The 57,671-nt window shown below is 72.7% G+C and carries 48 protein-coding genes and 1 pseudogene (1 of these 49 running past the window's edge); 17 read left to right on the plus strand and 32 right to left on the minus strand.

Going from position 1 to position 57,671, the window contains the following annotated elements; translation table 11 throughout:
- Together LADH09A_RS05235 and LADH09A_RS05240 are read right to left on the minus strand one after the other, a co-directional pair.
- Positions 1–1,175: MFS transporter (locus tag LADH09A_RS05235; protein ID WP_238643590.1), on the minus strand; the 1,175-nt coding region annotated here is incomplete at its 3' end.
- 14 nt (positions 1,176–1,189) lie between these two features.
- Positions 1,190–1,468 (minus strand): hypothetical protein, encoded by a 279-nt coding sequence (locus LADH09A_RS05240; protein ID WP_238643591.1) that lies wholly within the window; start codon positions 1,466–1,468, stop codon positions 1,190–1,192.
- 208 nt (positions 1,469–1,676) lie between these two features.
- Here LADH09A_RS05240 and LADH09A_RS05245 point away from each other — a divergent pair, with 208 nt between their 5' ends.
- Positions 1,677–4,001 (plus strand): ATP-binding protein, encoded by a 2,325-nt coding sequence (locus LADH09A_RS05245; protein WP_238643592.1) that lies wholly within the window; start codon positions 1,677–1,679, stop codon positions 3,999–4,001.
- A 99-nt stretch (positions 4,002–4,100) separates the two neighbouring features.
- Here LADH09A_RS05245 and LADH09A_RS05250 read toward each other — a convergent pair whose 3' ends face one another.
- Positions 4,101–4,661: an NADPH-dependent FMN reductase gene (locus LADH09A_RS05250; RefSeq protein WP_238643593.1), complete on the minus strand. Its 561-nt coding sequence runs from the start codon at positions 4,659–4,661 to the stop codon at positions 4,101–4,103.
- A gap of 138 nt (positions 4,662–4,799) precedes the next feature.
- Between LADH09A_RS05250 and LADH09A_RS05255 the strand changes: the two genes are divergently transcribed.
- Positions 4,800–5,273 (plus strand): MarR family winged helix-turn-helix transcriptional regulator, encoded by a 474-nt coding sequence (locus LADH09A_RS05255; RefSeq protein WP_238643594.1) that lies wholly within the window; start codon positions 4,800–4,802, stop codon positions 5,271–5,273.
- A gap of 13 nt (positions 5,274–5,286) precedes the next feature.
- On the opposite strand, the gene LADH09A_RS05260 is transcribed toward LADH09A_RS05255, so the two are convergent.
- The 7 genes from LADH09A_RS05260 to LADH09A_RS05290 all read right to left on the minus strand — a co-directional run bounded on the left by LADH09A_RS05260 (position 5,287) and on the right by LADH09A_RS05290 (position 13,138).
- Positions 5,287–5,787, minus strand: a complete 501-nt coding sequence (locus tag LADH09A_RS05260) for an anthrone oxygenase family protein (protein ID WP_308194474.1) — start codon at positions 5,785–5,787, stop codon at positions 5,287–5,289.
- A gap of 49 nt (positions 5,788–5,836) precedes the next feature.
- Positions 5,837–7,684 carry an IucA/IucC family protein gene (locus tag LADH09A_RS05265; protein WP_238643596.1) on the minus strand — a complete coding sequence of 616 codons (1,848 nt, stop codon included), beginning with the start codon at positions 7,682–7,684 and terminating at the stop codon, positions 5,837–5,839.
- The gene (locus LADH09A_RS05270) at positions 7,681–8,289 is read right to left on the minus strand and encodes a GNAT family N-acetyltransferase (RefSeq protein WP_238643597.1); all 609 of its coding nucleotides are present in this window, start codon (positions 8,287–8,289) and stop codon (positions 7,681–7,683) included. Before LADH09A_RS05270 ends, LADH09A_RS05265 begins: the two co-directional genes overlap by 4 nt.
- On the minus strand, positions 8,286–9,563 hold the full coding sequence (locus tag LADH09A_RS05275; protein ID WP_238643732.1) for a lysine N(6)-hydroxylase/L-ornithine N(5)-oxygenase family protein: 1,278 nt from the start codon (positions 9,561–9,563) through the stop codon (positions 8,286–8,288). Before LADH09A_RS05275 ends, LADH09A_RS05270 begins: the two co-directional genes overlap by 4 nt.
- Before the next feature lie 26 nt (positions 9,564–9,589).
- Positions 9,590–11,128 carry a pyridoxal phosphate-dependent decarboxylase family protein gene (locus LADH09A_RS05280; RefSeq protein ID WP_238643598.1) on the minus strand — a complete coding sequence of 513 codons (1,539 nt, stop codon included), beginning with the start codon at positions 11,126–11,128 and terminating at the stop codon, positions 9,590–9,592.
- Positions 11,129–11,244: 116 nt separating this feature from the next.
- On the minus strand, positions 11,245–12,102 hold the full coding sequence (locus LADH09A_RS05285) for a siderophore-interacting protein (protein WP_238643599.1): 858 nt from the start codon (positions 12,100–12,102) through the stop codon (positions 11,245–11,247).
- 4 nt (positions 12,103–12,106) lie between these two features.
- Entirely contained in the window at positions 12,107–13,138 is a 1,032-nt protein-coding gene (locus LADH09A_RS05290) for an ABC transporter substrate-binding protein (protein ID WP_238643600.1), read from the minus strand.
- Positions 13,139–13,211: 73 nt separating this feature from the next.
- Between LADH09A_RS05290 and LADH09A_RS05295 the strand changes: the two genes are divergently transcribed.
- From LADH09A_RS05295 to LADH09A_RS05310, 4 genes are all read left to right on the plus strand, one after another.
- Positions 13,212–14,324 (plus strand): FecCD family ABC transporter permease, encoded by a 1,113-nt coding sequence (locus LADH09A_RS05295; RefSeq protein WP_372492228.1) that lies wholly within the window; start codon positions 13,212–13,214, stop codon positions 14,322–14,324.
- 76 nt (positions 14,325–14,400) lie between these two features.
- Positions 14,401–15,429: a FecCD family ABC transporter permease gene (locus tag LADH09A_RS05300; protein ID WP_238643601.1), complete on the plus strand. Its 1,029-nt coding sequence runs from the start codon at positions 14,401–14,403 to the stop codon at positions 15,427–15,429.
- 29 nt (positions 15,430–15,458) lie between these two features.
- On the plus strand, positions 15,459–16,283 hold the full coding sequence (locus LADH09A_RS05305; protein ID WP_238643602.1) for an ABC transporter ATP-binding protein: 825 nt from the start codon (positions 15,459–15,461) through the stop codon (positions 16,281–16,283).
- Positions 16,280–18,361, plus strand: a complete 2,082-nt coding sequence (locus tag LADH09A_RS05310) for a penicillin acylase family protein (protein WP_238643603.1) — start codon at positions 16,280–16,282, stop codon at positions 18,359–18,361. Before LADH09A_RS05305 ends, LADH09A_RS05310 begins: the two co-directional genes overlap by 4 nt.
- 60 nt (positions 18,362–18,421) lie before the next feature.
- On the opposite strand, the gene LADH09A_RS05315 is transcribed toward LADH09A_RS05310, so the two are convergent.
- From LADH09A_RS05315 to LADH09A_RS05330, 4 genes are all read right to left on the minus strand, one after another.
- Positions 18,422–22,138, minus strand: a complete 3,717-nt coding sequence (locus LADH09A_RS05315; RefSeq protein ID WP_274529059.1) for a S8 family serine peptidase — start codon at positions 22,136–22,138, stop codon at positions 18,422–18,424.
- A gap of 161 nt (positions 22,139–22,299) precedes the next feature.
- Entirely contained in the window at positions 22,300–22,908 is a 609-nt protein-coding gene (locus LADH09A_RS05320; RefSeq protein WP_238643604.1) for a bifunctional 4-hydroxy-2-oxoglutarate aldolase/2-dehydro-3-deoxy-phosphogluconate aldolase, read from the minus strand.
- Between the two features lie 63 nt (positions 22,909–22,971).
- On the minus strand, positions 22,972–23,997 hold the full coding sequence (locus LADH09A_RS05325; protein WP_238643605.1) for a sugar kinase: 1,026 nt from the start codon (positions 23,995–23,997) through the stop codon (positions 22,972–22,974).
- An 88-nt stretch (positions 23,998–24,085) separates the two neighbouring features.
- Positions 24,086–24,946 (minus strand): S1 family peptidase, encoded by an 861-nt coding sequence (locus tag LADH09A_RS05330; RefSeq protein WP_238643606.1) that lies wholly within the window; start codon positions 24,944–24,946, stop codon positions 24,086–24,088.
- Positions 24,947–25,118: 172 nt separating this feature from the next.
- Between LADH09A_RS05330 and LADH09A_RS05335 the strand changes: the two genes are divergently transcribed.
- Positions 25,119–26,300 (plus strand): low temperature requirement protein A, encoded by a 1,182-nt coding sequence (locus tag LADH09A_RS05335; protein WP_238643607.1) that lies wholly within the window; start codon positions 25,119–25,121, stop codon positions 26,298–26,300.
- Positions 26,301–26,447: 147 nt separating this feature from the next.
- On the plus strand, positions 26,448–27,632 hold the full coding sequence (locus LADH09A_RS05340) for a low temperature requirement protein A (protein WP_238643608.1): 1,185 nt from the start codon (positions 26,448–26,450) through the stop codon (positions 27,630–27,632).
- 10 nt (positions 27,633–27,642) lie between these two features.
- Here LADH09A_RS05340 and LADH09A_RS05345 read toward each other — a convergent pair whose 3' ends face one another.
- The gene (locus LADH09A_RS05345) at positions 27,643–28,215 is read right to left on the minus strand and encodes a nucleosidase (RefSeq protein ID WP_238643609.1); all 573 of its coding nucleotides are present in this window, start codon (positions 28,213–28,215) and stop codon (positions 27,643–27,645) included.
- A gap of 151 nt (positions 28,216–28,366) precedes the next feature.
- On the opposite strand from LADH09A_RS05345, the gene LADH09A_RS05350 reads away from it, so the two are divergent.
- Positions 28,367–28,801, plus strand: a complete 435-nt coding sequence (locus tag LADH09A_RS05350; RefSeq protein WP_238643610.1) for a Rieske (2Fe-2S) protein — start codon at positions 28,367–28,369, stop codon at positions 28,799–28,801.
- Positions 28,802–28,826: 25 nt separating this feature from the next.
- Here the strand turns inward: LADH09A_RS05350 and LADH09A_RS05355 are convergent, their stop codons facing one another.
- The 3 genes from LADH09A_RS05355 to LADH09A_RS05365 all read right to left on the minus strand — a co-directional run bounded on the left by LADH09A_RS05355 (position 28,827) and on the right by LADH09A_RS05365 (position 32,729).
- Positions 28,827–31,502, minus strand: coding sequence for an Hsp70 family protein (locus tag LADH09A_RS05355; RefSeq protein WP_238643611.1), 2,676 nt, complete (start codon positions 31,500–31,502; stop codon positions 28,827–28,829).
- Positions 31,503–31,606: 104 nt separating this feature from the next.
- Complete coding sequence (locus tag LADH09A_RS05360; RefSeq protein ID WP_238643612.1) at positions 31,607–32,065, minus strand: GNAT family N-acetyltransferase; 459 nt, start codon at positions 32,063–32,065, stop codon at positions 31,607–31,609.
- A 10-nt stretch (positions 32,066–32,075) separates the two neighbouring features.
- Positions 32,076–32,729 carry a TetR/AcrR family transcriptional regulator gene (locus LADH09A_RS05365; protein ID WP_238643613.1) on the minus strand — a complete coding sequence of 218 codons (654 nt, stop codon included), beginning with the start codon at positions 32,727–32,729 and terminating at the stop codon, positions 32,076–32,078.
- Positions 32,730–32,964: 235 nt separating this feature from the next.
- On the opposite strand from LADH09A_RS05365, the gene LADH09A_RS05370 reads away from it, so the two are divergent.
- Entirely contained in the window at positions 32,965–34,500 is a 1,536-nt protein-coding gene (locus LADH09A_RS05370; RefSeq protein WP_238643614.1) for an FAD-binding oxidoreductase, read from the plus strand.
- A gap of 21 nt (positions 34,501–34,521) precedes the next feature.
- Here LADH09A_RS05370 and LADH09A_RS05375 read toward each other — a convergent pair whose 3' ends face one another.
- The 8 genes from LADH09A_RS05375 to LADH09A_RS05410 all read right to left on the minus strand — a co-directional run bounded on the left by LADH09A_RS05375 (position 34,522) and on the right by LADH09A_RS05410 (position 40,939).
- On the minus strand, positions 34,522–35,064 hold the full coding sequence (locus tag LADH09A_RS05375; RefSeq protein WP_238643615.1) for a DinB family protein: 543 nt from the start codon (positions 35,062–35,064) through the stop codon (positions 34,522–34,524).
- 142 nt (positions 35,065–35,206) lie between these two features.
- Positions 35,207–35,920 carry a RibD family protein gene (locus LADH09A_RS05380; protein ID WP_238643616.1) on the minus strand — a complete coding sequence of 238 codons (714 nt, stop codon included), beginning with the start codon at positions 35,918–35,920 and terminating at the stop codon, positions 35,207–35,209.
- A complete protein-coding gene (locus LADH09A_RS05385; protein WP_238643617.1) occupies positions 35,917–36,600 on the minus strand; it encodes a GTP cyclohydrolase II in 684 nt (227 codons plus the stop codon). The genes LADH09A_RS05380 and LADH09A_RS05385 overlap by 4 nt, the downstream gene beginning before the upstream one ends.
- Before the next feature lie 55 nt (positions 36,601–36,655).
- Entirely contained in the window at positions 36,656–37,594 is a 939-nt protein-coding gene (locus LADH09A_RS05390; RefSeq protein WP_238643618.1) for a lysylphosphatidylglycerol synthase transmembrane domain-containing protein, read from the minus strand.
- A 66-nt stretch (positions 37,595–37,660) separates the two neighbouring features.
- Entirely contained in the window at positions 37,661–38,479 is an 819-nt protein-coding gene (locus LADH09A_RS05395; RefSeq protein ID WP_238643619.1) for a class I SAM-dependent methyltransferase, read from the minus strand.
- Positions 38,476–39,555 (minus strand): glycosyltransferase family 4 protein, encoded by a 1,080-nt coding sequence (locus tag LADH09A_RS05400; RefSeq protein ID WP_372492231.1) that lies wholly within the window; start codon positions 39,553–39,555, stop codon positions 38,476–38,478. The genes LADH09A_RS05395 and LADH09A_RS05400 overlap by 4 nt, the downstream gene beginning before the upstream one ends.
- On the minus strand, positions 39,555–39,953 hold the full coding sequence (locus LADH09A_RS05405) for a 6-pyruvoyl trahydropterin synthase family protein (protein ID WP_238643621.1): 399 nt from the start codon (positions 39,951–39,953) through the stop codon (positions 39,555–39,557). Before LADH09A_RS05405 ends, LADH09A_RS05400 begins: the two co-directional genes overlap by 1 nt.
- Positions 39,954–39,955: 2 nt before the next feature.
- On the minus strand, positions 39,956–40,939 hold the full coding sequence (locus LADH09A_RS05410; protein ID WP_238643622.1) for a zinc-dependent alcohol dehydrogenase: 984 nt from the start codon (positions 40,937–40,939) through the stop codon (positions 39,956–39,958).
- A 201-nt stretch (positions 40,940–41,140) separates the two neighbouring features.
- Between LADH09A_RS05410 and LADH09A_RS05415 the strand changes: the two are divergent.
- Together LADH09A_RS05415 and LADH09A_RS05420 are read left to right on the plus strand one after the other, a co-directional pair.
- A pseudogene (locus LADH09A_RS05415) lies at positions 41,141–42,517 on the plus strand (choice-of-anchor A family protein); the annotation flags it as partial.
- 105 nt (positions 42,518–42,622) lie between these two features.
- A complete protein-coding gene (locus tag LADH09A_RS05420; protein ID WP_443677148.1) occupies positions 42,623–45,991 on the plus strand; it encodes a CLIPPER-2 domain-containing protein in 3,369 nt (1,122 codons plus the stop codon).
- Between the two features lie 115 nt (positions 45,992–46,106).
- On the opposite strand, the gene LADH09A_RS05425 is transcribed toward LADH09A_RS05420, so the two are convergent.
- The 3 genes from LADH09A_RS05425 to LADH09A_RS05435 form a co-directional block, all read right to left on the minus strand.
- Positions 46,107–46,397, minus strand: a complete 291-nt coding sequence (locus LADH09A_RS05425; protein WP_238643623.1) for a hypothetical protein — start codon at positions 46,395–46,397, stop codon at positions 46,107–46,109.
- The gene (locus tag LADH09A_RS05430; RefSeq protein ID WP_238643624.1) at positions 46,394–47,269 is read right to left on the minus strand and encodes an alpha/beta hydrolase; all 876 of its coding nucleotides are present in this window, start codon (positions 47,267–47,269) and stop codon (positions 46,394–46,396) included. Before LADH09A_RS05430 ends, LADH09A_RS05425 begins: the two co-directional genes overlap by 4 nt.
- Positions 47,270–47,380: 111 nt before the next feature.
- Positions 47,381–47,977, minus strand: a complete 597-nt coding sequence (locus LADH09A_RS05435) for a helix-turn-helix domain-containing protein (RefSeq protein ID WP_238643625.1) — start codon at positions 47,975–47,977, stop codon at positions 47,381–47,383.
- Positions 47,978–48,047: 70 nt separating this feature from the next.
- Between LADH09A_RS05435 and LADH09A_RS05440 the strand changes: the two genes are divergently transcribed.
- From LADH09A_RS05440 to LADH09A_RS05450, 3 genes are all read left to right on the plus strand, one after another.
- Entirely contained in the window at positions 48,048–49,628 is a 1,581-nt protein-coding gene (locus LADH09A_RS05440; RefSeq protein ID WP_443677149.1) for an FAD-dependent oxidoreductase, read from the plus strand.
- A 254-nt stretch (positions 49,629–49,882) separates the two neighbouring features.
- Complete coding sequence (locus LADH09A_RS05445) at positions 49,883–51,499, plus strand: coiled-coil domain-containing protein (RefSeq protein WP_238643627.1); 1,617 nt, start codon at positions 49,883–49,885, stop codon at positions 51,497–51,499.
- A 182-nt stretch (positions 51,500–51,681) separates the two neighbouring features.
- Complete coding sequence (locus LADH09A_RS05450; RefSeq protein WP_238643628.1) at positions 51,682–53,082, plus strand: FAD-dependent oxidoreductase; 1,401 nt, start codon at positions 51,682–51,684, stop codon at positions 53,080–53,082.
- A 39-nt stretch (positions 53,083–53,121) separates the two neighbouring features.
- Here LADH09A_RS05450 and LADH09A_RS05455 read toward each other — a convergent pair whose 3' ends face one another.
- Genes LADH09A_RS05455 through LADH09A_RS05465 form a run of 3 tightly spaced genes read right to left on the minus strand, consistent with a single transcriptional unit; the run spans position 53,122 to position 55,749 of the window.
- Positions 53,122–53,895 carry a nucleotidyltransferase domain-containing protein gene (locus LADH09A_RS05455; protein ID WP_238643629.1) on the minus strand — a complete coding sequence of 258 codons (774 nt, stop codon included), beginning with the start codon at positions 53,893–53,895 and terminating at the stop codon, positions 53,122–53,124.
- Between the two features lie 37 nt (positions 53,896–53,932).
- Positions 53,933–55,273: a hypothetical protein gene (locus LADH09A_RS05460; RefSeq protein WP_238643630.1), complete on the minus strand. Its 1,341-nt coding sequence runs from the start codon at positions 55,271–55,273 to the stop codon at positions 53,933–53,935.
- Positions 55,274–55,278: 5 nt separating this feature from the next.
- Positions 55,279–55,749, minus strand: coding sequence for a hypothetical protein (locus LADH09A_RS05465; RefSeq protein WP_238643631.1), 471 nt, complete (start codon positions 55,747–55,749; stop codon positions 55,279–55,281).
- Positions 55,750–55,872: 123 nt separating this feature from the next.
- On the opposite strand from LADH09A_RS05465, the gene LADH09A_RS05470 reads away from it, so the two are divergent.
- Together LADH09A_RS05470 and LADH09A_RS05475 are read left to right on the plus strand one after the other, a co-directional pair.
- Positions 55,873–56,718, plus strand: coding sequence for a copper resistance CopC family protein (locus tag LADH09A_RS05470; RefSeq protein WP_238643632.1), 846 nt, complete (start codon positions 55,873–55,875; stop codon positions 56,716–56,718).
- Positions 56,719–56,965: 247 nt separating this feature from the next.
- A protein-coding gene (locus LADH09A_RS05475; protein WP_238643633.1) for a ricin-type beta-trefoil lectin domain protein crosses the window boundary here: on the plus strand, positions 56,966–57,671 show its start. The gene runs 1,700 nt beyond the window's last position; 706 of the gene's 2,406 nt are visible here — the first part of the coding sequence; it begins with the start codon at positions 56,966–56,968; its stop codon lies beyond the right edge, outside the window.

Consider the following 57,671-nt stretch of genomic DNA (forward strand, 5'->3'; position numbering starts at 1 on the left):
CACCCCGCTCCGGCCGCGAGCGTGACGGCCGCGACGCCGAAGCGGGCGGCGGCCCAGGTCAGTACAACTGCGCCAGCCGGGCCGAGCGCGTAGTGCGTGCTCCAGAACGCCGACGTGACCCGGCCGAGTAGGTGGTCAGGGGTGATCTCCTGGCGCAGCGACATGGAACAGATGCCGCCGATGCTGAGGCAGCAGAGGTACACGGCGGTCAGCGCGGTGACCGCGGGCACGCTCGTCGCGATGCCGACGCCCGCCACCGCGAACCCGCAGACCGCGTGGGCGCCGATCCAGGTCGCGCCGAACCCGCGCCGTCGGCGCAGCGGGGCCACCAGCAGCGCGCCGGCGACCGTGCCCAGCGCCGCGAGGCCGAGCACCGTGCCGACGGTGCCCTCGGAGCCGCCGAGGTCATGGGTGACGTGGTAGATCAGCACGTCGACGAAGCCGTAGGTCAGGAAGATGAAGACCGACAGCAGGACGGTCAGCGCGCGCAGCACGGGCTGGCGCCACAGGAACCGCGCCCCGGCCAGGAACTCGGCCAACGGCCGCTCCCGGGCCACCGCCGCGGTGCCGTCGGCCGGTGCGGGTCGCAGTCGGATCAGCCACAGTCCGGCCGCGGAGAGCGCGAAACTCGCCGCGTTGACGGCGATGGCGGTGGACGGGCCGAAGCGGGCCGACACCACGCCGGCGAGCAGCGGCCCGAGGACGGCCGCCGACGCGTACGTCGCCTGCAAACGGCCGTTGGCCTCGGTGAGCCGATCACGATCGACGAGGTTACGGACCGCGGTGACGGCGGCGACCTGGAACACCATGCCGGCGGCCTCGCAGATCGGCAGCACGACGAAGAGCAGCCACACCTGAGGGCCTGCCAGCCATGCCAACGGCACCAGGCCGTACAGCACCAGGCGGGTCAGGTCCGCCACGATCATCAGCGTGCGGCGGTCGTACCGGTCGACCAGCACCCCTCCGAAGATCCCCGCGACGACCGATGCCGCGCCCGCGGCGGCCGTGAGCAGGCCCATCTGCGCCACCGACCCGGTCGCCTGGAGCACCAGCAGCGGCACCGCCAGGTACGCGAACGAGTCGCCGGCCGCCGAGAGCGACTGCGCGATCCAGTACGTGCCGAAGGTGCGGTCTCTCCACAGCGGAGGCCGGACCGCGCTGACAGGGTGGCCCATCGTGACGAGGTTAGTCATCTACCTTCGGTTGAACTACGCCCCTGGTCCGCGGGGTCGCAGGTGCAGGCGGTCGGCTGACCGTCGGCGGCCGGGACCGTCCGGCCAGGTGGCACCGCCCAGTCGAGCAGCCAGTTGAGCAGGCGGTAGACCAACAGCCACAGGGCGGCGTACAGCACGATGTTTCCGAACCGAGCGTCCGGCATCGGCTCGATCATGGCGACGATCTGCTCCCAGATGGAGGTGGTCGCCGCCGTTGCGGCACTGGTCAGCAGTGCCGGACGAAGCTTGATCATCTCTGCGCTCCCGAGGATGGTGACGTGGAGGTGGCTCGCAGTCTCGCGCTGCGGTGCCACGACCATCTCGGACCTTGCGTGCTGCGGGTTCGTCCGGGACAAAGAGAGACGGCGCGGCCGAAGATTGCCCGGTCGTCGGGCCTACCGTGGCTGATCCAGCGCCATCATGGGAGACAGCATCCGACTCCGGACCAGATCGGGATGGGACGTGGACCCCACGAACGTGACGACGTCCGACGAGCTTGGTGCGTTGCTGAGACGACTCCGGACGTCGACCGGCCTCAGCACCTGGGACATCGACCAGCGCACCCGACACACCGAGGTACGGCTGACCCGTTCGAAGATCAGCAAGGTCGAGCGTGGTGAGTTGCCAACCCTGACCTGGCTGCGCGCCTTTCTCAACGTGTGCGGCGTCGACACTGGTTCACGCCGCTATCGGGACTGGGAACGCGCCTGGGCCACTGCCCAACGGCGAATCGCGGCCGGCCCGGTGGCGGTCGACAGCCAGAGCTTCGTCGTTCCCCGACAGCTACCCGCCGTACCTCGTCACTTCGTGGGCCGCCAGGCCGAGCTCGATCACCTCAACGGGCTCATCACACATCCTGGACGAGTGGCGGTTGTCCAGGGCGCAGCCGGGATCGGGAAGACGACCTTGGCGTTGCACTGGGCACACGCCGCCTCGCAGAGGTTTCCCGACGGGCAGTTCTACCTCAACTTGCGGGGCTTCAACCTCGATCGGCCGACGGCGCCCCCGGAAGCGCTCCGCGAACTTCTCGACGGGCTCAACGTGTCTCCCGGACGCATCCCGTCGAGCTTCAACGCGCAGGTCAGCCTCTTTCGTAGCCTGGTAGCCGGTAAGCGGATCCTGATCGTACTGGACAACGCCGCCACCTCTGACCAGGTACGACCGTTGCTGCCAGGCGCACCGACCTGCGTCACGATCGTCACCAGCAGGAACCGGCTCGCCGGCCTGGTTGCCAGGGAAGGGGCTCTACCACTCACCCTCGACACACTGAGCAAAAAGGAGTCGCGGTCACTGCTGGCACGGACGGTCGGAGTCGAGCTTCTGGACAGTGCCCCCGACGCGTCCACTGCCCTCCTGGCACTGTGCGCGGGACTTCCGTTGAGTCTGGCCATCATCGCGGCTCGGGTCGTCGTCGCACCGACGCCATCGCTCGAACGGATCGCGGCCGAGGCCGAGCACAGCCGGTCCCAGCTCAGTCAGTTCGAGCTCGACGACCGGGAATCCGACCTTCGGACGGTCTTCTCCGGGTCGTACCGAGCCCTCGATGAGCCAGCCGCGAGACTGTTCCGGCTGCTCGGGCTGAACACCGGCGCAGACGTCTCAGTCGATGCTGCGGCGAGCCTGCTGGCTGCCGACGCCACCAACACCCGCGCCCTGCTGACCGTCCTCACGAACCTGCATCTCGTCGAGGAGTATCGCCCGGGCCGGTTCCGGATGCACGACCTCCTGCGGGCATACGCCTTCGAGCGCGCCCAGGAGGAGGAGACCGACGTCGATCGACTTCGGGCCCAGTCCGGACTCGTCGCCTACTTCCTGCAGTGCAGCCTCACCGGCGACCGGCTGCTCGATCCCCTGCGGGAGACCTTCCCAGCGCCCAGGCCGGACGCCCCGGGTCCACCGCCGCGCTTCGACTCGTACCGCAGCGCACTGGCCTGGTTCCAACAGGAACACAAGAACCTGTCGGCGGCGGCCAGACTCGCGTCCACGCTCGGCCTGCACGACGCGGCGTTCCTGCTGCCCTGGAGCATGACCACCTACCTGCACCGGCAGGGTTACTGGCCGGAGTACGCGGAGCTGTTCCGTCTCGCCCTGGACGCGGGTGGCGCCATCGGTGACCCTCGCGCGCAGGGCGTGGCGTCGCGCAACATCGGCAACGCGCTGGCGCAGCTGGGGAAGTTCCAGGAGGCACTTGAGCACCAGACCCGAGCGCTCACCTTCTTCGTTCAGGCCGGCGACATCGACGGTCAGGCCCGCACCGAACGCGCGATGGGATTCGCCCGCGAGCAGATGGGCGACCACGCGTCGGCCGTACGCCATGCCAGGGCAGCGCTTGCCCACTATCAGGATTCCGGCAATCTGGCTGGCCAGGCCCAGGCGCTCAACGCTCTGGGCTGGTACCTGGCGTTGCAGGGCTGTCACACCGACGCTCTGCACCACTGTGCGGCGGCGCTGAAGATCTTCGAGACCCTCGACGATCCGACATACCAGGCGCACACCCTCGACAGCATCGGATACAGCCTCCACCAGCTCGGACGGCATTCCGATGCGAGCGAACGTTACGAGCAGGCCATTGAGATGTACCGGCGCCTCGGCGACCGCTACTACGAGGCGGAGACGCTGCACCACCTCGGTGACTGCCGACACGCCTCGGGCGACACCGACGGGGCTCGCCACGCCTGGCGGGACGCGCTGGAGATCTTTGCCGCGATCAACCACCCGCGCGGAGAGCAGGTACGCGCAAAGCTCTCCGGTGACGCGCCACCCGCGCCGCAGCAGGACATCGGCTGACCCCCTCGCTCCTGCTCGGTCGGTTTCAGCTGTCGGAGCGACATGCGCGGACGGCCGCGGGAAGGATCCCGCGGCCGCCGCCGGAAAGCTCTGGGACGGTCAGCCCTTGCGCAGCGGAGCGAGCGCGGTGCTCCAGGCGACCACCTGGTCGAGCGTGGTGGTCAGCGCGTCCTGCTGGAACTGGTTGGGCTTGAAGGTGCTGAAGTTCTCGAAGTCGGTGAAGAGCGACAGCGCGACCTGCGACCGCACGTCGGCCATCTGAAGCTCACCGGAGATCAGGCGCAGGTGCTCCACGGCACGCGCCCCGCCGACCGAGCCGTAGCTGACGAAGCCGACGGCCTTGTTGTTCCACTCGGCGTAGAGGAAGTCGATCGCGTTCTTCAGCGCGCCCGAGGTGGAGTGGTTGTACTCGGGGGTGACGATGATGAACCCGTCGTACGAGGCGATCGTCTCGGCCCAGCGCAGCGTGTGCGGCTGGGAGTACTGACCCATCGAGGGCGGGTACGCCTCATCGAGGTGCGGCAGCTGGTAGTCGAGCAGGTCGATCAGCTCGTACTCCGCGTCGGAGCGCTGCTTGGCGATCTCCAGCACCCAGCGGGCGACGGCTTCACCGTTACGCCCCGGACGGGTGCTTCCGAGGATGATCCCGATCCTGGTCATGTGTGATGCCCTTTCAGAGGTCCTTGCCTGACGGCCCGAACGCTAACCGGTGCTTGATTGGTCAAGCAAATACTCTGCCTATGGCCGTGCTCACACGGAGGGTAACCATTTGCTCAGTCAAACAAGTATGATATGAGAATGCCCAACCCCTCCGCAGCGACTCCGCAACCCCTCACCCCTGATGAGGAGGCCCTGGTCCGCGCACTGGGCCAGGTGATGCACGTGTTGCCCCGCACGATCGACTCAGACATGGTCGGTGACCGTCAGCTACCACTGACCGAGTACATCGCCCTGATGAACCTCTCCGAGGCACCGGAACGGCGGATGCGCATGCACGAGCTCGCCGCGCTCTGCCACCTGTCGCTCAGCGGCATGACCCGCACGATCATCCGGCTGGAGACACAGGGCCTGGCCCGGCGGGAACGGTGCGAGGAGGACGCCCGCGGCTGGAACGCCGTCCTCACCGACGACGGCTTCGCCCGCCTCCAGGAGTCCTGGCCCAGTCACCTGGCCGCCGTACGCCGCCGTTTCCTCCAGCACTTCGAGGGCTTCGACCTGGCCCAGTTGGCCCGCGCGTTCCAGCGGGCCGGCACGGCGGAGCAGACCGGCTGAGCCACCACCCGGCTCAGCCGGCCAGCCGTCCCGCCTCGACCAGGGCCCACGCCAGCAGCCCGAACGCACCGGTCGAGGCGACGGCCCGGACGACGTTGGCGCGTACCCAGGTGATCTCGAAACGCTCCCGCAGGGCCGGCAGGTCGCTGACCCGGTCGACCTCGCCGGCGCGCGCCAGCACGTTGTTCAGCGGCACGTTGACCACCGCGGTGACGCCGAGCACCACCAGGTAAAGCACCAGCGCGGCACCGATCCACGGCAGCGCCGCCCGGCGCTCGGCGCCCAGGTGCAGCCCCGCCGCCAGCAGCGTGAACAGCAGCGCGCCCCCGAAGCAGACCGCGAACCACCCGTTGAGGATGGACTCGTTGATCCGTTGCATGGCGAGCACCAGCGTCCGGTCGTCGGTGCGACCCAGGCCCGGCATGACCGCGTACGCGAAGGCGGCGAACAGCCCGGCGGTCAGGCCGGTGGTCAGGACGGCGACGAGCAGACTTGCGGTACTCAGGAATCCCATGGGCACCATTGCACCCGCTGGCGCGCATCCTGACCAGACCCGATCATGGTCAGCGGGTCGGGGCGTGGGCCGCCAGCGGGTTGACGAGGGTGCCGACGAACTGGAGAGCCGCCGACGGGTCGGCCAGATCGATCATCTGCTGGTTGTTGCGTAGCTGGAGCCGGTTGAGGCAGGACAGCGTGAACTCCGGTGCGAACAGGTCGTAGTGGCGAACCCGCTCGACCAGGTGCGGCACCCGGTCGAAGTAGTCGGCGGCGCAGGCCGCGACCGTACGCCAGAAGTCGTCCTCGGCGAGGACGCCGGCCTCGACCAGGACCGCGTTGAGGTGACGCAGGAAGCAGTCGATCACGTCGGTGAAGATGGTCAGCAGCTTGGTGTCGTCGGGCACGTCGACGCGGATCCGCTCCACCTCGGCGGGCAGCTCGACGTCGGCGCTCATCACCGCGATCTCCTCGGCGATGTCCTTGAAGATCACCCGCTGGACGGTGTCGTGCTCGTCGAGGACCAGGATGACGTTCTCGCCGTGCGGCATGAACGCGAGGTCGTGGGCGTAGAAGCTGTGCAGCAGCGGGGTCAGGTAGGCGTCCAGGTAGCGACGCAGCCAGACCTCGGGGCTCAACCCGGACCGGGCGATCAGGGCCGCCGCCAGCGAGCCGCCGTCGTCGTCCACGTGCAGCAGCGCGGCCATGGTGGACAGCCGCTGCCCGGGCGCCAGGTTCGGCACCGGGCTCTCCCGCCACAGGGCGGCCAGCATCTTCCGGTACGGGGAGGTGCGCTCGGTCGCCGCCTCGTACTGCCGGTGCCGGTAACCCACCGCGGCCCGTTCCCGGATCACGGTCAGGCCCGTGCCGGTCAGCACCTCGTCGGAGGCGATCAGGCCGGCCAGCCAGTCGTTGATCGCCGGGGTGGCCGCCATGTACGCGGCCGACAACCCCCGCATGAAGCCCATGTTCAGCACCGACAGCGCGGTCTTCACGTAGTGCCGGCTCGGCTCGCTGACGTTGAAGAAGGTACGGATGGACTGCTGGGCGAGGTACGCGTCCGGCCCGGGGCCGAGGTGCACCAGCCGGCGTTCGGCCAGCTCCCCGGCGAAGGTGACCGCCAGCTTGTTCCACCACTGCCACGGGTGCGCGGGGATCAGGTGGTAGTCGGCGAGGTCGAGGCCCAGGTCGGCCATCGTGGCCGCGAACCGGGCCCGGGTCTGCGCGTCCAGCTCGCCCTCGATCAGCGCGTCGTAGTCGAGGTCGGCGGCGCTGCTGAACGTCGAGTGGTCCCGGTGGGCGGCGAGCCACTCCAGGCGTACGGCCTCGGCGGCCTCGGGGGCGTAGCGGTGGTACTCGTCGACGCCGAAGCCGAGCCGGCCGTTGTTGGCCACGAAGCAGGGGTGACCCTCGGTCATCGACGTCTCGATGGTCTGGAAGTCCGCCGTGGCCAGCTCGGCGGCGCTCGGCGCGGCCTGGGCCAGCTTGTACGCGGTGCCCGCCAGCGTCGAGGTGATCTCCTCCAGGTAGACCGGGAGCACCCGCGCGGAGAGTCCGAGGGTGTCGCGCAGCTCGACGATGAAATCCACGGCGTCCGGTGCCAGGGAGGTGCCGTCGCGGTGCCGGGTGATGCTGTCGGCGTCGATCTGCCAGTGCGCCAGGGCGAGCACCCGCGCGGCGAAGCGGTAGGTGACCGTGCCGTCGTCGCTGCGGACCTCGTAGAACTGCCGGTCGTCGGGGCCCGGCACGGGCTGCGGGGCGAGCAGTCGTTCGTGGGTGAACTCGGCGAGCGCCTTGCGCACCAGCAGCCGGTTGGCCCGGGCCCAGCGTTGCGGGGTGAGGTGCCCGACCGGGTCGCCGGGCGCGGCGTGCCCGGTGGTGGCGGGCGTCTGGGTGGGAACGGCGGTGGCGGTCACGCCGGGGCTCCTTCGGTTCGGGTGGCAGCGGCGCGGTCGGCGGTGGCGGCGCGGTCGGCGGCCTGGAACTGGGCTCGGGTGCAGACGCTGAGCAGCGCGTCCTTCTCGGGCTTGGCGATCGGGCCGACGACCTCGAAGCCGACGGCGGCGTTCAGCGCGTGCACGGCGGTGTTGCGCACGTCCGGCTCGACCACCACCCGCCGGGTCGTGGGGTCGGCGAAGAGCCACGCCATCACGGTGCCGATCACCGCGCGGGTGAAGCCGTGCACCGGAGCGCCGACGGGCGCGCAGAGGAAGTGCATGCCCACGTCACCGGGCTGGTGGTCGTAAAGGCCGGCCAGCTCGACGTGGGCCGGGTCGTAGCGCTCGGCGAGGAAGGCGGGACTCCCCCGCCACAGTCCGAGGTAGGCGTCGTGGTGCGGGTGCTCGGCGATCCGCCGGTACTCCTCGGTCACCTGGGCCAGGTCGGCGTCCTGCATGAGCCAGAACGCCGCCTTCGGGTGGGTCACCCAGGTGTGCAGCAGCGCGGCGTCGGCGTCCGGATCGAGCGTACGCAGGGCGAACTCGCCGAGCCGATCGTCGGCGCGGGCGAAGACGACGCTCACGACGTCACCCCGAACTCCTGGAAGGTGATGCTCTTCTCGATCGGGTAGTACTCCCGGCCGAGCAGCTCGCGGATGATCCAGGAGTTGCGGTAGGCGCCCATGCCCAGGTCCGGCGAGGTGATGCTGTGCGTGTGGGTGCCCGCGTTCTGCAGGAAGATGCCCCGCCCGCTGTGGTCGATGCTGTAGTTGCGGGCCACGTCGAACCGGCCGCGCCCGTCCCAGCGGATCCGGTCCCGCACCGGCGCGAGGAACTCCGGCACCCGGTAGTGGTACCCGGTCGCCAGCACCAACCCCTCGGTACGCAGGGTGAAGTCCTGCTCCTGCTCCACCTGACGCAACCCCAGCGTGTACGCACCGTCCTGGTGGTCGGCGCCGACCAGCTCGGTGTTGGTGAGCAGGCGGGTGTTCACCGGGCCGTCGACGGTGTGCGCGTAGAGCAGGTCGAAGATCTCGTTGATCAGATCCGCGTTGATTCCCTTGAACAGGCCCTTCTGCTCGGTCTCCAGCCGGTAGCGGGTCGCCTCGGGCAGCGCGTGGAAGTAGTCCACGTAGTCCGGTGAGGTCATCTCCAGCGTCAGCTTGGTGTACTCGAGCGGGAAGAACCGCGGCGAACGGGTCACCCAGTTGAGCTGGTAGCCGTACCGGTCGATGTCACCGAGCAGGTCGTGGTAGATCTCGGCGGCGCTCTGCCCACTGCCCACCACGGTGATACTGCGCTTGGTGCGCAGCGCCTCCCGGTGCTCCAGGTAGCGGGAGTTGTGTACCGCGTCCCCGGGCAGCTCGGCGACGGCGTCGGGCAGGTACGGCGGGGTGCCGGTGCCGAGCACCAGGTGCCGGGCCGCGTACTCGACGGTCTCCCCGGTGCCGGTGCTGGCCCGCACCACGTACCGGTCGTCGGCGGGGTCGTACTCCACGGTGGTCACGGTCTGACCGAAACGCACGTTCGGCAGCTTCGCCGCGGCCCACCGGCAGTACGCGTCGTACTCGCTGCGCAGCGGGTAGAAACTCTCCCGGATGTAGAACGGGTAGAGCCGGCCGATTTCCTTGAGGTAGTTGAGGAAGGAGAACGGCGACGTCGGGTCGGCGAGGCTGACCAGGTCGGCGATGAACGGGGTCTGCAGGCGCGCCGACTCCAGCAGCATGCCGGGGTGCCAGGCGAGGCTCGGGCGGGCCTCCAGGAACACTCCGTCCAGCTCGTCGATCGGCGCGGTGAGGCAGGCCAGGCCCAGGTTGTACGGGCCCAGCCCGATCGCGATGAAGTCGTGGGTGGACATCCGGCCCTCCAGGCCCAGAATCGGCATCAGCCGACGTGACAGGTCAGGTCGGCGGTGACGTGGTCGTGCACGTACCGGCCGGCGTGGGTGGCGATCAGGTCGAGCACATAGCCGACATCCTCGACGGTGGTCGCCGGGTTGAGCAGGGTGAACTTCAGGAAGTGCCGACCGTCCACCCGGGTCCCGGCGACCACGGCGAGGCCGGACGCGGCCAGTGCCTCCCGGGCGTGCAGGTTGGCCGCGTCGGCAAACTCCCGGCCCGGGCCGGTGGGCAGGTAGCGGAAGACCACCGTGCTCAGCTCGGAGCGGGTCACCACCTCGAAGCGGGGGTCCTCGCTGACCAACTGCCAGGCGTCGGCGGCCCGGTCGACGACCTCGTCGAAGAGCGCGCCGAGCGCGTGCGGGCCCATCACCCGCAGGGTCAGCCAGAGCTTCAGCGCGTCGAAGCGGCGGGTCGTCTGGAGGCTCTTGTCGACCTGGTTGGGGATGCGCTGCTCCACCATCCGGGCCGGGTTGAGGTAGTCGGCGTGGTAGGTGGCGTGCCGCAGCACCCGCCGGTCGCGGACCAGCAGCGCGCTGGAGCTGACCGGCTGGAAGAACGACTTGTGGAAGTCGACGGTGACCGAGTCGGCGTGCTCGATGCCGTCGAGCAGGTGCCGGCGCGTCGGCGAGATCAGCAGACCGCAGCCGTACGCGGCGTCCACGTGCAGCCAGACGCCGGTCGCCGCGCAGATCCCGGACAGCTCCGTCAACGGGTCGATGGAGCCGAAGTCGGTGGTGCCGGCGGTGGCGACGACGGCCATCACCACCAGCCCGGCCTGCCGGCACCGCGCGATCTCCTCGCGGACGGCCGACGCCCGGACGCGTCGCCGGGCGTCGGTGGGCACCGCGATCACGGCGTCCGGGGCGAGGCCGAGCAGCTTGGCCGACTTCTGCACGCTGAAGTGACCAGCGGCGGAGGTGAGCACCCGCAGCCGGGGCAGCAGCTCCGCGCGGGCCGCCGGGCCGACCGCGTCGACGCACGCCTCCTCGCGGGCCAGCAGCAGCGCCTGGAGGTTGGACTGGCTGCCGCCGCTGGTGAAGACGCCGTCCGCGCTGGGACCGAGGCCGATCCGTTCGGCGGTCCAGTCGATCAGCCGCCGCTCGATGAGCGTCGCCCCGGCGCTCTGGTCCCAGGTGTCCAGGGACGAGTTCACGGCGGTGAGCACCGCCTCGCCGAGCAGCGCCGGGATGGCCACCGGGCAGTTGAGGTGGGCGAGGTAGCGGGGGTGGTGGAACCAGACGGCGTCGCGCAGGTAGACGTCCTCCAGCTCGTCCAGTGCGGCGCCGGCATCTCCCAACGGTCGGTTGAGGTCCACCCGGTCGACCAGGGGGGCCAGCTCGGCCGGGGTGATCCCGGTGACGGGACGGTCCACGGTGGCCACCTTGCGGGCGACCCGGTCGACGCCGTCGGCGATCGTCCGCCGGTACTGCTCGACCGAGCCGTCGTGCAACAGGTGGGCCCGCGCGGCGGCGGGCGCGGGTGACGGCGCGGTGTTCTCGACGGGGTACGTCGGCACGGTCACGGGGAGTCCTTCCACGTTCTCGACGAGGGGCAGCCGGAACCTCCCCCGGCGCGGCGGTGCGCTTCGGGGCGGTGCTGCGCTTCGGGGGGTGCTGCGTTTCGGATGGGGGTCGCCACTCAGGCCGATGCGCCGGCCAGCGCCTCGGCGCGCAGGTCCTCTTCGGACAGCCCGCGCCGCCAGTAACCGGCGAAGGTCACCCGCCGACGGTCGAAGCCGCGCTCACCGACCAGGTGCCGGCGCAGCGCCCGCACCACGCCGGACTCGCCGGCGATCCAGGCGTAGGGGGCGCCGGCGGGAAGCCGGGCGGCACGGATCGCGCTGACCAGCAGGTCACTGCCGGGCGGGGTGCTGCCGCGCACGATCCACCTGATCTCCGCGTCGGCCGCGGTGGGCAGGTCCGTGATGTCGGCGGCGTCCGGCACCTCGATCCAGGCACGGACCCGGGTGCCGGCCGGAAGCCAGGCCAGGATGCCCTCGGTGGCCGGCAACGCGGTCTCGTCGGCCGCGAGCACCACGAGGTCGGTCTCCTCCGGCGGGCGGAAGCAGACGCTGCGGTTGTCGGAGACCCTCGGGCCGAGCAGCAGCACCCGGTCGCCGGGCCCGGCGAGGGCCGCCCAGCGGGAGGCGGGGCCGGTGTCGCCGTGGCTGACGAAGTCGATGTCGACCTCGGCGTCGGCCGGGCGGTGTTCCCGGATGGTGTACGAGCGCATCACCGCACGGACGTCCGCCGGCAGTGCCCGCCACCCGCCGAACCAGTCCTCGCCCTGCTCGACCGGGACCACCGGGGCGGACTGCCCGGGGTGTGGCAGGAACAGCGACACGCTCTGGTCCCGGCCACCGCCGGCGAAGTCGACCAGGTCCGCACCGCCGAAGGTCACCCGGATCAGCGAGGCGCCGACCCGACAGGCCCGTACGACGTGCGCGGCGAAGAAGCGGTACTGCAGGGCGATCGGGTCGACGGTACTCGTACTCATGGCGTCAGCTGACCTTCTTCGCGTTCCGGATGGCGGTGGCGAGGTTCTCCAGCAGCGGCGCGGAGCCGGCGTACGAGAAGCGGGGCACCGCGTCCCACGGCGTCACCTGGTTGGCCTTGACGGCCGGCAGTTGCTGCCAGGTCGGCTTGGCGGTGAGGTCCTTGGGCTGAAGGGCGGTGCTGCGGTTGTCCAGCAGGATCAGGTCGGCCGGGAACTTGCCGGTGTTCTCCCAGCTCAGCGCCTCGAAGTAGTCGCCGGATTCGAGCTTGGTGGGCACCACGATGTCGACGCCCAGCTCGGCGAAGTACATCAGGTCGGTGCTGACCTTCGGGTTGGAGACGTAGAACAGGTCGGGGCTGCCGGAGCAGGCCATCACCTTGATGCCGGAGTTGGCCTTGACCGCCTGCCGGACCGCCTCGGCGGCGGCGTCGAAGCGGGCCTTCGCGTCGGTGACCTTCTTGGCGGACAGGTCCGCGCCGAGCGACTCGGCCAGCGCGGCGTAGCGCTCGATCGGCTTGGTCATCGGCACCCGGGCGGTGGTGATCGCCACACTGGGCGCCAGCGGGAGGATCTTGCTCTTGCTCTCGTCGGGCACGTACCAGAGCGCGTCCGGGTCGTACATGTGGGTGACCAGCAGCTCGGGGCGCAGCGCCGCGTACTTTTCCAGGCTGAACTCGCCCCACACGTTGCCGAGGACCTCGACGGCCTCGATGTTCAGGTCGCCGGCCTGGGGGTCGGCCGTGCCGTCGGCCCGCTTGGTTTCCCCGAACACTCCGACGAGCTGCTTGTCGAGACCGAAATCGACCAGTGCCGCCGCCACGCCGGTGAACGCCACGACGCGGGTCGGACGGGCCGCCGCCTCGACCTTCGTGCCGCGGTCGTCGGTGAACGACCAGGGACCACTTCCGTTGCCGGCGGCGGGCTTCGCGGTGTCGTCCTTGCCGCAGGCGGCGAGCAGGGTGGCCAGCGTGGCAGCGCCACCGGCGGCCAGCAGACCACGGCGGGAGAGGCGACGAGCGGACAGGGCATCGGGCATGGTGTTGTCTTTCGATCAAGGGTTGGCCGGACTCGACCAGGGCAGCGGGGTTAGGTTAGCCTAACCTCGGTCATTGTCAACAGCGGTCCGCCGTGCCACCACAACTCCGGAGCCCACACTGGACGCCACAGCTACCGTCACCGAGGCGACACCGCCGGTGCCGGACAGGACATCGGCCGCGCCCCCGGTCCGGCGCGGCACCCGGACGGCCCGCGCCGCCGGCCTGGTCGCCGCCGTGGCGCTGCTCGGGGTGATCGTGGTGCTCAGCATCGCGGTCGGAGCGAAGGCCCTGCCGCTCGCCGACGTCTGGTCCGGGCTCCTGCACCGCGACGCCACCGAGTACGCGGTGGTGCACCGGATGCGCCTGCCGCGTACCCTGCTCGGGCTGCTGGCCGGCGCCGCGCTCGGCGTGGCCGGCGCGATCATGCAGGCCCTCACCCGCAACCCCCTCGCCGACCCCGGGCTGCTCGGCATCAACGCCGGGGCGTCCGCGGCCGTCGCCACCGCCGCCGCCTTCCTGGGCGTCACGGCCATCGGCGGGTACGTCTGGTTCGCGCTGCTCGGCGCGGCGGTGGTGACCGCACTCGTCTACGCCGTCGGCGGCGGGCGTGGCGCAACCCCGGCCCGCCTCGCGCTGGCCGGCGCGGCGCTCAACGCCACCCTCTACTCGTACGTGAGCGCGGTGATGCTGCTGGACACGGCCTCGCTGGACCGGCTGCGGTTCTGGACGGTCGGCTCGCTGGCCAGCGCGGACCCCGCGACGGTGACCCGGGTCCTGCCGTTCATCCTGGTCGGCCTGCTGGTCGCGCTCGGTGCCGCCCGCCCGCTGAACGCCCTCGCGCTCGGCGACGACGCCGCGCGGGCTCTGGGTGCCCGACCCGCGCTGATCCGCGCCGCCGTGATCGTGGCGGTCACGCTGCTCTGCGGCGCGGCGACCGCCGCCTGCGGCCCGATCGTCTTCGTCGGGCTGCTGGTGCCGCACCTGGTGCGCGCGCTGACCGGCCCGGACCTGCGCTGGCTGCTGCCGTACTGCGCGGTGCTCGCGCCCGCGCTGCTGCTCGGCGCCGACGTGCTCGGCCGGGTGCTGGGTCGACCCGGAGAACTCCAGGTCGGCATGGTGACCGCCGTGCTGGGCGGCCCGCTGTTCCTGTGGCTGGTCACCCGCGCGAAGGTGGCCCACCCGTGAGCGAGCACAGCGAGCGAACCAGCGGGCTCAGCACTGTGGCGCGCCGCGCCAGCACGCAGCGAAGCGGAGTGATGGCATGACCGTTCTGCGTACGGCGGGTGGGTTGTCGTTGCGGTTCCGGCCCCGCGCGTTGGCCGTCGGCGTCGGCGCGGCCCTGCTGGCGGCCGGGTTGGGCCTGGTCGCCCTGGGCAGTGGTGACTATCCGATGGGCCCGGCCGACGTGCTGCGCACCCTCGTCGGCGGCGGCACACCGGCGGAGCAGTTCATCGTGCACGAGCTGCGCCTGCCCCGGCTGGTCACCGCCCTGCTGGTCGGCGCGGCGCTGTCGCTGGCCGGCACGGTGTTCCAGTCGCTGGTCCGTAACCCGCTGGGCAGCCCGGACATCCTCGGCTTCACCCAGGGCGCGTCGGCCGGCGCGCTGGTCGTGATCGTCCTCGGCGGCAGCAGCCTTGCGTTGGCCGGCGCCGCGGTCGTCGGTGGTCTCGCCACCGGCCTGGTGATCTACGCGCTCGCCTGGCGACGCGGGGTGCACGGCTTCCGGCTCATCCTGGTCGGCATCGGCATCTCCGCGATCCTGACCGGGGTCAACGGCTACCTGCTGACCCGGGCTCCGCTGATGGACGCCGCCCGTGCGGTGCTCTGGCTCACCGGCAGCCTGGACGGGCGGGGCTGGGCAAACGCCGGGCCGCTGCTCGTCGTCCTGGTCGTGCTGGCGCCCGTGGTGCTCATCGGCTGTGGCCCGGCGCTGCGGATGATGGAGTTGGGTGACGACACCGCCAGCGCCCTCGGCGTGCCCGTGCGCCGGCTGCGCCTGGTGCTGCTCACGGCGGCGGTGCTGCTGGTCTCGTTCGCGGCGGCCGCCGCCGGGCCGGTGTCTTTCGTGGCGCTGGTCGCGCCACACGTGACGAAGCGGCTGACCCGGGCGCCCGGCCCGAACCTGCTGCCGTCGATGGCCCTCGGCGCGGCGCTGCTGGTCGGCGCCGACCTGGTGGCCCAGCGCGCGTTTCCCGGGCACCAGCTTCCGGTCGGCGTGGTGACCGGAGTGATCGGTGGCGGCTATTTGGTCTGGCTGCTGGCGATGGAACGCCGGGCGGGCCGGCTGTGAACACCCGCGACGCCCTCGAAGGAGCACCCATGCACCCCGGCACTTCCCGACTCGGCGGCACCGCGCTGACCCTCGCCTACGACCAGCGCACCATCACCGAGAACCTGACCGTCGCGGTGCCCGACAACTCGTTCACGGTGATCATCGGACCGAACGCGTGCGGCAAGTCGACGCTGCTGCGCGCGCTGTCGCGGATGCTGCGCCCGAGCGCCGGCACCGTGCTGCTGGACGGGCGGGACATCCACGACCTGCCAGCCCGCAAGGTGGCCCGCACGCTCGGCCTGCTCCCCCAGTCGTCGATCGCGCCGGACGGGATCACCGTCGCCGAGCTGGTCGCCCGGGGCCGCTACCCCCACCAGGGGCTGCTGCGGCAGTGGTCGCGCGAGGACGAGCGGGTGGTCGAGGAGTCGATGGCCGCCACCGGTGTCGACGACCTGGCCGACCGGTCGGTGGACGAGCTGTCCGGCGGGCAACGGCAGCGGGTCTGGATCGCCATGGCGCTGGCCCAGCAGACCCCGCTGCTGCTGCTCGACGAGCCGACCACGTATCTCGACATCGCCCACCAGATCGAGATCCTGGACCTCTGCGCCCGTCTGCACGAGGAGCAGGGGCGCACACTGGTCGCCGTGCTGCACGACCTGAACCACGCGGCCCGCTACGCCACGCACCTGATCGCCATGCGCGACGGACGCGTGGTGGCCGCCGGGGAGCCGGCATCGGTGGTCACCGCCGACCTGGTCGCGGAGGTGTTCGGGCTGCCCTGCCGGGTCATCGACGACCCGGAGACCGGCACCCCGCTGGTCGTTCCGGCGGCCCGGCGTCGCGCCACCACCCTCGCGCCGGAGCCGGCGTGAGCGAGCGCGGCGAGCGGACCGGCCCGCACGGTGACGCCCGGCGTTTCCGCGACCCGTGGGGCGTGCCGCACCTGCGTGCCGGCGACCCGCTGGAGTTGGCGGCGGCGCAGGGCCGGGTGACCGCGTACGACCGGGCCTGGCAGATCGAGGTGGAGCGGCACCGCGCCCAGGGCACCAGTGCCGCCTTCCTCGGCGTCGACGCGCTCGACTGGGACCGGTTCGCCCGGCTGGTCCGGCTCGACGACACCGCACGCCGCTGCCACGCGGCGCTCGACCCGGCGACCGCCGAGTGGGTGGGCGCGTACGTGGCCGGGGTCAACGACGCTCTCGCCGCCGGGGCGGCCCGCGCGCCGGAGTTCGCCGCCACTGGGCTGGCCCCGGGCCGGTGGGAGCCGTGGACGCCGCTCGGGGTCTGGTTGGGCCACCACATCCTGTTCGCGGGCTTCCCCGGCAAGCTCTGGCGGGAGCACGTGGCGCAGCGCCTCGGCCCGGACGCGGTCGACGCGTTCGCCACCGACGGGCCGTCCGTCGCCGGCAGCAACGGTTGGCTGCTGGCCGCCGAGCGCACCGGCACCGGCGCCGCGCTGCTCGCCGGGGACCCGCACCGGTTCTTCGAGGATCCCGGCGTCTACCAGCAGATTCGGCTGGCCTGCCCGGAGTACGACGTGGTCGGGCTGGCGGTGCCCGGTGTGCCGGGCATCGCGCACTTCGGGCACACCGGGGCGGTGGCCTGGGCGATCACCAACGCGATGGCCGACTACCAGGACCTGTACGCCGAGCGGCTGCGCCGCGACGGCCGACAGGTGCAGGCGCTCGGCCCGGACGGTTGGCGACCCGCGCACTCCCACCTGGAGACGATCGAGGTGGCCGGGGCGGACCCGGTCGAGGTCGAGGTGGTGGAGACCGACCGGGGTCCGGTGGTGGTCGGCGGGCCGGACGACGAGACGGCCGTCAGCCTGCGCTACCCGCCCCGGGTTCGCGCGGAGCTGGGCTTCGCGACGCTGCCGGAGCTGCTGCGCGCCCGCACCGTGACCGATGTGGACCACGCGCTGCGGCACTGGGTGGAGCCGGTCAACGTGGTGCAGGCCGCGGACACCGCCGGCGGGCTGCTGCACCGGGTCGCCGGGGCGGTGCCGGTGCGGCATCCCGACAACGGTCGGCGGGTGGTCCCCGCGTGGGATGCCGGGCACGCCTGGCAGGGCTGGTACGCGCCGATGCCCCGGGCCACCGTGGTCGGCCGGGCGGTGATGGCCAACGAGCGAGGAGTGGCGGCCCCGCTCGGGGTCGAGTTCGCCCCGCCGCACCGGGCCCACCGGATCGCCGAGCTGCTCGACGCCGGTCACGACTGGACGGCCGACGCGCTGGCCGGGGTGCACACCGACACGTACCTGGGTTCGGCCGAGCCCCTGCTGGCGGTGCTGGAAGAGCTGACCGGGCTGGACCCGGCCACCGCCGCGCTGTGTGAACGGCTGCGGCGCTGGGACCGACGGATGGCCGCCGACAGCACCGACGCGGCGCGGTTCGCCGTCCTGCGGGCCGCTGTCGTACGCCGGATCGCCGCCCATCCGGCGCTGGCCGCGCTGGCCGGGCCGCCCGCGTACCCGGAGGTGTTCGCGCCCTGGTTGGCGTTGACGCCGCGCGTCGGTTACGCGCTGGAACACCTGCTCGGCGCGGCGCCGCTGCCCGGCGTGGACGTGGCCGCTCTGGTGCGCGCGGCGGCCGAGGAGGTCGCCGGCGCGGCGGGCGACCCGGTGCGCTGGGGGGACCTGCACCGGCTGGCGGCGTGGCGGGCGCTGCCCGATCCGGACGCCGAGCCCGGCCCTCGACTCGACGGCGACCACGACTGCGTGTTGGCCACGTCCAGCGTGCCCGGGGTCACCCACTGGTGCTTCCGGGGGCCGGCGGCGCGCTTCGTGTGGGACCTGGCCCGGCGCGAGGACAGCCGTTGGGTGGTCCCGCTGGGCACCTGCGGGGTGCCCGGCGACGCACACCACGACGACCAGAGCCCCGCCTGGCTGTCCGGGAAGCTGCTGCCGGTGATCACCGACTGGGACCAGCTCGCCGAGGAGCACGACTGACGCACCGGCCGCCGGCCGGGATGCGCGAGGCACCCCGACCGGCGGCCGGCCACCGTGGCGTCAGCGCAGGCCGAACGCCCGGCTGATGCTCTGGCTCACGGTGTTGCCGGCGGCGTCCCGGGCGGTGGTGCGCAGGCTCACGAAGCCGGCCTTCGCCGGTGCGGCCAGCGAGGTACGCCAGCCGTCGCCGTGCCGGGTCAGCCGCTGCTTCTGCCAGGTCGCCCCGTCGTCGTAGGACACCTCGACGGTCACCGCGCCGACCGTTCCCAGGACGTCGGGCAGGTGCGAGGCGACCACGGTCAGCGGTGCCCGCCGCGACGCCCTGCCGTCGGAGTCGATGGCCACCCGGTAGTCGAGCTGGATCATCGGCAGCACCGCCGCCGACTCCGGCCCGGTGGCCGCCGAGCTGAAGGCCCACTCGGTGCGGGTCTGCCGGGAGTACGGGTTGGTCCAGGCCGCCCGGTCGTTCTCCACCACCAGCCGGTACGGCAGTCGCTGCTCGGCCAACCCGGGGACCTGGAGGTACTCGGCGTTGCCCCACCTCAGCTCCTGGTCACCCTGGTAGAGCGTGGTCCGGTTGACCTTGTCGAAGTTGCCCGACGCCTCACCGATGTGGCCGCCACCGTCGCCCCAACCGGGTGCCGGCAGGTAGAGGGTGTCCAGGTAGCGGACCGGCACGTGGCTCAGACCACCCATCCGGGGCCGCTGGATCGGCCCGAACCACTGGACGCTGCTCGCCCTGCCGGCCGGGTAGGTGGTCACGCCCATCAGGTGCTGGCCGGTCTCACCGGCGATGAACGCGTCGTCGATCCACCGCTGGTCCGCGCTGACCCAGTCGGTGCGCCGGCCCTGCGCCGGGGCGGGCTCCTGGTTGCTCGACGCCATGCCGCGCCAGACGTCGGTGCGGAACTCCAGCGCCTTGCCCTGCCGGTAGTTGCGGAACTCCACGTCCACCCGGGCCAGTTGCCGCTTCGTCGGACGGTAGGTGGGGTCGGCCGGCACCGTGCCGGTCCAGTGGTGCGCCACGTCGTACAGGTAGGTGGTCTCCGGGTGCGACTCCACGGTCAGCCGCACCGGGCCGCGCTCCAGCGCCGCGATGAGCTGGTCGCCCTCGTCGGCGGTGAGCGTCGCCACGGTCACCGGCGCCGGGCTCTCCGGGCTCCACGGCGCCTCGTCCCAGGGTTGCAGCCGACCGACGCCGTCGTTGACCACCAGCAGCAGCTTCGCCCCGGCCGCCGCCGCGGCCTGCGCCTGCGTGGCGATGTCCGCGGTGTCGCTGCGCCGGACCACCACCGCCCGGTCGCGGACCGGCCGCCTGGCCAACCCGGTCGCCGACGCGTCGGCGACGTGGACCGCGTCCAGCTGACGACGACCGGCCGGCATCGCCGGGGTCGCCCGCTTCACCAACAGATCGTCGTACGAGCGGCCGTCGGCGGAGACCGTCAGCGCCGGCTGCTCCAGGCGCCACCGGGCACCGAACTCGAACTCACCGTCGGTGACCTTACGGCTCGTCGGCAACGCCCACATGCTGTCGTACGAGTCGTCGGGCAGCACCTGACTCTCGGTGAGGCCGTTCTTCGTGGACCGGTGGATGTCCATCCGCAGCGCGCTGGCGGTGGCCTGCTGCGGCACCTCGGCCCGCACCTGCCGGGCGGCACGCGCGTCCAGGGTGACGGTGCGGTCGGTGTTCAGGTCGACGTCGGTGAAGCTGAGCATCGCCATGCCCCTGGAGCGTGGCCCGTTCACGCCGCGCACGTCGGCGGAGATCCAACCGGTCCAGCTCGCCACCGGCAGCCGCAGCGTGGCGGTGCCGCTCTCGGGCAGGTCCACGGCGGTGAACAGACCGTCGGTGGTGAGGATGACCTTGCCGGCGAGCGGCTTGCCGTCCCGGTCCTTGGCGACCAGCGTCAGGTTCTGCCGCTGGCCCTCCTTGCCGGCGCCGATCAAGGTGCGCCCACGGACCACACCGGCGTCGTCGGTGGCGACGATCATGCCGCTGACCTGCTTCTCCACTGGGAGCTTGTCGTACGCCGCGCTCAGCGTCGCGGTGGCGGTGCCGCCCGCCGGCACGGTGACCGTGTCGGTGGAGAGGGCGAAGAGGCCGGCCGGCGCGGTGGACGCGTCGAGGGCCAGCTTCAGCGTGACCGGAGTGCCGCCGACGTTGGTGTAGATGACCGTCCGGTCGACGGTCATCCCCGGCTGCTGTGGCCAGGCCTGGAAGCCGGAGTAGGCGCTGGGGGTGGCGAACACCGTGGCGTTCGCGGCGGCGACGGCGTCCACCCGACCGGCACCCGCCTGGTACGGGGTGTATCCGGGGGTGGCCCTGACCGTGCTGACCAGCGCCTCCTTGATCCGCTGACCGGTCCAGTCGGGGTGCGCGGCGGCGACCAGGGCGGCCGTGCCGGCCACGTGCGGGGTGGCCATCGAGGTGCCGCTCATCAGCGTGTAGTCCCCGGAGCCACCGCGGACGAGGTGCGAACGGGCGGCCAGGATGTCCACGCCGGGCGCGGTGATCTCGGGCTTGAGCCCGCCGTCACCCGCGCGTGGTCCCTGGCTGGAAAAGTCGGCGAGGTGGTCGGTGGAGTCGACGGCGCCCACGGTGAGCGCCGAGTCGGCGGCTCCCGGGCTGCCGATGGTGGCCGGGCCGCTGTTGCCGGCGGCGATCACGAAGAGGGCGCCGGTCTCGGCGCTGAGTCGCTCGACGGCCTGGCTCATCGGGTCGCTGCCGTCGGTGGCCTCACCGCCCAGGCTCATGCTGACGACCCGGGCCTTCTGCTCCCGGGCCGCCCACTCCATGCCGGCGATGATCCACGAGTTCTGCCCGCTGCCCTCGCTGTTGAGCACCTTGCCGACGTGCAGCCGGGCGCCGGGGGCGACGCCCCGCTCGACACCACCGGACGCGGCGCCGGTGCCGGCGATCGTCGAGGCGACGTGCGTCCCGTGTCCCTTGTAGTCGAGGATGTCCGGCTCCTCGGGCACGAAGCTGCTGGACTCGGCGATCTGGCCGGCCAGATCCGGGTGCTCGGCGTCCGCGCCGGAGTCGAGCACCGCGACGTCGACACCGGCGGCCGTGTTGCCCTGGGCCCACAACGTCGGCGCGCCGATCTGCGCGGTGGACTCGGCGAGGTCGGCGTGCACCCGGCCGTCCAGCCAGACCTTGGCGATGCCGTTGGCCAGGGTCGGGGTGCCACCGGCACGACGGGCCGAGCCGGCGGTGAGCGCCGTCCAGAACCGGTCGGCGGTGGCGCGCTGACGGGTCAGCGCCGCGCCCTGCACGCTGTCCAACGGCCGGACCAGTTCGGCGCCGTCCACGGCCGGGCGGGTGCGGTTGCGGGCGGCGGCGTCGGTCATGGTGACGATCAGCGGCAGCGCGTCGGTGTGCGCGTCGTCGTAGCCGTCGGCGATCAGCTCGGTGACGTTGAACAGCTGCCGGTCCAGCACACCACTGGTGACAAAGGACAGCGCCGCGTCCGGATAGACGTAGGTGTCGCCGTCGAGCACGGTGCGGTGGAAGCTCGGAGTGCTGCCGTCCGGCCGGCGCACGGTCGAGACCGTACTGCCGTCCGCCGCGGTGGTGACGGTGACCGTGTCGCCGGTGATCAGGGTGACGGTGGACGCGCGTCCGGCGGCGGCCGGGGGAAGCCCGGCCGGCCGGTCGGGCGTGCTCGGCGGGGCGGCGGACGCGCCTGCGGCGGGTGGGGTGAGCCCGGCCGCCAGGGTGAGGACGGCGCCGAGGGCGATCAGCCCGGGTCGGCGACGCCGGTGTGACAGAGCCAAGATGACCTCTTTGTGTCGAGGAGCGGTACGCAGCACAGCATCAATGCCACGCACACCCTCGCCACCCACCGCACCGCGACGCACCTACGCCATGGCGCAAACCCGCCACCCAAGCCTCGCCCAAGCCCTCGACCCCGGTGGCGGGGGGCGGGGGGGGTGTTTTACCGGGTTGGGCTTGTCAGGTTGGCTAGGCGGTCCAGTTGCTTCGGGTCGGACAGGGCGGAACCGACCGCCACCACCCGTACGCCGGCTTGCAGGAACGCCTCTGCGTTGGTGGCGTCCAGGCCGCCGGTCGCGACGAACCGCAGCTGCGGCAGCGGCCCGGCGACGGCCTTGAACCAGGCGGGCCCGAGCGAGATCGCGGGGAACGCCTTGAGCCAGGTGAGGCCGTGCCGCAGCGCCTGCTGGGCCTCGGTGGGGGTGGCCACACCCGGCAGGTGCGGCAGGCCACGCGCCGCGGCGGCGTCGGCGACGGCGAGGTCCAGGCCGGGCGCGACGGTGAACGCGGCACCCGCGTCGGCCGAGGCGGCAACCTGCTCGACGTCGAGCACGGTGCCCGCGCCGACGATCCGCCCGCGCTCGGCGCCCGCCTCGACGGCGGCGCGCAGAGCCGGCACCGCGTCGGCGGTGGCCACCGGCACCTCCACCACGTCGATGCCGAGGTCCCAGGCCCGCTCGGCGAGCCGGACCGTCTCGGCGACCGGCAGGCCGCGCAGGATGGCCATCACCCGGGCGCCGCCGAAGATGTGGTCGAAATCCGCTGTGGTCATGGTCCACTCCATCTGAGATCGCGGTGAGTCTGTTGGCTGCTGGCCCGGTCGGGAACCGACGACTCAGACCGGCGTCGGCGCGCCGGTCAGGTCGAGCGGCGACCAGGCCTCGTCGGGGGCGGCGAGCAGCCTCTCGAACCAGGCCCACGGCGGGACCGGGGCGTTGTCGCCGCTGCTGGTCAACGCCTGCGCCGCGACCAGGTGGCCGAGACGCAACCGCCGCACGGGATCCAGGTCACGCAGCAGCCCGGCCAGGTAGCCGGCGGCGAACGCGTCACCCGCGCCGACCGGCTCCACCACGGCCACCCGGGGCGCGGGTACGAACACCGGCTCGGCGTCGTGGCACAGCGCGGTGGCACCCACCGCGCCGTCCTTGACCACCACCGTCCGCGGTGTGGGCAACAGCCGGCGTACGGCCAGCGGGTCGGTGGTGCCCCACAGCGTTTCCGCCTCGTCCTGGCCCACGAAGACCAGGTCACAGCGGTTGGCGAGGTCGCGTAGCACCGGCGCGGCCTGCTCGGCGGGCCACAGCCGGGCCCGGTGGTTGACATCGAAGCTGACCAGTGATCCCGCCAGCGGGCGGGCGGTGACCGCGTGCTCGACCAGCGCACGGCAGGACGCGGAGAGCGCCGCGGTGATGCCGGACAGGTGCAGCACACGGGCACCGGCGAGCCCCGGGTCGGCCAGCGTCTCCGGGCTCATCCGGGAGGCCGCCGACCCAGCCCGGTAGTAGTGCACGGCGGTGCCCTCCGGGCCAGGGTCCTTGAGGTACAGGCCGGTGGGGGCGCCCGGGTCCACGACCACCTGGTCGACCCGGACGCCGGCGGCGGCGACGTGCCGGACGACGGCCCGCCCGAAGGGGTCGTCACCGACCCGGCTCACCCAGGTCGCCCGGTGCCCCAGTCGGGCCAGGTAACCGGCCACGTTGGACTCGGCGCCGCCGACCGAGACGGCGACCTGTTCGGCGTGCTCCAACGGCTCACCCGGCGCGGGGCAGAGCACCACCATCGTCTCGCCGACCGCGGCCACCTCGACCGGCGGGGAGCCGGCCGGGACGGACGCCAGGTCAGGTCGGTGGTCGGTCGGCATGGGAGCACACGTCCTCGCGGCGAGAGTCCTGGGCGCCGCCGAGCCTATGGTGTCGCTCCTGGGACGGGCAAGCCGGTGCGACCGAGGGTCAGGGCAGCGTCAGGCTGTACGCGGCCAGCACCTCCGCGATCGGCTGGTAGTAGGTGGTGCCGCCGGAGGTGCAGTTGCCGCTGCCGCCGGAGAGGATGCCGAGGATGCGGCCGGTGAAGGCCACGTAGAGCGGTCCGCCGCTGTCGCCCGGCTCGGCGCAGATGTTGGTGCGGATCAGGCCGTAGATCACGCCGGTGGAGTAGTTGACGGTCTGGTTGAGACCGGTGACCGTGCCGCACCGCACGCCGGTGGTGACACCGCTGCGACACACCGCCTGCCCGACGTACGCGTTGCCGGGGCCGTTGATGGGCAGCAGCCCGGGATAGGTGTAGACCGCGCTCGGGTGCGCGATCCGGCTGGTGTAGCGGATCAGCCCGTAGTCGTTGCCGGGGAAGCTGGTGGCGGTACGGGTGCCGAGCACCGTGGTCTGGGCGCTGTCGGCGTACCAGGTGCTGGCGGTGGTGGTGCAGTGCCCGGCGGTGACCACGTAGTAGGTGCTGCCGCTGCGCACGTTCGCGCCGAGCGAGCAGCGGGCACCGCCGCCGTAGATGCCCTGCCCGGCGGCGATCAGGGTGCGCAGGGTTCCGGGTTCGCGGCGCAGGAGCGCGCCGGCCCGGTCGGCCGTTGACCGCAGTGCCCGCAGCTCGGCGGGGGTGACGGTGTCGTCGACGGTGAGGGTCATCCGGCCGGTGGCGGGGTCGACACCCCAGGCGGTGCCGGCGGTGCGTACCCCGGCCAGCACGGCCGCCGGGTCGACGGCGGGGGCGGCGACCCGGTCGGGGGCGGCGGCCTGCGCCGCGCCGGGCGCGACGAGCAGGAGGACGGTCAGGACGAGGGCGACGAGCGGGGAGCGGCGCATCCGGGCCTCCGCGGAGATCGAGATAGATGGATGCCGCTCAGCATCGCCCGGCGTTCGAGGCCGTGGCAACCTCCGGCCGTCCTCTTCCCCGACCCGCGGGAATCGCCGATCCGGGGACGACCCGTGTCGGGGCCGCCGATAATTCCCCGGGAGACGCGGCGGGAGGCCAGGCATGACCACCACAGGGAATGCGGCGCTGGTACGCCGACTGGAGGGGTCGACCCGGGCGACGCTGCTGGAGTTGCTCTTCGACGTGGTCTTCGTCGCCGCCCTCGCACTGACATCGAAACTGTTGTCCGAAGAGCTCTCCTGGTCCGGCGGTGCCAAGCTGCTGCTGATGCTGACCGCCGTCTGGTGGACGTGGTCGGTCACCGCGACCACGACCGAGTTCTACGACCCGCAGCAACGCCCGATCCAGGCCATCCTGATGATCGCCATGGTCGGGTCGGTGGGGATGGCGGCATCGCTGCCGATGGTCAGCGTCGGGCACCTGATGCTCTTCGTGATCTCGTACGTCGGCACGCACGTGAGTCGCTGCGTCATCCTGGTCACCGCCCTGCACCGGCAGGGGCACCGGACGGCCAGGGAGCGGGCCACCCGGTTTCTCTTCTGGTTCACCGTGTCCGGCGTCTTCTGGGTCACCGGCGCGTTGTCAGAGACTCCGAACTGGGGGCTCTGGACGATCGCCATAACGATCGACCTGGTCGCCGCGGCGGCCCGCTATCCCACGCCCCGGCTGCGCCGGATACCGCTCGCCCAGTACGGGCGGACCACCGAACACCTGGGCGAGCGGTACCAACAGTTCGTCATCCTGGCCCTCGGCGACATCATCCTCTTGCCGACGCTGCAGGTCAGCCGGGGCCATCTCGACCATCTCCGGCTCGGCTCCCTGCTCTGCGCCTTCGCCACCATGCTGCTGCTCTGGCAGATCTACGTCTTCCGCGCCGGCGAGTTGTTGGTGACGGCCGGGTCCCGCGGGAGCCGGGCAACGCGGCTGGCCCCGTACACCCATCTGGTCATGCTGGCCGGCGTGGCCAGCACCGCCGCCGCCTTCGACCTGATCGTCACCAGGCCGACCGGAACGACGCCGGTGCCGTGGCTCGTGCTGATCATCACCGGTCCGACGCTGTTCGTGGTCGGCCGCGTCCTGTTCACCATGGCGGTGTCGTGGGTCAAGCCGTGGCGGCGATTCACCTGGCAGCTCCTGCCGCTGCTGGTGCTGCCGTGGGCCGGTGGCTGGCCGCCGGTGCTGGTGGCCACGATCGTGGCGCTCGGGTTGGCCGGTCACATCCTGGTTCCCGGAGCGGCCCGGGAGACCACGCCGGGCCTGCGGATGCGGCAACCGGACGACTGACCCGCCACGCTCAGCCACGGCGTCGACCGGCGCTCGCCGTGGCACCCGCCGGCCGCGGCCCTCCCCGGCGGGCGGGAATCGCCGATCCGGGGACGGGCCCCGCCGACGCCCCCGATAATCCTCGGGAGACACGGCGGGAGGCCGGGCATGACCACCGGAGGCACCGCGGCACTGATACGCCGGCCGGACGGGTCGACCCGGGCCACGCTGCTGGAGCTGCTCTTCGACGTGGTCTTCGTGGCCTCGCTCGCGCTCACCTCGACGCTGCTCGCGGAAAGCCACACCTGGTCACACGCGGCGACGGTGCTGCTGATGCTGACAGCAATCTGGTGGACCTGGTCGGTCACCTCCACCACGACCGAGTTCTACGACCCGCAGCAACGCCCGATCCAGGTGATCCTGATGGTCGCCATGGTCGGTTCGGTCGGGATGGCGGCGTCGCTGCCGATGGTCTCCGACGGACACGCGCTGGTCTTCGCGCTCTCGTACGTCGGCACGCACGTCGTTCGCGGCATCATCCTGGTCACGTCGTTGCACCGGCAACGACACCGGTCGGCCATGATCCGGGCGACCCGGTTCCTGTTCTGGTTCGTGGTGTCCGGCGTCTTCTGGATCGCCGGCGCGGTGTCCGGCACGGTGAACTGGGGCCTCTGGACCATCGCCATCACGATCGACCTGGTCTCCGCGGCGGCCCGCTACCCGACGCCCCGGCTGGGCCGGGTGCCCCTCGACCAGTACGAGCGCACCACCGGGCACCTGGGCGAGCGGTACCAGCAGTTCATCATCCTGGCCCTCGGCGACATCATCCTGGTGCCGACGCTCCAGGTCAGCCGGGGCCCGCTGGCCGGGCTCCGGGTCGCCGCGCTGTTCTGCGCGTTCGCCGTGATGCTGCTGCTCTGGCAGGTCTACGTCTTCCGGGCCGGCGAGTTGCTGGAGGCCGGGGCCGGGCCGAAGTCGGGCCGGCCGGCCCGGGTGGCTCCGTACACCCACCTGGTGATGCTGGCCGGCGTGGTCGGCACGGCGGCGTCGTTCGACCTGGTCGTCACGCGGCCGACCGGGACGACACCGGCGGGCTGGCTCTTACTGATCATGGGCGGCCCGGCGCTGTTCGTGATCGGCCGCATCCTGTTCACCCTGCTGATATCCATGGTCGTGCCGTGGCGGCGGGTGATCTGGCTGCCACTGCCACTGCTGGTGCTGCCGTGGGCCGGGAGGTGGCCACCGTTACTGGTCACCGCGATCGTGGCGCTCGGGCTCGCCGGTCACGTCCTGACCCCCGGAGAGGCCCGGGAGACCACGCCGGGCCTGCGGATGCGGCGGTTCTGGGACTGATCCCTCTCGGTCAGGCGACGTGTCGTGCGGCCCACTCGGCGAGGTCCCGGGCGCACGCGTCCACCGACTCCCGCCAGGTCCGGGCCGCGCCCTCGCCCGCCTCGTCGCTGACCTGCTTGACGACCCGGCACGGCACACCGGCCCGCGCGGCGGCCCACGCCACCGCGTACCCCTCCATGTCGACCAGGTCGGCGCGCTGCGCCAACCGGTCCCGCGCGGCGTCGTCGGCCACGAAGGTGTCACCGGTGGCCAGCACCGCGCCCTCGGTGGCCAGCGACAGCGGCGCCCCGTAGGTCTCGCCGGTGAGCGTCCGCAGCAGGTCGGTGTCCAGGTCGTGTTGGAGCACGGTGGCAACCTCGTGGATGCCGGCCCACCCGGGGCGCAATGCGCCGGCCGTACCCAGGTTGAGCAGCAGGCGGGGCCGCGGCCCGGCGGCCAGCACCGCGGCCACCGCGCTGGCGGCGTTCACCTTGCCCATGCCGGTGAGCAGCACCGGCAGGTCGGGCGGCAGGTAGCGGGCCTCCTCCCCGACGGCGAGCACCACCAGCGGACGATCGGCGCGGACCGTACCCCGAAGATTCACCGGAGCATCGTACGAGCCGGTGTCTCGGCCACCAACCGCACCCAGCCACCGCTCAGCGGGGACGCATCGCGCGTTCAGCCGGGTGCGGCAGGCTGGACCGGCGAGCAACCGGGCGTCGGTGGTCCGGTCCGCCGACGGAGAGGTGACGACGGTGTACGACGGACAGGAGTTCCTCCGTGACAACCGCTGGTGCCTGAGCCGGCGCGGTCTGCTGGCCGGGGCGGGCGCTGTCGGTGCCGCCGGGCTGTTGAGCGCCTGCGGCGCCGGTGACAGCTCGACGGGCGGTCCGGCGCCCGCTGCGGCCGGCACCGTGCTGGCCCGCACCGGGGACGTTCCGGTCGGCGGCGGCACGGTCACCGAAGGCGTGCTGGTCGTGCAGCCGGAGGCCGGCACCTTCAAGGCCTACGACGCGACCTGCCCGCACCAGGGTGTCCGGGTCGGCGCACCCCGCGACGGGGTGATCACCTGCCCCGCGCACCACTCGACCTTCTCCCCCGGCGACGGTGCCCGGCTGGGTGGCCCCGCCACGAAGGGCCTGACGGAGATCCCGGTCCGCGTCGACGGCACGAGTGTCGTACGCGCCTGATTCCCGCTCAGTCCTCGGTTCCCGCTCAGTCCTCGGCGAAGCGGTACAGCACGAAGTCCTTGTCCGCGCCGCAGGCGATCACCCGGGTGTTCCACGAGCAGGACGCGCTGCGGACGTCCTTCAGCTCGCCCAACTCGACCACCTCGCCGGATTCGGCCCAGAAGCCGGCCAGTACGCGGTTGTCCGTGACCACGCTGGGCGCCTTGGCGAAGACCAGCAGGTTGCCCTCGTCCAACCGGACCGCCACACCGCCCCGGTTGCGCAGCACCGGCTTGCCGGCGGCGTCGAAGAGGGTGACGGTCGGTTCCGGGTACTCCCGCTGGGCGAGCACCTGCTCCCCCAGCGGAACCAGGTCGGTCACGCCCGGCGCGGACCAGTGGATCGCGGGTTCACCCTCGGTCGCCGCCACCACCTCGGTGCGCGCGACGTCGTTGTTCGGCACCTGCAACAGGCAGGCCCGCCGCTCGCCGCAGGCCACCAGCCCCTTCGGGCGGTAGTCGTCGTTGCCCGCCCGGTGCAGCACCACCGGCGCCGCGTCGGAACCCAGGTCGTACGACAGCAGCTGGTACCCGCCGTCGTTGCCGGCCACGTAGAGGCGGTCCTCGTGCGCGACCACCAGGTCGTCGAGGTCGGCGACGCTGCCCCACCGGCGCAGCACCGTGCCGGACGCCATGTCGAGCAGCCGCACCGACCGGTCCGCGCCGATCTGGATCAGTCGCCGCCCCTTGCCCGTCCACGAGTTGCGGGCTGTGCCGTCGAGGAAGGCGGGCCCACCCGCCGCCTGTGCGCTGCCCACCGGCCGGACCACGGTGCGGCTGCCGTCGTACTGGTCGCGGGGGGTGGCCTCGGTCCACTTCTGGGTGCCGTTGCTCAGGCGCAGGCCGACCAGTTGCGCCGCGGTCCGGTCCACGAGCACTGCCGTGTCGTCGGCGAAGAAGACGTCGTCGTCACCGCGGACCGCCCGCTGCCAGCGCTGCGCGCCGGTGCGAGCGTCGAGCACGGCCAGCGGGCGGAGGGTGCTGTCGCCGGGCGCGTCGCCGAGGACCGCGACCGCCCCCGGGACGGCGATGATCGCCTCCCAGCCGTCGGCCCGCGCGTCGGTCTGCTCACGCCACAGCTCGTCGCCGGTGCCGGCGTCGACGGCCACCACCTCCAGCCGGTCGTCGGGCAGCGCGAACCCGAGGTAGGCCCGGTCGCCGAGCACCGCCGTCCACATGTCGGTTGGCCGCTCCGCGCCGGCCGCCGGCCGGGACAGCTCACGCAGCGACCTGAACTCCAGATCGGGATAGCGGTCCCGGGTCAGGTAGATCGTCGTCGCGGCGCCCACCCCGACCAGGGCCAGCACCGCGCCGAGCACCACCCAGCGCGCCCGCCGCCAGCGCGGTCCACCCGCCGGCGGGGCCGGAGTCACTCCGGCCCAGCCCGGCCCGGCAGGCGGGGTCGACCCCGGCCAGGGCTGCGACGGTACGACCGGCGCGGGCGGGCCCACCGGGCTCGGTGCGGGCGGGTTCGGTGCGGGCGGTGCCAGCGGTGGTCCCGCGTACGCCGGGGCGAGCAGCGGCTTGCGCAGCGGCAGGTCGGTCAGCGCGCCCTCGGCCACCGGCAACTCCGGCTGGTCCAGCACGGTCGGGGCGACCCCCAGCTCGGCGTGCAGCATCCGGGCCACCAGGGGGATCCGCGAGGAGCCGCCGACGAGGAACAGCCCGGCGAGCTGGTCGGGGCCGAGGCCGGCCGCGGCGATCACCTCCCGGGCCCGCTCCACCGCCCGACGCAACAGCGGCGTGGCCGCCCGCTCGACGTCCGCCCGGGTCAACTGGACCGTCTCGGCCACCCCCGGCACGGCGACCGGGGCGAGCGAGGAGCGGGACAACGTCTCCTTCGCACCCCGTACCTCGTCCCAGAGCCGCACCTGGTCGCGGCGCTGCGCCGGGTCCGCCGGGCGGACCAGCCGGGCCCACTGTGCGGCGTGCCGCTCACCGACCAGCTCACCGACCCGCCGCACCAGGGCGGCGTCGAGGTCCAGGCCGCCCAGGTCGGGCAGGCCACCGTCGGCGACCACGCGGAACCCGGAATCGCCCCACGGGTCGGCGCCCTCGTTGCGCAGCACCGCGACGTCGAGCGTGCCGCCACCGAAGTCGAACACCGCGATCGCGCCGCCGACCGGCACCGGACGATGCAGCACCTGCGTGTAGTAGCGGGCGGCGGCCACCGGCTCCCGCAGCAGCCGGGTGCCCGGCGGCGTCGGCCCGGCCAGGGTGTGCTCGGCCACCTGCGGCCAGCCGGCCAGCAGCAGGGCGTCGGCGAGCACCTGCCGTCGCGTCGCGTCCCAGGCGGCCGGGCAGGTGAGAACGGCCGGGGGCAGGAAGCCCACGGTGCCCACCGCGGCCCGCGCGACCGACGCCAGCACCGCGGCGAGGAGGTCGGCCGGCGGGTACGAGCGGTCGCCGAGAACGACGGTCGGCTCGTCCACCCGGCGCTTCGGGTTCGCCTCGAACCGGGCCGGGTCCGCCTGCGCCAACCGCCGGGCGTCCCACCCGGTGTGCAGGGTGCCGTCCGGGTCGGCGTACACGGCGGAGGGGCTGAGCGGTTGACCGTCCATCAACAGCGGCCGGGTGCGCCCGTCGGGCCAGCGCAGCACCGCGACCGTGTTGGACGTACCGAGGTCGACGCCGAGGGCGAAACCCTCGTGCTGGCCTGCCATCTGCCCGATACCTCCGCCGCGACGAGGGGAACCCGACCCCGCATCGTACGCAGGCCGCGCCGCCGCGCTGACCACTCGGTCAGCAGACGGTCGGGGCCGTCCGCTCAGTGCGCGGAAAGCTCGCCGACGACCTCACCGTCGCTGCTCTCCCCGGTGGGGCGGAACCCGAGCCTGAGGTAGAACTGCTCCGGGCCGTCCGTCCCCGGGTGCCACGTCGTGAAGACGCGGTCGTGCCCTCGTCTGCGAGCTTCCGCGCGGACGGCGTCCACCGCGAAGCGGCCGTACCCCCGACCCTGCTGCTCGGCGGCGATGTTCAGCCGCCACAGGCCCGAGCGCCGGTCGTCCGGGCGGGCCGGGTCCCACACGATGTCGAAGAAGCCCATCAGGAAGCCGACGATCTCGTCGCCCTCGACGATCAGACGCGGCCACGCGACGTCGGGCTGCGCGTACGCCTCGGCGAGGGACCAGGCGACCGGGGACGAGAACTTCTCCTGGTCCGGCCGGACGCTGACCCGGCAGGCGGCTTCGACGTTGTCCGGGGTGATCTGTACGAGTCGTGGCACGCCAGCCACCCTATCGAGCCGGGTCGGGCAGCAGCCCGTCGAGCAGCCGTCGCAGGCCGAACTGGAACCAGGTGTCGAGGTCCGTGTCGGGTGTGGTCCGACCGGCCGCCGCCAGCCATGGTCGGACCTGGGTGCGGCCGGTCCGCTCCAGCCGCGAACGGGTTGCCGACCGCCAGGTCTGGTAGGTGGGGTCGGCGGGGTCGTGCCGGATGAGCAGGGCCATGCCCTGGATGTAGCCGCTGAGGACCAGGTAGGCACGAAACGCCTCGGCGGGGTCGTACCCGGCGCTGGTGAACGCTGCCACCACCCGGTCGACCATGGTGAGCACGGCCGGGCCGGTGGGTGGCCGGTCGGTGGCGAGGACGGCCAGCAGCCAGGGGTGACGGCGGTACATCGTCCACTCGTCGCCGGCCAACTGTTCGAGCTGCTGACGTGGGTCGCGCGGCAGTGGCGCGGTGGGTATGCCGGTGGCGGTGATCTGCTCGGCCATCGCGCTGAGGAGTTCGGCCCGGTTACGGACGTGCCGGTACACGGTGTGGGCGGGCAGGGCGGCGCGGTCGGCGAGGACCCGCATGGAGACCAGGTCCAGGCCCCCGGAGTCCGCCAGCTCGACGGCCAGGCGCACCAGCCGTTCGCGGGGCTCACCACCGGTGGGCGGAGGCACCTCGGGGAGGCGACGCGTCCTGGCGGTGGGGCCGTGGTCGCGGCGCCGGCGGTAAGCACGGGCCTGGCAGCGGCGGGAGCAGTAGCGACGCGGACGCCCCCGGCCCGAGCCGACGGGCAGGTTGGTCTCGCACTCGACACACCGGACGGTGAGCACCGCCGCACCCCTTTCGTCACGGCACGTGGTGTGACGAAAGTACTGCACACCGTCGGCCGGCGACGACAGGATCGACGGCATGAATCCGCCCAGCCGCAGGGACCTGCTCCGCGCCGGCGCAGTCACCTCTGCCGCCGTCCTCTGTCCGTCCCCGGCCGCCGCATCCCCGCCACCGCCAGCGGACTGCGCGCCACCGCTCGGCCCGGTCCGGGTGCTCCCGGACGACCCCCGGTACGCGGACCTCGTCCGCCGCGGCAACCGCCGGTTCGTCGGCCGACCGGACGAGGTGCGTGTGGTGGGCTCGACCGACCAGGTCGTCTCGGCCGTGCAGGACGCGGTCCGCACCGGCCGGCGGGTGGCGGTGCGGGGTGGCGGACACTGCTTCGAGGGGTTCGTGGACGACCCGGCGGTCCGCATGGTGATCGACCTGTCCGGTCTGACCGAGGTCTACCACGACCCGCGGGGGCACGGCTTCGCCGTCGAGGCGGGCGCGACGCTCGGCGAGGCGTACCGCCGGCTCTTTTTCGGTTGGGGGGTGACCCTCCCGGGTGGATCGTGCCCGGGAGTGGGCGTCGGCGGCCACGTCGCGGGCGGCGGTTACGGCCGCCTCTCCCGGGTGCACGGCCTCGTGGTCGACCACCTGTACGCGGTCGAGGTGGTCGTCGTGGACCGCGGCGGCACCGCCCGGGCGGTGGTCGCCACCCGCGAGCCGACGGATCCGCACCGTGACCTGTGGTGGGCGCACACCGGTGGCGGTGGGGGCAATTTCGGCGTCGTCACGCGTTACTGGTTCCGGTCGCTGCCCACGCCGCCCGCGCGGCTGCTGGACTTCACCGTCACCTGGCCGTGGGCCGGCATGGACGAGCGCGGCTTCCACCGGCTCGCCGGCAACTTCGGCCGCTGGTGCGCCCGCCACAGCGGGCCCGACTCCCGGGCCAGACACCTGTACGCCGAACTCATCCTGTCCCGTCCGCAGGCCGGCGGCCACACCCTCAGCGGCCAGGTCCCGCACGGCAGCCGACACCTGTTCGACGAACTCCTGGTGGCGCTCGGTGACGGTCTCGACGTCACGCCGACCGTCTCCGCCCAGACGTTGCCCTGGCTGGCCGCGACGCTCGGCGGCGAGAACGACGACGGCAAGGGCTGGCGGCTGAAGGTCAAGTCCGCGTTCCACCGCGCGGCCCTGAGCGATCGGCAGCTGCACGCCGCCTACCGTCACCTCACCCGCACCGACACCGACCTGCCCGCCGGCTCGGTGAGTCTGAACACCTACGGCGGGGCGATCAACGCCGTGCCGCCGGCCGCCACCGCCGCCACCCACCGCAGCGCGTCGATGGTGCTGTTCTACCTGGCGGGCTGGGCCGACCCGGCCGCGGACTCCCGGCACCTGGCCTGGATCCGCGAGTTCTACCGCGACATGTACGCCGACACCGGCGGCATACCCCCGGACGGCGCGTACGTCAACTACCCCGACGTCGACCTCCGGACCGCGAGCCGGCCCTGGTCCGAGCTCTACTACGGCCCCAACTACCCGCGGCTGCAACAGGTCAAGGCCCGGTGGGACCCGCGCGACGTCTTCCACCACGACCTGTCGGTCCGACCACCCGGCCGCTGACCTCATGTTCGCGGCGTCGGCCTACCCTCGGGCGGCCGGACCGGTCCGTGCGGCACGGAGCAACCGGAGCTGACCGATCTCCGCGGCGTTCTTCATCAGTTCGGCGTTGACCCAGGCGATCGTGTGCGTGACCGTGTGGTCGGTCGTGTCCGGCCAGGGGAACATCGCCGGCCCGTCCAGGTCTGCGTCGCTGAGCTGGTCGAGAAGGCCCAGCCACTCGGTGCGCAGGCCCCGCAGCCAGGCGATGGTCGGCTCGCCCGCGCCGGGCCAGGCCACGGCCGCGCGCTGCCGTGGTGGCACTCCTCGGAGATGATCCGTCGTCACCGTCCACCACCAGCCGATGTGCCAGGTGAGCCAGCCGATCGTCGGCACCGGGACCGGGTCCGGTTCGGTGTCGGCCCAGTCCGGGGTCCAGGTGCCGTCGGCGCCGCGCCGGACCGACCAGCAGTGCCCGGCCGGCTCCCAGAGGAAGTCGTCGGCGTCGAGTCGTTCGAGGTGGTACTCGAACAGCGCCCAGGTCAGGTCGAACTGCCAGCGCAGGAGGGCAACGGACGGTACGGGCATTCGAGGATTCTGTCGGGGCAGTGGCGTCGCCGTCGACAGAATAAGCACTCACCGACCCGACCGGTGTGGGCGTGCTGACGGTGCGGCATCGTGAGGCCGCGCCGTCAGCACGCCGGCTGCGCCGGGCGGGCCGGCGCGACGATCAGGAGGCGGTGTCGGGGCAGCGCGCGGAGAGGGCGTAGCGGAGCAGGACCACGTCGCCGATCTGCCGGGCCTCGGCCAGCCGGGCGCGACGGCCCGGGTGCCAGGGAAAGTGACCCTCGCCGACGAACCGGGGCGCCCGCCCGTCGCCGACGAAGAACGGGGCGACCACCAGGTGCAGCTCGTCGGCGAGACCGGCGGCGAGGAACTGGGCGTGCACCGTCCCGCCGCCCTCCACCATCAGCCGCCGTACGCCCCGCGTGGCCAGGTCGGTCAGCAGCCATCCCGGGTCGACCGGCTCGCCCGCGTCGATGACGGTGGCCAGGCGACCGAGGCGCTCCCGGGTCTTCTCGACCGCGTTGGTGGCGCAGTAGACGAGCCGGGTCGAGTCACCGGCGGTGAAGAAGCGGGCGGCCGGGTCGAGGTCGCCCTGGGCGGTCAGGGTGACCTTGGTGGGCGATTCGGGTCGGCCGGACGCGGCCCGCTCGGCCCGCCGACTCGGCGAGCGCACCAGCAGCCGCGGGTCGTCGCGGCGGACGGTGGCCGCGCCGACGAGGATCGCGTCGCAACTGGCCCGGACCGCGTCGACGCGGTCCAGGTCGTCGTCGTTGGACAGCAGCAACCGTTGCTCGGAGGCGTCGTCGATGTAGCCGTCGATCGAGGCGGCGCAACTGAGCAGCACGTATGGCCGCGGGGGCTCCGGCCGGCAGCTCATCGGGGGGCAGCCCGGTCGCCGGTGCCACTCGCGAGTGCTTCCGCCGCCTCGGTCTCCGCCGCCTTGGCCGCCTTGGCCGCCAGGTAGTCGGCGTTGGCCGGGGACAGGAACACGCTGGTGGGCACCCGCTCGACGACGTCCACGCCCAGCCGCGTCAACTGCTCGGCCTTGTCCGGGTTGCTGCTGAGCAGTCGGATCCGCGGCACGTCCAGCGTGGCCAGCATCTGCGCGGCGGCGGTGTAGTCCCGCTCGTCCTCGCCCCGGCCCAGCGCCACGTTGGCCTGGTAGGTGTCCAGCCCGGCGTCCTGCAACGCGTACGCGTCGAGTTTGGCGTACAGACCGATGCCGCGGCCCTCCTGACGCAGGTAGAGCAGGAAACCGCCGGCTTCGGCGATCCGCTGCACCGCCTCGCGCAACTGCGGCCCGCAGTCGCAGCGTTGGCTGCCGAACACGTCGCCGGTCAGGCACTCGCTGTGCGGGCGGACCAACGGGGGCTCTCCCCCGGCGGCGAGCCGGTCGAGCGCGCCCGCCCAGTCGCCGAGGCCGAGGGCGAGGTGCTCCCGGCCGTCCACCAGGCCCTTGAACGAGAACACCCGGACCGTCGTGGTGTAGCCGTCGGGAAACGTCAACGGCACCGTGACCTGCGTGCGGATCGTGGCGACCGGCAATGCTTCGGGCATGGGACTCCTCTGTCCGGCGTCACCGAGCGCGGCGACGCGTACGTCTCACAACCGATCAACAACCGCCGGCGGGGGCGGCTTCCCGGGCGGCGGCCGGAACTCGGTTGCGCCGGGCCAGCAGCACGGCGGCTCCGGGCAGGCTGGCGACCAGGATCAGTGCACCGTAGACGGTGGCGGTGGCGACGCCCTCGGCCGCGCTGAGGCCGGCCGCGCCGAACACCCAGGCGGCCACCCCCTCGCGGGGGCCGAAACCGGCGACGTTCAACGGCAGGCCCATGGCGAGCAGGGCGAGCAGCGTCAACGGCAGCAACCGCGACAGCGGGGCGTCCGACCCGGCGGTCCGTGCCGCCACCAGGAAGGTGGCCAGGTGACCGGCGACCATCACCGCGGAGGCGATCAGCACGCCGAGCCAGGTGCGCCGGGCCAGGAGCCCGGACCGCACGTCCGCCACGGCGGTGCGCACCGCCCGCGCCCAGCGCGAGGGGCCGGCGTTCGGCACGACCCGGGCCAGCAGCACGGCGACCAGCCCGCCCGCGACCAGCAGCGCGGCGGCGACCGGCAGGTACGGGCGCACCGGCGACGGAAACGCCGCGAGCACCACCAGTGCGACGCCGAGCAGCACCACCTGCCCGGCGGTACGTTCCCAGACCACCGCGCGGATCCCCCGGCTGACGTCACCGGCGTCCCGGCCGTGGCGGACCGCCCGGTGCACGTCGCCGAGCACCCCGCCGGGCAGGGTGGCGTTGAGGAACACGGCCCGGTAGCAGTGCGCCACGGCGGTCGCCAGCGGCAGCCGCACACCCAGGCCACCGGCGACCAGACTCCACCGCCACGCCGCGCAGACCGTGGTGAGCACCCCGATGACCAGCGCCGCAGCCAACGCCGGCGCGTCGATCAGTCGCACCCCGGCGAGGAACGGGCCGGTGCCCACCTGCCACAACAGGACGGCGAGCAGACCCACCCCACCGACCACTCGTGCCCAGGCCCAGAACATCGGCGTCGGCCCTCCCCTTGAAGATCGTCCACTTGCCCTAGTCCACGTACCCAGGGCGTGAACGGTTCATCCGTCGGCGAGGAGGTCTGCGTGCTCGACCAGCACGGTGAGTCGCCCGGCCGCCGCGTCGGCCAGCCGACGTCGGGCGTACGCCTCGGCCGGTCCGGCCAGGTCGGGACGCTGCTCACAGGCCGCGCCCACCCAGCCCCGCAACCACTCGGCGACCAGATCGGCGTGCTCCGGGCCGAGCCGCCACGGGCTGGGCCGTTCCCGCACGTCCACGCCCCGCCGGGCGAACGCGGCGGCGGTGGCGGCGACGGCGTCCGGGCCGAGCAGCCGCCGGCCGTCGACGGTACGCCGTTGGTGGTCGTTGAACGCGGCCTCGACCACCACGTCCAGCGGGTCGGTGGGGGTGAACCGGACCCGCCCGGTCACCGAGAGGGCGAAGAGCGTCGGACGGCCCACACAGGCCGCCACCACCCGCTCGATCTCGTCGGCGCTGAGCATGTCCAGCAGCGCGGACGCGGTGACCAGGGAGGCGTCGGCCAGGTCGGCGGCGTCGAGCCGGGTGAGGTCACCGCAGCGGGTGCTCACGGTGACCGGGGCACCATCGGCGGCGGCCACCCCGGCCATTCCCTCGGCGGCACGGGCCAGCAGGTCGGCGTCCCGGTCGTGCAGCACCCAGTGCTGCGGGCCGGACAGACGGGGGGCCACCCAGCGGCTCATCGAGCCGGTGCCGCTGCCCAGGTCGTGGATCACCGTCGGGGCGTCACCGGCCAGCCGGGGGCGAACGGCGTCCAGCAGGTCCTCGGCGCGCGCCGCCGCGTCGGCCGGCTCCCGCAGTCGCAGCCAGTCGGCGAACGGCAGGGTCTCCTCGACGGTCATCCCGCCACCTCCTCCAGCGCGGCGGCCAGCGACGCGGTGGTCACCGGCCAGTCGGTCAGGGTGTCGCGTCGGGCCAGAGCGGCACGCCGCAGCCGGGCCCGCAGCGGTTCGTCGGTCAGCCAGCGGGTCAACGCGTTGGCCAGCGCGGCCGGGTCGTCCGGTGCGACCAGCAGGCCCGGACGGTCACCGCCGGGCGCGTGGCCGAGCGCCTCCGGCAACCCGCCGACCTCGGTGGCCAGCACCGGCAGGCCGCGGGCCAGCGCCTCGGTGACGACCATCCCGTACGTCTCTCCCCGCGACGGCAGCACCAGCAGGTCGGCGTCGGCGTACGCGGCGTCCAGCGCCGCACCGGTCAGCGGCCCGGCGAGTCGCACCCGCTCGGTGAGGCCCGCGCCGGCGAGCCGTTCCCGCAGCCGCCGCACGAGATCCGGTTCTCGGGCCAGGGTGCCCGCGCACACCATCGTCCAGCGCAGCCCGACCAGCGTGGACAGCGCGTCGACCAGCACGTCGTGCCCCTTGTGACGGGTGACGGCCGCGACGCAGAGCAGCCGGTCGCCGGTGACCGAGCCGGGCGTCGGAGGTGCCGGGCGTACCCCGGGAGGGGCCGCCCGGATCCGGTCGGCGAGCGCCGGATGGCGCGTCACCAGGTGACGACGGGTCCACTCGCTGGTGGTGACGACGGCCCGGGCGGTGCCCAGCGCCCGGGCCTCCGCCTCGTCGTCGAACGGCAGGTGCACGAGAACGGCCAGGCGCAGCCGGCGGGCGTGCGGGACGAGTAGGTCCGGCACTGCCGAGGCGATCAGGCCGTCGAGCAGCACCACGGCGTCGTCGGGCGTGGCGTCGAGCAGCCCGGCGAGCGTCACCCGGTCGACCGGGTCGGCGTCCGGCCACGCGCCGGGCACCGGGTGCTCGCGCACCGACCAGCCGTGCTCGCCGAGGCCCGCGCAGACCCGTCGGTCGTAGGTGTTGCCACCACTGGGGGTGGCCGAGTCGTCGATGTCACCGGGCAGGAGGACGTGCACCGTGCGGCCGGTCGTGTCCGACCCGCCGGCGGGCGCCGTCCGGCCGGCATCGATCACAGCGAGCGCTCGTAGCTGGCCCAGGCGATGTGCGACTCGTGCAGGGTGACGGTGATGCCGCTGAGGTCGCGCGCCCCCGCGCCCAGGTCACCGGCGTGGACCCGCTCGGCCAGTCGGTCCGCGATGGTGCGGGCCAGCACCTCGGTGGTGGTGTTCACCCCGGCGAAGGCCGGCTCGTCGTCGAGGTTGCGGTAGGTCAGGTCGCCCAGCACGGCCCGCAGCTGCTCGGTGGCCAGCCCGATGTCGACCACGATCCCGTCGGCGTCCAGGTCGGGCCTGCGGAACGTCGCGTCCACCACGAAGGTGGCCCCGTGCAGGCGCTGGGCCGGGCCGAACACGTCGCCCCGGAAACTGTGGGCGATCATCATGTGATCCCGAACGGTCACGCTGAACACGGTCACTCCCCGTCGTCGTAGGTGATGAGGTGGCAGAGCGCGGGCAGGTCGCCCGTGCTCAGTCTGGACAGCACGTCGGGCAGCTCCGCGAACCGGGACGCGCCGGTGATCAGGGCGTCGAAGGCCGGGTCGTCGAGCAGGTCGAGGGCGAGCGCCAGCCGGTCGGCGTAGCTGCGCCGTCCCCGTCGGGCGGGTGCCACCATGCCGACCTGGCTGCTGCGGACGCTCAGTCGGCCGGAGTGGAAAGCGCCACCGAGCGACACCTGCACCTGCCGGTCGCCGTACCAGCTCAGCTCGATGACCGTGCCCTCCGGCGCCAGCAGGTCCAGCGAACGTTGCAGGCCGGCGCCGGTGGCGCTGGCGTGCACGACGAGGTCCCGGTCGCCGGTCGCGTCGCCCGGTTGGGCGAACTCGACGCCGAGCGCGCCGGCCACCCCGGCCCGCCGGGCGTCGGTGTCGACCAGCTCGACGTGCACGCCGGGGAAACGGGCCAGCAGCGCGGCGACACAGCAGCCCACCATGCCCGCGCCCACGACGGTGACCCGGTCGCCGACCAGCGGCGCCGCGTCCCACAGCGCGTTGACCGCGGTCTCCACCGTGCCGGCGAGCACCGCCCGGGCCGGGGGCACCCCGTCCGGCACGGGCACCACGGCGGTGGCCGGCACGACGTACGCGCTCTGGTGTGGGTGCAGACAGAAGACAGTGCGTCCGAGCAGGTCCGGCGGGCCCTGCTCGACCACGCCGACACTGAGGTAGCCGTACTTCACCGGGCCGGGGAAGTCACCCTCCTGAAAGGGCGCGCGCATGGCGGCGTGCTGGTCGGTGGGCACCCGGCCGGCGAAGACCAGCGTCTCGGTGCCCCGGCTGACCCCCGAGTAGCGGGCCCGGACCAGCACCTCGTCCGGGCCGGGGGCGGGCAGCGTCACCGGCCGGATCTCCGCCGCGCCGGGCTCACGCACCCAGCAGGCGTACGCCTCGCGGTTCACCGTCGCGCACCTCACCTCTTACTCCGGGCCGCACCGAACGGCCAGGTTTCCGTGCCCTCTCGCGGGTTGTCGATCATAAACACGAAGCGGAGGTGTCCACAGTTCGAAGGTCACCGCCCGGACCGGTAATCGGACAAAAGCCTCATAGCTGCGCTTTTGCCCCGATACGCTCCCCTGGCACATTCGATCAACGGGGGCGTGATGAGGATTTCGTGGTGGGGCAGCCGCAGGTCACGAGCGGCGGCGATAGCCGCCGTCGGTGGCGTACTGGCGGTCAACGGTCTGCTGGTGCCGGCGCCCACCGCGCCCACCCGGATCAACCCGGTGCTGGCCGCTGTGGACGAGGCCATCGGACCGGTCGACCCGGTCGCCGCAGCGCTGAGCTTCGGTGTGATGACCGAGGGCAACGCCACGGTGAACAACGACGAGAACGAGGGAACCCTCGCCGTCGGCGGCGATCTCACCTTCGGCACGTACCAACTGGCCGGGGCGAGCGCCGGGTCGTTCGTGGTGCCCGGCGACGCCAACCCGAGCGCCCTGGTCGTGGGTGGACGGGTGAACTTCGCCGGCAGCACCGGTGGCAGCCGACTCCAGGTGCTCTCCAACGGCTACGCCAAGGTCGGCAACCTGACCGGCACCTTCGTCCGCGACACCGACAACAACGGCGCACAGGTCAACACCCGGATCCTGCCGGCGAACGACTACGACGCCTCGCCCCGGGTGGAGCTGGTCACCCGGCAGCCGGTCGCCAGCGTCGGCCCGACCTCGCCGATCAACTTCGCCGGAGCCTTCGCCGCCTTCCGGGACACCACGGCCGGCCTGGCCACCTGCGACAACACGGTGGTGCTCCGGACGCCGACCGGTGACGTGCTGCCCCGACCGATCCCACCAGGCAGCAACGCGGTCGTCACGTTGACCCCGGGCGTGACCAACGTGCTCAACCTGAGCGCCGCCGACCTGGCCAACATCCAGATCCTGACCTTCGCCAGCCAGCCGACCGCCGACACCCCGTTGCTGGTCAACGTGGACACCAGCGGCGTGGGCAACACCTTCGCCTGGACCGCCCCGAACTTCGCCGGCATCGGCGGCCAGCAGGCGCGCTACGTCCTGTTCAACTTCCCGACGGCCACCGCGCTCACCCTCACCCCGAACGCCGCCACCGTCGAGGGCACCATCTACGCCCCCAACGCCAGCCTCACCGACCTCTCCTCCAGCAACACCGAGGGCAGCGTCATCACCCGTACGTTGGACCACCGCGGCGGCGAGATCCACTACTTCCCGTTCAGCACCACCCTCGCCTGCGAGGGTGCCACGCCGGCCGACATCGCCCTGGTCAAGTCCTCGACCACCACGCTGATCACCAGCGTGGGCCAGCAGGTGCCGTACTCGTTCCACGTGGTCAACACCGGCGGCGTCCCGCTGACCAACATCAGCGTCGACGACGTGCAGACCCCGCCGTCGTCCAACGCCAACCTCGGCCCGATCACCTGCGCCGCCACCACCCTCGCGCCCGGCACGCAGACCGCCTGCACGGCCACCTACACCGTCACCCAGGCCGACCTGGACAACGGCGGCGTCACCAACGTCGCCACCGCCCGCGGGACCCCGCCCACCGGTCCACCGGTGCTCTCCGAACCGGAGACCCTGACCATCCCGGCGCAGACGCTCGCCGCCGCCGTCACGGTGGTGAAGTCGTCCACCACCACGTCGATCACGTCGGTCGGGCAGCAGGTTCCGTACCGGTTCCTGGTCGTCAACGCGGGCGGGCTCACCCTCACCGACATGGCCGTCACCGACGTGCAGACCCCGCCGTCGTCCAACGCCAACCTCGGCCCGATCACCTGCCCGGTCACCACCCTCGTACCCGGTGCGAGCACGACCTGCACCGCGACCTACACCGTCACCCAGGCCGACCTGGACAACAACGGCGTCACCAACGTCGCCACCGCCCGCGGAACCCCGCCCGGCGGCGGCACGCCGGTCACCTCGCCGCCCTCGACGCTGACCATCCCCGAGGCGGGCCTGGTCGCGGCGATCGCCATCATGAAGACCTCGACCACCACGTCGATCACGACGGTCGGACAGCAGGTTCCGTACCAGTTCCACGTGCTGAACACCGGCGGGCTCACCCTGACCGGCGTGAACGTCACCGACGTGCAGACCCCGCCGTCGTCCAACGCCAACCTCGGCCCGATCACCTGCGCCGCCACCACTCTCGCCCCGGGCGCGCAGACCCTGTGCACCGCCACCTACACCGTCACCCAGGCCGACCTCGACAACGACGGCGTCACCAACGTCGCCACCGCGCACGGCACGCCGCCCGGCGGCGGCACACCGGTCGACTCTGCGCCCGCGACGCTGACCATCCCGGAGAGCGGCCTGGTCGCCACCATCGCGATCATGAAGACCTCCACCACCGCGACGATCACGACGGTCGGACAGCAGGTCCCGTACCAGTTCCACGTCGTCAACACCGGTGGGTTCACCCTCACCGACGTGAGCGTCACCGACGTACAGACCCCACCGTCGTCCAACGCCAACCTCGGCCCGATCACCTGCCCGGTCACCACCCTCGCGCCGGGCGCGACGACGACCTGCACCGCCACGTACACCGTCACGCAGGCCGACCTGGACTTCGGTTCGGTCCGGGACAGCGCGACCGCGCAGGGCACACCGCCCGGCGGCACCCCCGTGCAGTCGCCGCCGGCGACGCTGACCATCCCGGGTGACGTGGTCGTTCCCCGCATCTCGTTGGTCAAGTCGTCGACCACCACGACGATCACGTCGGTCGGGCAGCAGGTCCCGTACCAGTTCCTGGTCGCCAACACCGGTGGTGTGACGCTCAACGGGGTCAACGTCACCGACGTGCAGACACCGCCGTCGTCCAACGCCAACCTCGGCCCCATCACCTGCCCGGCCACCACCCTCGCCCCGGGGGCGTTCACCACCTGCACCGCCACGTACACCGTCACCCAGGCCGACCTCGACAACGACGAGGTCGCCGACACCGCCACCGCGCACGGCACACCGGCCGGCAGTGACACACCGATCGACTCGGCACCGTCGGCGCTGATCATCCCGGCAGCCGACCTGATCCAGTCGATCTCGATCCTGAAGTCGTCCACCACCACCTCCATCAACACGGTGGGGCAACAGGTGCCCTACCGGTTCCTGGTGGCCAACACCGGCACCGTGACGCTGTCGTCCGTGAACGTCACCGACGTGCAGACACCGCCGTCGTCCAACGCCAACCTCGGCCCCATCACCTGCCCGGCCACCACCCTGGCCCCGGGTGAGTTCACCGCCTGCACGGCGACGTACACCGTCACGCAGGCCGACCTGGACAACAACGGGGTCACCGACGTCGCCACCGCCCGCGGCACACCCCCCGGCGGCGGCACGCCGGTCACCTCACCGCCCTCGACGCTGACCATTCCGGACGCGGGCGTCGTCGCCGCCATCCAGATCGTGAAGACCTCCACGACGGTGGCGGTCAACCTGGTCGGACAGCAGGTCCCGTACCGGTTCCACGTGGTCAACACCGGCGGGCTCACACTGACCGACGTCAACGTCACCGACGTGCAGACACCGCCGTCGTCCAACGCCAACCTCGGCCCGATCACCTGCGCGGTCACGACGCTCGCGCCGGGTGCGAGCACCACCTGCACGGCGACGTACACCGTGACCCAGGCCGACCTGGACAACGAAGGGGTCACCAACGTCGCGACCGCGCACGGCACCCCACCGGGCGGGGGTACGCCGGTCAACTCGCCGCCGTCGACCCTGACCATCCCGGAGATCGGTCTGGTCGCCGCCATCGAGGTGATCAAGTCGTCGACCACCGTGGCGATCACCGCACCCGGTCAGGAGGTGCCGTACACCTTCCTGGTCGTCAACACCGGCGGCTTCACCCTCACCGGGGTGACCGTCAACGACACCGTGCTGCCGCCGTCGGAGCCGGCCGGGCTCGGGCCGATCACCTGCGGACCGCAGGACATCCCGAACGGCGAGGTGACGTTGTCACCGGGCGCCTCCATCCAGTGCCGGGCGACGTACACGGTGACGGCGGCGGACTTCGCCGGCTCGTCGCTGCGCAACGCCGCCACCGCCACCGGTACGCCTCCGTTCGGTCCGCCGCCGGTCTCACCGCCGTCCCCGCTGGACATCCCGATCCCGCACCCGGCGATCGCCATCACCAAGTCGGTCACGCCCACCGTGGTGTCCGCGGCCGGTGACGTGGTCACGTACCAGTTCGTGGTGCGCAACACCGGCAACACCCCGCTGAGCGCCGTGACGGTCGACGAGACCGACTTCTCCGGCACCGGAGCGCCCGGTGCGATCACCTGCGGCACCCCGCCGGTGGCCAACGGCGACGTCACCCTGCCGGCCGGGGGCAGCACCACCTGCACGTCGCGCTACACGGTCACCGCGGCCGACATCGAGGCCGGCCGGATCACCAACACGGCCGTGGCCGCCGGCACGCCGCCGACCATTCCCGGTCAGCAGCCACCGACACCGGTCCGCTCGGGGCCGGCCACCGCCGAGGTGACGGCCACCCGCGGCGCGGCGATCACCGTGGTGAAGTCGAGCAGCACCGACAAGATCAGCCGGCCGGGTCAGCAGGTGCCGTTCCAGTTCGTGGTGACCAACACCGGCCAGGTGGCGCTGACCGGCGTGACGGTCACCGACACCCTGACCGCGCCGGCCTCGCCGACCAACCTCGGCCCGATCACCTGCGGTCCGGAGCGGACACCGAACGGCGCCGTCACGCTGGCCGCCGGCGCCGCCGTGACCTGCACGGCCACGTACACGGTCAGCAAGGCCGACTACCACCACGGCTCGCTGCGCAACACCGCGACGGCCACCGGCATGCCGCCGGACGGCCCGGCGCCGGTCTCCCCCGAGTCCACCATCACCATCCCGGTGAAGGGCAAGCTCCCGGTGACCGGTGACTCCTTCCCGATCGGCGGGTGGATGAGTGCCGGCGTGCTGGCGGTGCTCCTCGGCGCCGCACTGCTGCTGGTCGTACGGCAGCGCAGGCTCCGCGCCTAGCGCGCGGGTGATCGCGAGGGTCGGACCGGAGGGGAACCGGTCCGGCCCTCGTGGTACGTCGGCACCCCCGGCGCACCACACGGACGCGCGCCGAGTCGGCGCGGCAGTCGCACGGTCAGCCAAGACCGCCGTGGGCAGCCCACAGCACGCTGGCGCGGCTGGCGGCCTGGTCGACGAGCGCGGCCAGCTCCGGTCTGTCCGGCAGCGGGAAGGACACGTACGTGCCGCGACCGCCGCCGGTGGGTCGGCCGTACGCCTTCGCGGCCAGCCGCCCGTCCGGGAGGAGTCGGACGTTCAGCGTCGTCAGCAGGAACTCCTCACCGCGCCGTACGTCGGTCCAGCGGAGCCCTTCCGGGATCGTGACGTTGATGGCCAGGGCGCTCACCTCGGGAACGTCGCTGCTCATGCGCCCATGCTCTCGCCCCGGTTGGCCGCCGGGCCCGGCGCTAGGACCCGGGCGAAGAACGCCAGGCTGTCGCGGACCACAGGCTCCAGCGGCACCCCGCCGAAGCAGTGGTCGGCGCCGGGCACCACCGACAACTCGACCTCGGCGCCCACCGCGCCCAGTGCGGTGGCAAGCTCCTCGCTCTGCCCGACCGGTACGACCACATCCTGGTCACCGTGGACCAGCAGCATGGGCGGGGCCTGCGCGGTGACGTAGGTGACCGGACTGGCCGCCCGGCCCAGCTCCGGGTGCTCGGTCAACGCCGCGCCGATCAGCAGGGACTCGGGTGAGTCCGCCGCGTCGTGGTCGATCGTCGCGGACGGGTGTGCCTGCGACTGCATGGTCAGCAGGTTCGACGGCGCGTACCAGCAGACCGCCGCCGCGACCCGGCTGTCGTCCTGGTTCTTCCCGGTCAGCGCGAGCATCGAGGCCAGGTGCCCACCGGCCGACTCGCCCCACACGCCGATCCGCTCACGGTCCACGCTCACCTGGTCGCCGTGCCGGCGGAGCCAGCGCACCGCCGCCTTGACGTCGTCGAGCTGGGCGGGAAACGGCGCCTCACCGCTGAGCCGGTACTGCGCGGAGGCAACCGCGAATCCCGCTTCGATGGCGGCGGTGAACGGGTCCACCTCCATCAGCCAGCCCGCCGGCTGCTTGGGCGAGCCGAACAGCCACGCGCCCCCGTGGATCCACACCAGGACCGGGACGGGACCGGAGGCCTCGACCGGCACGACAAGGTCCACTGTCAGCGGGCGGTAACCCGGCACCTCGTTGACGACGATGTCGCGGTGCTCGATCCGGTCTCTCCGGTGCTTGCGTGCCGCATCGGTCATCGCGCCATCCTCGCACCGGCGACCCCGGGCGTGTCGACCCGAGCGGGCCGGGCAGGTACCGGCCATCGACCTCGGGGTGTTCCGGACCCGAATCCCCGGAACCCGAGTTGATCACTGTTGCTTGTCGGGCGCGCTGGGGCGGGCCCGCACGTGCAGCCGCTCCCCCTGCGGCCCGTACAGACTGAGGGCCTCGGCGGTGCCGGGGCCGGGGTTGAGGACAAGGTGCGGGACCCGGGTGTCGAACTCGGCCACCTCTCCCGGAGTCAGCATCAGATCGTGCTCGCCGAGCAGCAGGCGCAACCGGCCGGACAGCACGTAGAGCCACTCGTACCCCTCATGGGTTTGCGGGGTCCGCTCCCCCGCGGACGGATCCGGCGGGAAGATCTGCTTGAACGCCTGCAAACCGCCCGGTCGGCGGGTCAGCGGCAGGAACGTGATGCCGTGGATGACGATCGGCTTGGGGTGTACGCGGGGGTCACCGGTGACCGGGGCGTCGACCAGTTCGTCCAGCGCCACCCGGTACGCGCGGGCCAGCGGGAGCAGTAGCTCCAGGGTGGGCCGGCGGTTGCCGGATTCCAGCCGGGACAGGGTGCTCACCGAGATGCCGGTGAGGTCGGCGAGCTGGGTCAGCGTGATCGCGCGTTGGTTGCGCAGGGCACGCAGCCGGGGGCCGACGGCCGCCAGCGCGGCGGTGTCCTCGTTTGCCATAACGGCAAGGATAGTTGCCACCTTGCCGGTGGCGACGCATGGTGGGCTCAGCCGACAGAGATCAGAGGAGATACCGGTGGACGAGACATATGACGTGGTGGTGGTGGGCGGCGGCGCCGCGGGGCTCAGCGGAGCCCTGGCGCTGAGCCGGGCCCGACGGTCGGTGCTGGTGATCGACTCCGGTGAGCCGCGCAACGCGCCGGCCGACCGGGTGCACAACTACCTGGGCCGGGAGGGCACGCCGCCGGGCGAGCTGCTGGCGGTCGGGCGGGCCGAGGTCGCCGAGTACGGCGGGCAGTTCCACACCGGCCGGGTGGAGGAGGTGACCCGCGACGACGACGGGTTCCGACTCGGCCTCGACGGCGGCGATTCGGTGCGCGCCCGCCGGCTGTTGGTGACCACCGGGCTGACCGACGAGCTGCCCGACGTGCCCGGTCTGGCCCAGCGCTGGGGGCGCGACGTGCTGCACTGCCCGTACTGCCACGGCTGGGAGGTCCGCGACCAGCGGATCGGCATCCTGGCGACCGGGCCGTTCGCCGTGCACCAGGCCGAGATGTGGCGACAGTGGAGCTCCGACGTGCTGCTCCTGCTGCACGACGTCCCCGCACCGGACGCGGAGGCCGCCGAGCGGCTCGCCGCCCGGGGCATCGCGGTGGTCCCGGGCCCGATCGCCGAGATCGAGGTGACCGGGGACGCGCTGAGCGGCGTACGGCTGGCCGACGGCCGGGTGGTGGCGCTCGACGCGGTGGTGGTCGCCACGCGGCTGACCCCCCGCTCCGGCCTGCTGGTGGGCCTGGGCCTGGCCCCGGAGGAGGTGACGATGGGCGAACACGTCATCGGCGCCCAGGTCCCGGCCGACCCCACCGGCGCGACGAGCGTCCCGGGTGTCTGGGTGGCGGGCAACGTGGCCGACATCCGCGGCCAGGTGATCACGTCCGCCGCGGCCGGTCTCACCGCCGGCGCGGCGATCAACGCCGACCTGACCGCCGAGGAAACCCAGGCAGCGGTCGCCGCGTACCGGCAGGTGGTGGCCACCGCGTTCGAGGAGCCGGCGTGGGAGGAGCGCTACCAGTCCCGGCCGTCGGTCTGGAGTGGTCGGCCGAACCCGCAGCTGGTCGCCGAGGTCGCGGACCTGCCCCCGGGGCGCGCGCTGGACGTGGGCAGCGGGGAGGGCGCCGACGCGCTGTGGCTGGCCGAACGTGGCTGGCAGGTCACGGCGGTGGACATCTCCACCACCGCGCTGGACCGGGCCGCCGCGCATGCCGAAACCGCCGGCGTCGGTGGTCGGATCGAGTTCACGCACGCCGACCTGCGTGACAAGCCGCCCGCCGAGGAGGCGTACGACCTGGTGTCCGCGCAGTTCATGCACCTGCCGCCGGTGCAGCGGCAGGAGTTGTTCGCCCGGTTGGCCGCGGCGGTGGCACCGGGCGGGGTTCTGCTGATCGTCGGGCACCACCCGTCGGATCTGTGGACGACGGCGCGCCGGATGCACATGCCGGACATGATGTTCACCGCGGAGGACGTGGCCGCCACCCTGGACCCGTCGCGCTACGAGGTGCTGACCGCCGAGGCCCGCCCCCGCGCCGCCACCAACCAGAACGGCGAACAGATCACGATCCACGACGCGGTCCTGGTAGCACGCCGCCGCTAAACCGCCGCCCGCCGCCGTCGACCATGGAGTTGTGGTGCCGGAAACATGGTAGTCCGCCACCTTTGTCACCCACCACAACTCCATGATCGACGCATGAGGGGGGCGTACGGGGGGCGGCCGGGCGTGGAGACGTGAGAGGTGGTGGGGCGGGACTTCGCATCAGCGCGGCTCGGCGGTAGCGTTGCGCCACACTGACGGCCCGCGGGGCAGGCGACCGCCGACCCTCACGCCCCCACTCGTACGGAGGATGGTGCATGTCCATTGGCGCTGAGCCGCGCGCAGGACGCGACGATGCGGCCTCGCGGCCACACTTCGAGCTCACCCTGCGTGGCTACGACAAACGCCAGGTGGACCGGCACCTGGAGCAGCTCGACGGTCAGATCGCGATGCTCAGTGGGGAGCATGGGCGTTCCGCCGTTCGGGTCCGTGAACTGACCGCCGAGGTGCAGCGACTGCGTACCGAACTGGCCGACCTTCAGGAGCAACCGGTGCAGGTGGACCGCGCGACGATCCACGATCTGGGCCCGATGGTCGCCGAGATCATGACGCTCGCCGACAAGCAGGCAGCCATGATCATCGAGTCGGCCACCGACCGGGCGAACGAGCTGCGCAGCGAGTCGGAGCGCATCCTCGCCGACACCCGGGAGCGGGCCGCGCAGTCACGCCAGGACCTGGCGGAGGAGTTGGCGACCCGGCGTACCGAGCAGGAGCAGGCGCACGAGGAGCGGCGCACCCTGGCCGAGGCCGAGTTGACCGCGATCCGCGAGCACGCGGAGCAGTTGCGCGCCGACGGTGAGGCCGCGCACGAGCGCGCCCAGCACGAGGCGAAGCGGATCACCGAACAGAGCGCGCAGCAGCTCAACCAGACCCGGGTCGCCGCCGACGCGTTGATGAAGTCGGCCCGCACCCAGATCCAGCAGGAACTCCAGTCGGCCCGCGCGAAGAACCAGCAGGAGATGGCCCAGTGGCAGGCCAACGTGGAGCGCGAGGTCAACGAGCGACGGACCGCCGCCGAGCGGGACATCGCCGAGCAGCAGGCCGCCGCTGAGCAGGAGCTCGCCGAGCAGAGCAGCGCGACCGAGCAGCAGATCGCCGCCCTGCTGGCCGAAGCGCAGCAGCACGTGACCGAGCTGCGCAACCGCGCCGACGAGCAGGCCGCCAGCCACCAGCAGCAACTCACCGCCCTCCAGCAGGAGATCGAGGAGCGCCAGCAGGAGGCCAGCGCGCTGCACACCGAGCTGGACACCGGCCGCCAGCAGCTCGCCGAGATCCGCGAGGAGGGCGAGACGCTGGAGAACGAGCTGTCGAGGATGCAGCAGCGGCTCAGCGAGGTCCGCCGTGATCTCACCGCCGAGAGCGCCCGGCTGGAAGAAGCCCGACGAGCGGGGGACTCCGCCGAGCGGCACGCCAAGGACGTACGCGCCCGGGTGCAGCGGGAGGCGAAGCGGGTGGCCGACCTGGCCGCCGCCGCGGTCATGGCCGCGGCTGCCGGCGGCACGGAGACCGCCGAGTACCCGATGGTGGGTTCCCGTTCCAGTTTCGATCGACCCAGCGCCGAGCGTTCCCCCACCGACCGGGCCGCTGAGGTGCGGGCCGAGGGCGACCGGCCTGGCGACGAGTCCGCCGCCGATCGGTCCGGCGGCGACCACTCCGACGCCGAGCGCTCCCACCGACCGGCCAACCTGGACGAGCAGGTGGCCGCGCCCGCCGACCGGCCGGCTCCCGCGGACGCGCCCGCCGACCAGTCGGCTCCCGCCGACGCGCCCGCCGACGAGGCCGAGCGGATCTTCACCCGGCCCGACGCCCCGACGCCCGTGCCGTTCCTGGCCTTCGGGCAGCCGGTCAGCGAGAACGGCGCCGCCCGGCACTGACCTCGGTAGCGGTCGACCCGGACGCACGCGCCCCGCACTACCCGGGACGACCTCGACGGCGCTCGACCCCGGGGATTCTCGGCCGAACCGGGCCGGCGTCTTCCGCGGAGCTGGCAGGCTGGGCTGGCCGCCGCGCACCAGCGGCGGCCGCCGGCCTGCCCGGCGACCGAGAGGAGCACCCGGTGACCGACCGACCGGAGGAGTTCGACCTGCTCGTGGTGGGCGGCGGCAAGGCCGGAAAGACGTTGAGCATGGACGTCGCACGGTCCGGGCAGCGGGTCGCCATGGTCGAACGCGGCATGATCGGCGGCAGCTGCATCAACGTCGCCTGCATCCCGACGAAGGCGCTGGTGACCAGCGCGCGGGCGGCCCGCCTGCTGCGGGACGCGTCCGCGCTCGGCCTGGTCGTCGAGGGTGGCCGGGTCGACGTGGACCTGCTGCGCGCGCACAAGCAGGACGTCGTCGAGGGGATGGTGGCCGCCAACCGGCAGCAGTTCCTCGACTCCGGCCTGCACCTGGTGATCGGTGAGGCCCGGTTCGTCGGCCCCCGCACCGTACGGGTGTCGCTCGCCGACGGCGGTGAGCGACTGTTGCGCGGCGACGACGTGGTCATCAACACGGGTACGCGTCCGCACCTGCCGTCGGTGCCCGGGCTGGCCGAGGCCGGGGTGCTGACCAGCGACAGCCTCCTGCACCTGCACCTGGACCGACTGCCGGGCCGGCTGGTGGTGCTCGGCGGCGGCACCGTCGGGGTGGAGTTCGCGCAGATGTTCGCGTCGTTCGGCAGCGCGGTGACGCTGATCGAGGGCGGCCCGCGACTGCTCACCCGCGAGGATCCCGACGTGAGTGACGCGGTGATGCGCGTCTTCGTCGACGACGGCATCGACGTACGGGTGGGCGTCGCGGTGGCCCGGGTCGACCGCGACGACGACGACACGGTCCGGGTGACGCTGGACGACGGCAGCCTGGTGATCGGGGACGACGTGCTGGTGGCGGCCGGTCGAGCGCCGGTCACCGATGGGCTCGGCCTGGACGCCGCCGGGGTGCGCCTCAGCGAACGGGGCTTCGTGCAGGTCGACGAGTACCTGCGCACCAGCGCCGAGCGGACCTGGGCCGCCGGAGACGTCGCCGGCAGTCCGCAGTTCACGCACGTTTCGCTGGACGACTACCGGATCATCAGGGCGAACCTCGCGGGTGGACAGCGCAGCACCGCCGACCGGTTGATCCCGTACACGGTCTTCACCACCCCGGAGCTGGCCCGGGTCGGGCTCACCGAGACCGAGGCGCGCCGCGCCGGGTACGACGTCCAGGTCGCCCACCTGCCGGTCGCCGCGATCCCCCGGGCCCGCACCCTGCGCCAGACCAAGGGCATGTGGAAGGCGGTCATCGACGCCAGCACCGACCGGATCCTCGGCGCGGCACTGCTCGGCGCCGAGGCCGCTGAGGTGATCACCTCGGTGCAGTTGGCGATGCTCGCCGGGATGCCGTGGACCGACCTGCGCGACGCCGTCATCACCCACCCGACCATGACCGAGGGTCTCAACCTGCTCTTCGCCTCGTTGCAGCCCAGCCCGGTCCGCTGACCGTCCACGCGCCAGCGCCAGCTACGGCTACGGCTACGGCTACGGCTGGGCGGCGATCTCGTCGCGTACCCGTTGTTGGAAGGCGCGGGCCTGTGCGCCGGTGGGCGGCGGCCCGCCGTGCCGGGCGGCGATGGCCTGGCCGATCACCTCGGCCCGGTCACCGGCGTCGACCAGTCGTTGACCGGCCGCCGCCTTCGCCAGCCAGACGCCGTCGCGGTGTCGCACCAGCGACCGGCACGCGCCGAGCACCGCGTCCTCCGTGCCGGGCGCGGGTTGGTCTCCCGGCGGTGTCGGCAGGGCCAGCCACCAGGACAGCGCCTCGATGAGCAGTCGGCGCAGATCGGTCGGCGTGAGGTCGGCGAAGACGTCCCCCGCTGGCGGCCCGAGCAGCGGCAGCCCGCTCTGGTGCAGGATGCTGCGGTCCAGTCCGTACCAGAAGCGGCCGTCGGCGGCCGGCCGGTCGGCGGGGTCGAGGGTGCACCGGAACGGCATGCCGGGCCCGGTGTTGATCTCGACCTCGAAACCGGGTTCCGGGGTGCCCGAGGCGGCTACGGCCCGGTCGTAGGCGACCAGCTCCAGCCCGCGCGCCGGGCAGGGCAGCGCCTCGTGCCGCAGCCGCGCCACCAACGACCGCTTGGCGGTCCCGGTGAGCGGGCCGGCGCTGACCACCGCCACGTCCACGTCGCTGCGGCCGGCCTGGTACGCCCCGAGCCCCACCGAGCCGGCCGCGTACGCGCCGACCAGGTCGGCCCCGAGGACGTCACGGGCGGCGGTCACCAGGTCCTCGAGGTAACGCTGAAGATCGGAGTCCACGGGCCATCATGACGCACGGGTCGGAGCCCGGCGGGGACTACCCCGCGTAGAGCAGCAGCAGACCGGCGACGGTGTACGCGACCATGAGGGCCAGCAGTGGCAGTTGGCCGGCCACGGCCCGGGCCCGGGGGAACAGGTACAGGGCGCGGTCGTGGGCCAGCAGCGTGCCGAGCAGGTGCCCGAGGATGATGACGGTGATCTGGAGGGTGGCCACCCCGGAGGGCGTGACCAGCCCGGTGTGCGGTTCCCAGCCGGCGGTGCCGAGCCAGTTGGCGCCGGTGCCCAGCGGGTCGGAGAGCAGCGCGACGGTGCGCTGACCTTCCAGGATCAGCAGCGAGTAGTAGTGCGCCACCACGTAGCCCACCGTGATGGGCACGATCGAGTGGGCGATCTCGCCGGGCACGCGTCGGGCGTCGGCCGGGTCGGCGCGACCGATGCGCGCGGCGGCTCCGGTGGCGGCGAGATAGGCCACCGCGACGGCGGCGATGACCAGGGTCAGCCCGGCGCTGCCGGTGACGGCCGGGTGCAGGCCGTTCTCCTGACTGAACCGCAGCCAACCGGGTGCGTTGGAGAGGCTGTCGTACATGGTGGAGCCGAGCAGCACGACCACCACGGCGACGAGCCCGGGGCGGGGCCGCAGACCGGCGATCCCGTCGAGCGGGTTGCGCCACACCAGCACGCCGTCGGCGGCCCGGCCGATCGGGGCGAGCTGACCGATCAGGTCGCTGTACGTCTCGAACGGGTCGGCGTGCGCGAACCAGCGGGCACCGAACACCACCGCGCCGGCCAGCATGACCAGCGCGTACGCGGCGAGCCAGGCGGTGATCACCGGCAGGGTGGCGCGGTCGGGTGCGACCAGTTCCAGCCAGAGGAAGCCGAACAGGGTTGCGGCGGCCGGCCACCACCCCACGCCGGCCGGCAGCTCACGGACCCCCCGGTCCGGGTCGCGCCTCGCGGCCAGCGCCGCCAGCAGGTGCACCGTACGCAGCGGGTTGACCGCTCGCCAGACCGGGCCGAACAGCAGCGACAGCGGTGCCAGCCCGACCCAGAGCAGCACGTAGAGCGCGCCGGCGGTCGGGTTGTCCGGGGTGTCCGGCCCGCCGAGCAGACCCAGGCAGAACCAGGCGGCCGCGAGCAGGCCGAGCACCCGCAGCGCCCACCGGAAGGTGGACGCGTCGACGAGTCGGGCGAGCCGTCGCGGCACCGGTCGGCCTCCGGTCGCGCCGCGGTCGAGCCGAGGCTCGCGCCAGAGCAGACCCAGGGCGAGGAAGGTGACGACGAGGGTCAGCGCGGCGGCGACGACGAGCTGCGGCAGCGTGATCGGCAGATCCTGTCGACCACCGACGCCGTGTGCCAGCAGCGTGGGAGCGGCGGTCATGCCGCTCAGCGGACGACGAGCTGGAACAGCACCAGCTCGGTCTCGTGTGTCTCCACCTCGAACAGCCCGGTCCTGTCGGCCCGGAACTCCACCGACCCGGGAGTGCCGGCCGGCAGTCGAGCGCCCAGGTCGTAGCCGTGCACGTGCAGTTCGTCGGACACGTCGGAGGTGACCGTGATCCGGACCAGCTCGCCCCTGTCCACGGTGATCCGTCCGGTCGGTGGATCGATCCGCCGTTTCGCGATCGTCACGGTGATCACCCGGTCCACGGCCGGGGTGCTGGCGGCGGTGCTGGGGGTGGCGCTGACCACCGGGGTCGGCGCGGTGGCGGCGCTCGGTGGCGCGGTGGACGTCGGTGCCGCCGAGGGGGTGGCGACGGAGGGGTCGTCGTCCTGGCCGCACCCGGCGAGGAGCAGGGCGGCGAGGGCGGCGGCGAGGGCCGCGCAGGTGCGGCCGGTGGGGGTACGGACGAACACGGGCGGGCTCCGAACGACGCGAGGGGGACGGGTGTCGGTTGATCGTCGGGGATGAGAACTGTACGTCTTGTTCGGCGGCGGGGATATGACCATGATGAACCAATGCGATCGAGGCTCGTCACTATGTGTCACATTCTGAGCCGCACCCTGGCGACCCTGGCGGCGACGGTGGCGGTATCGCTGTTGCTGCCGGTCGCGCCGGCGTCCGCGCACGGCCAGTTGGCGACCAGCACCCCGTTGACCGGCACCGTCGTGCGCGAGCCGCTGACGCAGCTGGGGTTGTACTTCACCGAGAAGCCGGCCTCGAACGCCCACTTCACCGTGACCGGGCCGGACGGGTCGCGAGTGGACAACGGCTGGTCGTACGGCGAGCCGAAGCGCCTGGACAAGCCGGTCCAGGAGTACTTCATGGTCAACGGTGTGTTCGAGCCGCGGCTCTACCACACCGGCTTCCCGGCCATGGTCACCGTCGCCCACTGGCCGGCGAAGGGTCGCTACACCGCCAGCTACCTCTCCGTCGCCTCGGACGGTGAGGCGGTGCGGGGCACCGTCACCTTCGACTACCAGGGGTCGAGCACGCCGGCACCGGCCGGTTGGGTGGTGCCCACGGCGGGGCCGGACGCGACACTACTCGCCCAGGCCGAGGGCGGGGGGTCGGCGAGCCCGGGGGCCACCGGCGGCCCGGCGGACGCCACCGGGGCCGCGGCGAGCGATCCGGCTGGCGCAGCCGAGGATCAGCGGGACGGCGGCTTCCCGGCCTGGCTGGTCCCGGCCCTGATCGTCGTCGTGGTCTCCGCAATCGTGCTGGTGGCGGCACGCCGTCGACCGGCCACACCGGGAGGCACCACGCCGAGCCGTCGGCCCGCCGGCGCAGCGGGCCGGGGCACTGCCGCCACCCGCAGGCCCACCAACCCGACTCGGAAGACCGGCAACCGAACCGGTGGTCGGGAGCGGCGCGGACAGCGATAGCCGCCGAGACAGCCGGGCATTCCTCGCGTACCGTCTCGAACTTTCGTACAGACGTGAGGAACTTTTGATGCATCGAGGCGAAGCCATGGACAGCCCAATCGAAACGCCTTAATGTCTCGATCCATCCACCCGGTGTTTCCGCAACGTCACTCGTCGGCGTCGAGGACGTTACGGACCCGGGCCGACGGCCATCCTCACCGCTGCTGCGCGCCGGCCGTCGGACACTCCACCGCCTCCTGGAGGAACGATGGGCTCACGCCTGCTACGCCGACTGCACAAACCCGCCCTGGGTGCGCTGGCACTCGTCCTCACCGCCGGCCTCTGGGCCGCTCCGGCCACCGCCGCCCCCGCGCAGGAACCGGGTGTCACGCTGCGCGTCTTCGACGTGCAGGTGCCGCTCTCCACGCTCTGCACGCTCAAGCCCGCGCAGACCCCGAACGTGGACAAGCTGATGTCCACCATCAACTGGACCTCGGCGGCCGACTTCGGTTTCGAGGACAACTTCGTCTCGCAGGTGCTCGGCAACATCACCACCACCCAGGCCGGCAGCTACACGTTCCGGCTCAGCAGCGACGACGGCTCCAAGCTGGCGATCAACAACACGGTGGTGATCGACCACGACGGGTTGCACGGCGCGACCCCGCCCAAGGAGGGCACCGTCACCCTCGCCGCCGGCCTGCACCCGCTGCGCATCGACCACTTCGAGCGCGGGGGCGGGCAGCAGATCACCCTGGAGTGGAAGACTCCCGGCTCGTCGTCCTTCGTGGTCGTACCGAACTCGGCGCTGAGCACCGACGCCGGCGTGGTCCGGGTGACCGCACCGGGCCGCAAGGAGTGCGAGGGCATCGCCGACACCCCCGGCGACGGCCTGCCGCTGACCGGGGTGCACCCGGGCTACACGCTGACCAACCTGCGGCCCAGCGGCTTCCAACCGAAGATCACCGGGATGGACT

The organism is Micromonospora cabrerizensis (assembly GCF_022230955.1).
In the GTDB taxonomy this organism is placed as follows: Bacteria; Actinomycetota; Actinomycetes; order Mycobacteriales; family Micromonosporaceae; genus Micromonospora; species Micromonospora cabrerizensis.

What these genes read in the sequence shown, in the direction of transcription:
- LADH09A_RS05325 (WP_238643605.1), bottom strand. Translation starts at nt 23,997, where the DNA reads ATGCCGACCGACCACCGACCTGACCTGGCGTCCGTCCCGGCCGGCTCC.
- LADH09A_RS05255 (WP_238643594.1), top strand. Translation starts at nt 4,800, where the DNA reads ATGCCCAACCCCTCCGCAGCGACTCCGCAACCCCTCACCCCTGATGAG.
- LADH09A_RS05320 (WP_238643604.1), bottom strand. Translation starts at nt 22,908, where the DNA reads ATGACCACAGCGGATTTCGACCACATCTTCGGCGGCGCCCGGGTGATG.
- LADH09A_RS05330 (WP_238643606.1), bottom strand. Translation starts at nt 24,946, where the DNA reads ATGCGCCGCTCCCCGCTCGTCGCCCTCGTCCTGACCGTCCTCCTGCTC.
- LADH09A_RS05285 (WP_238643599.1), bottom strand. Translation starts at nt 12,102, where the DNA reads ATGAGTACGAGTACCGTCGACCCGATCGCCCTGCAGTACCGCTTCTTC.
- LADH09A_RS05305 (WP_238643602.1), top strand. Translation starts at nt 15,459, where the DNA reads ATGCACCCCGGCACTTCCCGACTCGGCGGCACCGCGCTGACCCTCGCC.
- LADH09A_RS05385 (WP_238643617.1), bottom strand. Translation starts at nt 36,600, where the DNA reads ATGCCCGAAGCATTGCCGGTCGCCACGATCCGCACGCAGGTCACGGTG.
- LADH09A_RS05370 (WP_238643614.1), top strand. Translation starts at nt 32,965, where the DNA reads ATGAATCCGCCCAGCCGCAGGGACCTGCTCCGCGCCGGCGCAGTCACC.
- LADH09A_RS05430 (WP_238643624.1), bottom strand. Translation starts at nt 47,269, where the DNA reads ATGACCGATGCGGCACGCAAGCACCGGAGAGACCGGATCGAGCACCGC.
- LADH09A_RS05375 (WP_238643615.1), bottom strand. Translation starts at nt 35,064, where the DNA reads ATGCCCGTACCGTCCGTTGCCCTCCTGCGCTGGCAGTTCGACCTGACC.
- LADH09A_RS05425 (WP_238643623.1), bottom strand. Translation starts at nt 46,397, where the DNA reads ATGAGCAGCGACGTTCCCGAGGTGAGCGCCCTGGCCATCAACGTCACG.
- LADH09A_RS05470 (WP_238643632.1), top strand. Translation starts at nt 55,873, where the DNA reads ATGTGTCACATTCTGAGCCGCACCCTGGCGACCCTGGCGGCGACGGTG.
- LADH09A_RS05240 (WP_238643591.1), bottom strand. Translation starts at nt 1,468, where the DNA reads ATGATCAAGCTTCGTCCGGCACTGCTGACCAGTGCCGCAACGGCGGCG.
- LADH09A_RS05445 (WP_238643627.1), top strand. Translation starts at nt 49,883, where the DNA reads ATGTCCATTGGCGCTGAGCCGCGCGCAGGACGCGACGATGCGGCCTCG.
- LADH09A_RS05460 (WP_238643630.1), bottom strand. Translation starts at nt 55,273, where the DNA reads ATGACCGCCGCTCCCACGCTGCTGGCACACGGCGTCGGTGGTCGACAG.
- LADH09A_RS05355 (WP_238643611.1), bottom strand. Translation starts at nt 31,502, where the DNA reads ATGGCAGGCCAGCACGAGGGTTTCGCCCTCGGCGTCGACCTCGGTACG.
- LADH09A_RS05395 (WP_238643619.1), bottom strand. Translation starts at nt 38,479, where the DNA reads ATGACCGTCGAGGAGACCCTGCCGTTCGCCGACTGGCTGCGACTGCGG.
- LADH09A_RS05380 (WP_238643616.1), bottom strand. Translation starts at nt 35,920, where the DNA reads ATGAGCTGCCGGCCGGAGCCCCCGCGGCCATACGTGCTGCTCAGTTGC.
- LADH09A_RS05335 (WP_238643607.1), top strand. Translation starts at nt 25,119, where the DNA reads ATGACCACCACAGGGAATGCGGCGCTGGTACGCCGACTGGAGGGGTCG.
- LADH09A_RS05435 (WP_238643625.1), bottom strand. Translation starts at nt 47,977, where the DNA reads ATGGCAAACGAGGACACCGCCGCGCTGGCGGCCGTCGGCCCCCGGCTG.
- LADH09A_RS05290 (WP_238643600.1), bottom strand. Translation starts at nt 13,138, where the DNA reads ATGCCCGATGCCCTGTCCGCTCGTCGCCTCTCCCGCCGTGGTCTGCTG.
- LADH09A_RS05260 (WP_308194474.1), bottom strand. Translation starts at nt 5,787, where the DNA reads ATGGGATTCCTGAGTACCGCAAGTCTGCTCGTCGCCGTCCTGACCACC.
- LADH09A_RS05390 (WP_238643618.1), bottom strand. Translation starts at nt 37,594, where the DNA reads ATGTTCTGGGCCTGGGCACGAGTGGTCGGTGGGGTGGGTCTGCTCGCC.
- LADH09A_RS05250 (WP_238643593.1), bottom strand. Translation starts at nt 4,661, where the DNA reads ATGACCAGGATCGGGATCATCCTCGGAAGCACCCGTCCGGGGCGTAAC.
- LADH09A_RS05275 (WP_238643732.1), bottom strand. Translation starts at nt 9,563, where the DNA reads ATGTCCACCCACGACTTCATCGCGATCGGGCTGGGCCCGTACAACCTG.
- LADH09A_RS05300 (WP_238643601.1), top strand. Translation starts at nt 14,401, where the DNA reads ATGACCGTTCTGCGTACGGCGGGTGGGTTGTCGTTGCGGTTCCGGCCC.
- LADH09A_RS05340 (WP_238643608.1), top strand. Translation starts at nt 26,448, where the DNA reads ATGACCACCGGAGGCACCGCGGCACTGATACGCCGGCCGGACGGGTCG.